Consider the following 57,671-nt stretch of genomic DNA (forward strand, 5'->3'; position numbering starts at 1 on the left):
GGCTGGGACTCCCCCACGTAGTCGGGCCCACCCTGCGCCGCCCCGCTCACCCGGACCCGCAGTATCAGGCCGAACGGCCCGTCCCCGAAGCTCTCGGCGACGCTCTGCGAAAGGTGCGCGACGAGGTAGTAGGAGCCGGCGAAACGCATCGCACCGACCTGGCCGATGGCGGAGTGACGGTTGGCGTGGTCGACCGGCGGCAGGGGAGGCAGGCTCCCGGACTTCTGGTCGCCGTCGTAGCCGATGCCCACGTCGGCGACGCGGCCGCGCGCCGGGTTGTACAGGTCCAGGTCCAGCGCGTCGCTCATGTAGCCAGTGCCTCCGGAGGCCGAGCTGGCGAGGTCGGCGGTGACCTGGAGCTGCTGGCCCCAGTCGACCGGCACCTCGTAGAAGAGCGTCTGGCCGGGCGTGATGTCGTCCCGCCAGACCCCCTGGTCGAGCGGGGTGGCCCCGGCGAATCCCGCACCGCCCGGGCGGCGCTCGGCCTTCCCCTGGGGCGGCTGGGGCGAGGCGGAGTTCCACACCTCGGGTGCGCTGGTGGGCCCGGTCTTCGCCGTCCGTGGCTCCGTCGTGGCGACGAGTTCCAGATCCCAGGCGTCGGGCGAGGAGCCCTCGCCCTTCGGGTCGACGCGCTCGACGAACACGTAGTAGGTCCCGGCCTCCCGGCACAGCGACTTGGTGGGCGAGATCTCGCGCCGGCCCCACGCCGCGATCGGGTGCGGGCTGCGGGCGGCACCGAAAGTCGCGGTGTCGCTGGAACAGGGAGTGCCGTCGCTGTCCTGCACGGACACCCTGAGCCCGTCGATGAGGGAGACGGTGCTGCCGGGGGAGGGGACGGCGGTGACGGAGACGTACGCGTTCGACGTGGCGTCGAGCTGGAGGCTGTAGCTGATCTTGCCGCTGCTCGGGAGGGAGCTCTTGTAGGCCGTGCCGGGCGTCAGCAGTACGGCGTCACCGGTGCTCCTCGCCCCCTCGATGCTCCGGGCGTCGTCGGCGAAGGCGTACGGGCTAGACGACACCGCCGTACCGGGGGCTCCGGCGGCGGCCAGGGCGGCTTGTCCGGGCATCACGGCCGCCGTACCCAGCACCACCGCCACGACTCCCAGGCGCGCGACCACCGACGGGCTGCGACCGCGCCACGCGCCCGCACGCCCCCACGCCGTACGACACCGTCCCCTCACGCGCCACCCCTCACGTCACCGGACCGCAGAACCGTCGTGAAACCGCAAACCGTGGAACCGTGGCCCATCCTGCCCCGCCGCCGCGTCCAGCGTCCCGCCGTCCCCGTGAACACACAAAACCCCGACCGCGAGGCGGCCGGGGTGTGCTCGTTTTGAGTCGTGACTCACGAACCCGTGGGCACGGAGTCAGTCGCCTCCGTCCACAGGTCCTGCTCGGCGCGATCCGCCTGGATCTGGCGGTACACGAGGAGCCCGCCGATGGCGGCCAGTGCGACCAGGAGAAGCTTCTTCACCGCGCGACCTCGTCTTTCGTTGACGTAGGGGACCTCTGGCGCCCGACTATACACACCGACCGATACCGATCGGTGACCTGAGTCGGCCCTCAACTTCCGTCCCGGCAACCGGCATAGAAGCGGAGTACGCCGCTCCGACCGGAGAGTGATCACACGCCGACGGACGGTTAATTCGACCGCTCTTCTCCTCCTTCCTCACGTTTTCGCCCTACTTGCGCCCATCCGGGTGGCGTTCATCTGAACATCGATGCGCCACGGGCATCGGTCCACCACTTCTCGGTCCTCATACACATCATGAGGAAAGTACGCAAATCGCCCAACCCGAAAGTGAGGGGTTATGGCCCTGAACAAGGTCATGAAGCTGTGGACCGCCATCGTCACCGCCTTCCTCGCGCTGTGCACGACGCTCGGATTCATCACCACGACCGCCGCCGCGGCGGTACCGCAGCCCGAGCAGAAGCGCAACAGCGCGCTGATCCCGCAGCAGCGGACGGCGCCGGCGACGGCCCCCTGGTCCTTGTCCTACGCCAAGGCCCTGCCCCCCACGATGAAGCAGCGCATCCACGCCGAGGCCCACGGCAAGTCCCCGAGCTGCCGCCACCGCCCGCTCGCGGACACGACGGCGTCGCCCACCGCCGACTGCACCGACGACGACACCGACGGCGATCCAGCGGACCATCTCACTCCGCTGCAGCGCTGATATCCCCGTCAGAGTTCCCGGCGACCCGCGTACAGGCCCGACGGCTCCGAGGAGCCGCCGGGCCTTCTTCATCTACTGATGCCGGCTGGTCCCACAACCTGGCTGGTGAGGCTGACCGACTGGAAGCGCTGGAGGGTCAGCCGTCGTCACAGGGGCCTCATGGATGGCAAAGACCCCCAGTCGATACCGACTGGGGGTCTTTTCGCTGGTGGGGCTAACAGGATTTGAACCTGTGGCCTCATCCTTATCAGGGATGCGCTCTAACCAACTGAGCTATAGCCCCGCCGCGCTCTGCGGTGTGTGTGTCCCGCGCGCTGACTCCTGAAGATTAGCGCACGACATGGGCAGTCCCAAAATCGGTTGTCGGGACACCGGCACCCGCCGCCGACGAGGGATCTACGAGGGGTCTACTCGTCCTCGGCGAGCGTCAGCTCCACACCGCCCACGAAGCCCGCGGACAGGTTGTAGATGAACGCGCCGAGCGTCGCGAGGGCCGTCGCCAGGACGACGTCGATGACCGCGATGACCGACGTGAACATGAGGACGTTGGGCAGCGACAGGAAGGCCTGGAGGTCGAAGCCGTTCGACTCGTTCGAGCCGGTCGCCTCGGAGATCGTGCCGCCGACCGTGGAGAAGACGCCCATGGCGTCCATCACCATCCACAGCACGGCGGACGCCACGATCGTGCAGATGCCCAGGGCGATGGAGAGCAGGAAGCTGACCTTCATCACCGACCACGGGTCGGCCTTGGCCACACGCAGGCGGGCCTTGCGGACGCGCGGCGTGGTGCGGGCACCGGTGCGGGGACGCCGTGCGGCACCGGCGGCAGCACCGATTCCGGCACCGCCCGCGGCGGGCTGCGCCGGATAGGCCTGCGGCGGGTGGTACGGCCCGGCCTGCTGCTGCGTCTGCCGTTCCCCCGGCAGGGGGGAGGCCGTCTGCGCGGCGGTGCCCTTCTCCTGCGCGGCCGGCTCGGGCTGCGGCTGGGCGCCGGATGCGGACGGGCCCGCTCCAGCGGTGTGCTGCTGGGTCTGCGGACCTCTGGTGTCCGTCACGGTTCCCCCCTGTGATTCATGCCTGTCAGGCGAGGACGAGTCCTTGGTCGGGGACTTGATCGCCTTCAGGTTGGTCGTGTGCGGGTCCGCCGCACGCGCGGCGGAGCCACGGCCGCCGTCGTCCGTGTCCGTACCCTTCGAGGTACCCCTCGGTCCGGCGCCCGTGGCTCCGCTCACGCTGACTCACTCCTCGTGCTACTCGGCCGAGGGCGCCTCACCCTCGTCCGTGCCGGTGGTCGCGGCACCTTCGGCGGTCTCGTCGACGACCACGTCGCCGTCGACCTCCTCCGCCTCGCGTCCCGCTTCGGCGTTGCGTGCGATGCCGACAACGGCATCGCGCTTGCCCAGATTGATCAGTTGGACGCCCATGGTGTCACGGCCGGTTTCCCTGATCTCGTTGACTCGCGTACGAATCACACCGCCGCCCAGCGTGATGGCGAGGATCTCGTCGGTCTCCTCGACCACCAGAGCGCCGACGAGAGATCCACGGTCCTCCACGATCTTGGCGGCCTTGATGCCGAGGCCGCCGCGACCCTGGACGCGGTACTCGTCGACGTTGGTCCGCTTCGCGTACCCGCCGTCGGTGGCAGTGAACACGAACGTACCGGGTCGAACAACATTCATCGAGAGCAGCTCGTCGCCCTCGCGGAAGCTCATGCCCTTGACACCCGAGGTGGCACGGCCCATGGGACGCAGGGTTTCGTCCGATGCGGTGAACCTGATCGACTGCGCCTTCTTGCTGATCAGAAGCAGATCGTCGTCGGCCGAGACAAGTTCGGCTCCGATCAGTTCGTCGTCCGAACCGTCCTCCATCGACCGGAGGTTGATCGCGATCACACCGCCGGAACGCGGCGAATCGTAATCCTTCAGAGGCGTCTTCTTCACAAGTCCGGCCTTGGTGGCGAGGACGAGGTACGGAACCGCCTCGTAGTCGCGGATCGCCAGGATCTCGGCGATCGCCTCGTCGGGCTGGAAGGCGAGCAGGTTGGCGACGTGCTGACCGCGCGCGTCCCGGCCGGCGTCGGGCAGCTCGTAGCCCTTGACGCGGTAGACGCGGCCCTTGTTGGTGAAGAACAGCAGCCAGTGGTGCGTGGTGGACACGAAGAAGTGGTCGACGATGTCGTCTTCCTTGAGCTTCGTGCCGCGCACGCCCTTGCCGCCGCGTTTCTGGGCGCGGTAGTCGTCGGTCTTGGTGCGCTTGATGTAGCCGCCCCGGGTGACCGTGACGACGATGTCCTCCTCGGCGATCAGGTCCTCGATGGACATGTCGCCCTCGTACGGGATCAGCTTGGTCTTGCGGTCGTCGCCGAACTTCTCGACGATCGCGGCCAGTTCCGCGCTGACGATGCCCCGCTGACGGACCGGGGAGGCCAGGATCTCGTTGTACTCGGTGATCTTCGTCTGGAGTTCGTCGTGCTCCTGGACGATCTTCTGGCGCTCCAGGGCGGCCAGTCGGCGCAGCTGCATCTCGAGGATGGCGTTGGCCTGGATCTCGTCGATCTCCAGGAGGCTCATCAGGCCCCCGCGCGCGATGTCGACCGTGTCGCTGCGCCGGATCAGCGCGATGACCTCGTCGATGGCGTCCAAGGCCTTCAGCAGACCGCGCAGGATGTGCGCGCGCTCCTCGGCCTTGCGCAGCCGGAAGCGCGTGCGGCGGACGATGACCTCGATCTGGTGCGCCACCCAGTGGCGGATGAACGCGTCGAGCGAGAGCGTGCGTGGCACGCCGTCCACCAGCGCCAGCATGTTGGCGCCGAAGTTCGTCTGCAGGTCGGTGTGCTTGTAGAGGTTGTTCAGCACGACCTTGGCGACCGCGTCCCGCTTCAGCACGATGACCAGGCGCTGGCCGGTGCGGGAGGACGTCTCGTCGCGGACGTCCGCGATGCCGCCGACCTTGCCGTCCTTGACCAGGTCGGCAATCTTCTGGGCGAGGTTGTCCGGGTTGGTCTGGTACGGCAGTTCCGTGACCACCAGGCACTGGCGGTTCTGGATCTCCTCGACCTCGACGACCGCGCGCATGGTGATGGAGCCGCGGCCGGTGCGGTACGCCTCCTCGATGCCCCGGCGGCCGACGACGAGCGCGCCGGTCGGGAAGTCCGGGCCCTTGATGCGCTCGATGAGCGCGTCCAGGAGCTCCTCGTGTGAGGCCTCGGGGTTCTCCAGGTACCACTGGGCACCGGCGGCGACCTCGCGCAGGTTGTGCGGCGGGATGTTGGTCGCCATGCCGACCGCGATGCCGGCCGAGCCGTTGATCAGCAGGTTCGGGAAGCGGGCCGGCAGGACGGTCGGCTCCTGGGAGCGGCCGTCGTAGTTGTCCGTGAAGTCGACGGTCTCCTCATCGATGTCACGGACCATCTCCATCGACAGCGGCGCCATCTTGCACTCGGTGTACCGCATCGCCGCCGCCGGGTCGTTGCCCGGGGAGCCGAAGTTGCCGTTGGAGTCGACGAGCGGCATGCGCATCGACCACGACTGGGCGAGACGCACGAGCGCGTCGTAGATGGAGGAGTCGCCGTGCGGGTGGTAGTTGCCCATGACGTCGCCGACGACGCGGGCGCACTTGTAGAAGCCGCGCTCGGGGCGGTAGCCGCCGTCGTACATGGCGTACAGGACGCGGCGGTGGACGGGCTTGAGGCCGTCACGGACGTCCGGCAGCGCACGCGAGACGATGACGGACATCGCGTAGTCGAGGTACGAGCGCTGCATCTCCGTCTCGAGCCCGACGGGCTCGACGCGCATGGCCAGGGCGTCACCCTCGGGCGTCGTCACGGGAGTGTTGTCGTCGGTCATTGCTGGTGAAGATCCTTCCTGGTGCGGTCAGCTGAGACCGACTCAGATGTCGAGGAAGCGGACGTCCTTGGCGTTGCGCTGGATGAACGCGCGGCGGGCCTCGACGTCTTCGCCCATGAGGACCGAGAACAGGTCGTCGGCCTGGGCGGCGTCGTCGAGGGTGACCTGGCCGAGGACGCGGTGCTCCTGGTCCATGGTCGTGATGCGCAGCTCCTCGGCGTTCATCTCGCCGAGGCCCTTGAAGCGCTGGACCGAGTCGTCCCGGATGCGCTTGCCGGCCTGGCGGCCCATCTCGATCAGGGCGTCGCGCTCGCGGTCGGAGTACGCGTACTCGAAGTCGTCCTTGCCCCACTTGATCTTGTAGAGCGGCGGACGGGAGAGGTACACGTGCCCGGCCTCGACCAGGGGCCGCATGAAGCGGAACAGGAAGGTCAGCAGCAGGGTGTTGATGTGCTGGCCGTCGACGTCGGCGTCCGCCATGAGGATGATCTTGTGGTAGCGGAGCTTCTCGATGTCGAAGTCCTCGTGCACACCCGTGCCGAACGCGGAGATCATCGCCTGGATCTCCTGGTTCTGGAGGATCCGGTCGATGCGCGCCTTCTCGACGTTGAGGATCTTGCCTCGGATCGGGAGGATCGCCTGGTACTGCGGATTCCGGCCGGACTTGGCCGAGCCGCCGGCGGAGTCACCCTCGACGATGAAGATCTCGCACTTGGTCGGGTCGTTCGACTGGCAGTCGGAGAGCTTGCCCGGCAGGGACGCGGTCTCCAGCAGGCCCTTACGGCGCGTCAGGTCGCGGGCCTTGCGGGCCGCCACGCGCGCGGTGGCCGCCGCGATGCCCTTGCGGACGATGTCCGCGGCCTCGTTGGGGTTGCGGTCCAGCCAGTCGTTCAGGTGCTCGTAGACGACCCTCTGGACGAAGGTCTTGACCTCGGTGTTGCCCAGCTTCGTCTTCGTCTGGCCTTCGAACTGGGGCTCGCTCAGTTTGACCGAGATGATCGCGGTCAGACCCTCGCGGATGTCGTCACCGGTGAGGTTGTCGTCCTTCTCTCGCAGCAGCCTCTTGTCGCGCGCGTACTTGTTGATCAGCGAGGTCAGCGCGGCCCGGAAGCCCTCTTCGTGCGTACCGCCCTCGTGGGTGTGGATGATGTTGGCGAAGGAGTACACGCCCTCCGTGTAGCCGCTGTTCCACTGCATGGCGACCTCGAGGGACAGCTGCCTGTCCTTGTCCTCGGCCTCCAGGTCGATGACGGTGGGGTGAACCGCCTCGCCCTTGCGGGAGTTGAGGTACTTCACGAAGTCGACGATGCCGCCCTCGTAGTGGTACGAGACGTGCTTGACCTCGTGCTTCTCGTCCTCGCCGGCCTCGTCCGCGCCGGCCGTGGCCTTCGCCGACTCGCGCTCGTCGGTGAGGTTGATGCGCAGGCCCTTGTTGAGGAACGCCATCTCCTGGAAGCGCCGCGACAGCGTCTCGAAGGAGTAGTCGGTGGTCTCGAAGATGTCCGGGTCGGCCCAGAAGGTGACCGTGGTGCCGTGCTCGTCCGTGGGTTCGTGCTTGGCGAGCGGGGCCGTCGGGACGCCCAACTTGTAGTCCTGCGTCCACCGGTAGCCGTCGGTCTTGATCTCGACGGAGACCTTGGTCGACAGGGCGTTCACGACGGAGACACCCACGCCGTGCAGACCGCCGGAGACCGCGTAGCCGCCGCCCCCGAACTTTCCGCCCGCGTGCAGGACCGTCAGCACGACCTCGACGGCCGGCTTGCCCTCGGAGGGGACGATGCCGACCGGGATGCCACGGCCGTTGTCCACGACCCGTACGCCGCCGTCGGCGAGGATCGTCACGTCGATCGTGTCCGCGTATCCCGCGAGCGCCTCGTCGACGGAGTTGTCGACGACCTCCTGCACCAGGTGGTGCAGGCCGCGCTCACCGGTCGAACCGATGTACATGCCGGGTCGCTTGCGGACCGCGTCCAGACCCTCGAGGACGGTGATGGCACTTGCGTCGTACGAAGCAGTAGCGGAGGCCTCGGCGACTCCAGCCATGGCCTCGACGGACGGGTTGTTCTCGTTGGGGTTGCCGGAATCGGCCACGAAGCGCCCTTTCTGGCACAGCACGAGCCAGGCTCGTCGGCGGGTTGCCGGAGCGGCTGCGGCATGTTGCGTTGGTAAGCCTTGATCAGCGTTGCTCAGCTTTTCCCGGACGGTCCCCACGATTGGGGCGGGATTGCCTCCAGTCTACCGGTAGCACTGACACTGATGGGGGTTTGCCGGTACCTGAGTCCGCATGTGCCGCCCTCAACCGGTCTTCCCCGACTCCCGATATGCGGATGGGGGCTCCAGGAGGCTCACGGAGGCACTCAGCGCTTCCGGCCGTCAACCCTTGGCTACTTCGGAGTCAGGTCGCTATTCGCAACCGCGTGCGGCGGTGCGAAGAGCGGGGCGCCGGGGCTCCGAGCGGGCCGTCGGCAGCGACTTTTGTGATGTCAGTCACTTGTTGTCGACCGGTGGGAAACGGGCGCCGTTCGGGCCCTCACGGAGCCTCCGGACAGCCTCCGGGAAGGGCTCCCGTCAGCCGTAGGTGTCGCCGGGACCGGTGCTGCCGGGGGCGCGCAACGGGCCGTAGCGGCGGGTGGGGGCGCCCGGGCCCTGCACCTTGATCATCTTCACCGTGCCGTGGCCCAGATCCTCGTTCAGGCGCGCGACCAGGGTCGGGGCGAGCAGCCGGAGGTTCGTCGCCCAGGCCGTCGAGTCGCAGCGCACGGACAGGACGTGCTCGTCCTCGTCGTACCTCTCCGGCACACAGTGCTTGGCCACGTCCTCGCCGACGATCTGCGGCCAGCGGCCCATCACCCCGCCGACCGCGGCCGGGGCCTCCCAGCCGCGCTCGGTGATGAGCCGGTTGATCGCGGAGCCGAGCGCCATGGGGTCGCGGCGGTCGGCGCGCGCGCCGGAGCGCAGTCCGCCGCGGCGCGCCTGTTTCTTCTGCTGCGCCGCGTCCCCCCGCGCGCGTGCGGCTTCCTTTGCGGCGCGGAGCGCCACGCGCGCGAGGTCGACGCCGGACGGCTCGGGCGACCGGGGCCCGGGGGCTTTCCCGGACGGGTTCTCCGGTGTGTTTTCCGGTGTGCTCTGCGGTGTGTTTTCCGTCATACGCGCTCCACCGTCCCCTCGGACACGGCGAACCGCACCCCGGACAGCACATGCGGTACGTCGTCGTCGACCGCGGCCGTCACCAGGACCTGCTCGCCCGGCGCGACCAGCTCGGCGAGGCGCTTACGGCGCCGGGTGTCCAGCTCGGCGAACACGTCGTCGAGCACCAGCACCGGCTCGTTGCCCTCCGCGCGCAGCAGGTCGTAGGAGGCGAGGCGCAGCGCCAGGGCGTAGGACCAGGACTCGCCGTGCGAGGCGTACCCCTTGGCGGGCAGCTGGCCGAGCTTGAGCTGGAGGTCGTCCCGGTGCGGGCCGACCAGGGTGACGCCCCGCTCGATCTCCTGCTTGCGTGCCTCGGCGAGCGCGGCCATCAGCTGCTCGTACAGGTCCTCGCGCGTGTGCGCCTCGCCCGGCGCGGACGGCTTGTACTCCAGGGCGATCGGGCCGCCGCCGGGGGCGAGCTGCTCGTACGCCTTGTCGGCGAGCGGCTGGACCGCGGCGATCAGGTCCAGGCGCTGGGCGAGCAACTCGGCACCCGCGCGCGCGAGATGCTGGTCCCAGATGTCGAGCGTGGACATGTCCACACTGCGGCCGCCGTGCCGGCGGGCGAGCGCGGCCGACTTCAGCAGGGTGTTGCGCTGCTTGAGGACGCGCTCGTAGTCGGAGCGGACCCCGGCCATGCGCGGGGAACGGGCGGTGATCAGCTCGTCGAGGAAGCGGCGCCGTTCACCGGGGTCGCCCTTGACCAGGGCGAGATCCTCGGGTGCGAACAGCACGGTCCGTACGATCCCCAGCACGTCACGCGGCTTGACCTGCGAGGATCTGTTGATACGGGCCCGGTTGGCGCGCCCCGGGTTCAGCTCCAGCTCGACCAGCTGCTGCCGCTCGCCCTGCCGCACCTGAGCCCTGATGATCGCGCGCTCGGCGCCCATGCGGACCAGGGGGGCGTCGGAGGAGACGCGGTGGCTGCCGAGCGTGGCGAGATAGCCGACGGCCTCGACGAGGTTGGTCTTGCCCTGCCCGTTCGGGCCGACGAAGGCCGTCACTCCCGGGTCGAGCGGGACCTCGACCCGGGGGTACGAACGGAAGTCGGCCAGCGACAGATGCGTGACGTGCATGGTCGTTTCGCCGACCTCCCCAACCGTCGGGTGTTGCTTACTTGGTCTCGACCGCGTGGCCGCCGAACTGGTTCCGCAGCGCCGCGATCATCTTCATCTGGGGCGAGTCCTCCTGGCGGGAGGCGAACCGCGCGAACAGCGACGCCGTGATCGCCGGCAGCGGCACCGCGTGGTCTATGGCGGCTTCCACAGTCCAGCGTCCCTCACCGGAGTCCTGTGCATAACCCCGGAGCTTGTCCAGGTGCTCGTCCTCGTCGAGCGCGTTGACCGCGAGGTCCAGCAGCCAGGAGCGGATGACCGTGCCCTCCTGCCAGGAGCGGAAGACCTCCCGGACGTCGGTCACGGAGTCGACCTTCTCCAGGAGCTCCCAGCCCTCGGCGTAGGCCTGCATCATCGCGTACTCGATGCCGTTGTGGACCATCTTCGCGAAGTGGCCCGCGCCGACCTTGCCGGCGTGCACCGAGCCGAAGTCGCCCTCCGGCTTGAGGGCGTCGAAGACCGGCTGCACCTTGGCGACGTTCTCCGCGTCGCCGCCGTACATCAGCGCGTAGCCGTTCTCCAGGCCCCAGACGCCGCCGGAGACACCGCAGTCGACGAAGCCGATGCCCTTGGCCGCCAGCTCCTCGGCGTGCTTCTCGTCGTCGGTCCAGCGGGAGTTGCCGCCGTCCACGACGACGTCACCGGGCTCCAGCAGTTCGGCGAGCTCGTCGATGGTGGACTGCGTGGGCTCGCCCGCCGGGACCATCACCCAGACCACGCGCGGTCCCCTGAGCTTGCCCACAAGCTCTTCCAGGCTGTGGACATCGGCGAGGTCCGGGTTGCGGTCGTATCCGAAGACGGTGTGGCCCGCGCGGCGGATCCGCTCGCGCATGTTGCCGCCCATCTTGCCGAGGCCGACGAGACCGAGCTCCATCAGTTGTGTTCCTTAGGTTCGCAGGTGTCCGAGTGGCGTTGCGGCACTTTCGTACCGTGCCGAGCCTAAACCCGGACGCTCGCGCACATCTGTGGGCATACGCGCTCAGTCGTACGCCCTCACCTGCGGGTTTGCCCCCAGCCTGTGGACAACCACCGGAGCCCGGCCGCTCAGCCGCTCAGCCGCACCGGCATGATCAGGTACTTGTAGGCCTCGTCCGCCTCGGCGTCCACCGCCGGCTTGCCGCTGAGCAGCGCGGGCTTCGTGGACGTCGTGAAGGACAGCTGCGCGACCGGGGAGTCGATGGCGCTCAGGCCGTCCAGCAGGAACGTCGGGTTGAAGGCGATCGAGATGTCGTCGCCCTCCAGCTGGGCGTCGACCCTTTCCACAGCCTGTGCGTCGTCGCTGGAGCCGGCCTCCAGGATGAGCACGCCCTGCTCGAAGCTGAGGCGCACCGGGGTGTTCCGCTCGGCGACCAGGGCCACACGCTTGACGGCCTCCACGAACGGGGCGGTCTCGATCACGGCGATGCTGTTGAACTCCGTCGGGAACAGCGTGCGGTACTTCGGGAGGTCGCCCTCCAGCAGGCGGGTCGTCGTACGGCGGCCGGCGCCCTCGAAGCCGATCAGGCCCTCACCCGAGCCCGAGCCGGACAGCGCCAGGGTCACCTGGTCGCCGCTCGTCAGGGCCTTGGCGGTGTCCAGCAGCGTCTTGGCGGGCACCAGGGCGACCGCGGAGGCTTCCGGGTTCTCCGGCTTCCACAGGAACTCACGGACCGCGAAGCGGTAGCGGTCGGTGGACGCCAGCGTGACCGTGTCGCCCTCGATCTCGATACGGACGCCCGTGAGGACGGGCAGCGTGTCGTCGCGGCCGGCGGCGATCGCCACCTGGGCGGCCGCGGAGGCGAAGACCTCGCCGGGGACCGTGCCCGTCGCGTTCGGCATCTGCGGCAGCGCCGGATACTCCTCCACAGGCAGGGTGTGGAGTGTGAACCGGGAGGAGCCGCACACCACCGTCGCCCGTACACCGTCTGTGGAGATCTCCACCGGCCGGTTGGGCAGGGCGCGGCAGATGTCCGCGAGGAGGCGGCCGGAGACGAGCACCGTGCCCTCCTCCTCGACTTCGGCCTCCACGGACACGCGTGCGGAGACCTCGTAGTCGAAGCTGGACAGGCTCAGCTGGCCGTCCTCGGCCTTCAGCAGCAGGCCGGCGAGGACAGGCGCCGGCGGACGGGCCGGGAGGCTGCGTGCCGCCCAGGCCACTGCCTCCGCGAGTACGTCGCGTTCCACCCGGATCTTCACTGTTGCCGCCTCCTGCTGTTGCCGGCGCTTCTCGCTCTGCCTGGCCCTCGTCGTCTGTCTCGGTGTCGACGGTCCCTGGGATGGGGAGGACACCGGGGACCAGTCTGACGCACCGCACTGACAGTAGGTGCCTGTCGGGGTCAAGTCGTGACGAGGGGCGGTCGGGCGCCGGAGAGCGAGTTGTGCACAGGACCCGCTTCGAAACGAATTCCCAGCTCTCTCTAGTTGGAAGTAGTAGTAGGGCCTGTGGATACGGTGGATAACCACGTTTGCCCAGCTCAGAGCGGGAATTTTGTCCACCGGGCCTGTGGGTGACGGCGGTGGACAACCAGGGGTTTCTGTGGAGAACGGAAAGTTCTGCACACCCCGTGCACAGGGGGAGGCGAGTTCTCCCCAGTGCCGTCCCCAGGTTTACCCACCTTTCCCACAGCCCAACCCGGCACCTTCGTGTGACGCCTTTCACTCGACCCGGTGAGGAGGCGCGTCGCGTTGCCGAACAGTGGACAGCGATGTGGAGAAGCTGGGGATCGCTGGGGACAACCGGCCCCAGCCTGTGGGTTGCCCGTGGACAACTCGATGCACAGGCTGTGGACGCTCTGACTGTCCACAGCCTGTGGAAAACCTTCGTCCACGAATCCACACCCAGGTGACCTGGTCTGATCGTCCTTCACCAGAGACGTCTGTGGACACAGTCTGGACAACTTTCCAGTCCCCAGGGTGTGGACGGGAGAAAGTCGCCGAATCTGTGGAGAGGGGCCGTAACCCGGCAGGTAATTCGAACAGCCGGCGATCACGAGACATGGCGATGGACGGCCCTGACGCGACGAAGGACGGCCCTGACACGACGAAGCACGGCCGCCGCATGACGAAGGGCGCCCCCGGAAACCTGCTCCGGGAGCGCCCTCGGTGGCTTACGGCCGGCTCTGTCAGCCGTTCTTGATGCGGTTGGTCAGCTCGGTGACCTGGTTGTAGATCGAGCGGCGCTCGGCCATCAGATTGCGGATCTTGCGGTCCGCGTGCATGACCGTCGTGTGGTCGCGGCCGCCGAACAGCGCGCCGATCTTCGGCAGCGACAGGTCCGTGAGCTCACGGCACAGGTACATGGCGATCTGCCGGGCGGTGACGAGAGCGCGGCCGCGCGAGGTGCCGCACAGGTCCTCGACGGTCAGCCCGAAGTAGTCCGCCGTCGCGCCCATGATGGCCGTGGACGTGATCTCGGGGGCCGAGTCCTCGCCGCCGGGGATGAGGTCCTTGAGGACGATCTCCGTCAGGCCCAGGTCCACCGGCTGCCGGTTGAGCGAGGCGAACGCCGTGACCCGGATCAGCGCGCCCTCCAGCTCGCGGATGTTGCGCGAGATCCGGGACGCGATGAATTCCAGCACCTCCGGCGGCGCGTTCAGCTGCTCCTGCACCGCCTTCTTGCGGAGGATCGCGATACGCGTCTCCAGCTCGGGCGGCTGCACGTCGGTGATGAGACCCCACTCGAAACGGTTCCGCAGCCGGTCCTCCAGCGTCACCAGCTGCTTGGGCGGCCGGTCGGAGGACAGCACGATCTGCTTGTTGGCGTTGTGGAGCGTGTTGAAGGTGTGGAAGAACTCCTCCTGCGTCGACTCCTTGTCCGCCAGGAACTGGATGTCGTCGACGAGCAGGATGTCCATCTCGCGGTAGCGCTTGCGGAAGCTGTCGCCCTTGCCGTCGCGGATGGAGTTGATGAACTCGTTGGTGAACTCCTCCGAGCTCACGTACCGCACCCGGGTGCCCGGGTAGAGGCTGCGCGCGTAGTGGCCGATCGCGTGCAGCAGGTGTGTCTTGCCGAGCCCGGACTCCCCGTAGATGAACAAGGGGTTGTACGCCTTCGCCGGTGCCTCGGCGACGGCGACCGCGGCGGCGTGTGCGAAGCGGTTGGAGGCGCCGATGACGAACGTGTCGAAGAGGTACTTCGGGTTCAGGCGCGCGGTGGGCTCACCCGGGCCGGTCGCCGGCGCGGGCTGCGCGGCCAGCGGGCCGGGCGCACCGGTCGTGGGCAGGTTCGGGCCGACGGGGCCGCCGCGGTGCACGTGCCCGGAGCCGGCCGGCGGCTCGGGCGGCTCCCGGCGGACCGGGTCGCGCTGGTCGTAGTCGGGGCGTGATGTGTCGTAGTCGGAGCGCGGCTGGTCGTAGGAAGGGCGCTCCATGGACTGCGGGCGGTAGTCCTGGGACGGGGAGCCGTAGGAGTCCTGGGGGGACGAGCCGTACGAGTCCTGCGAGCCGTGGGATCGCTGTGATCGATGGGATCCCTGTGATCCACGGGATCCGTATGAGTCCTGCGACGACCCATGGGATCCGTACGAGTCCTGGGATCCGTACGAGTCCTGTGAGCCGTAGTTGTCCTGGCTCGGTGACGCGTACGGGTCACGCTCAGGGAAGCCCAGGCGCTGCTGCTGCCAGCTGTATTCGTCCTGCGTCGGCCGCGGCCAGGAGCCGGGCTCGGGGCGCTGGTACTCGGACGGGTACGCGGGGCGGGGGTTGGGAAGTTGATCTCCGCGCGTAGGCGGAAGCTGGTCGCCGGCATTACCCGGCAGCGGGTCGGCGCGGTGGCGGCCGTACCCCTCGTAACCGTCGCGGTCCTGGCGCGCGGCCGGAAGCTCGGGCTCCTCGTAACGCGACTGGGGACGGGCCTGGGGCGCCGACGTGGCCGGGGGCTCGCCCGCGGAGTCGTCGACGGTGATCGCGATCCGGATCGGGCGGCCGCACTCGCGGCTCAGGGTCTCGCTGACGACGGGCGCCAGGCGGCCCTCGAGTACACCCTTCGCAAATTCGTTCGGTACGGCGAGCAGGGCCGTGTCCGCGACCAGCGCGAGCGGCTGGCAGCGACGGATCCAGTGCTCGTCCTTCGCCTCGACGCCCTGGCCGCGGCCCTCCCCGAGGAGCTGCTCCAATACGCGTGGCCACACTGCGGCAAGATCGGCAGGTACGTCAGCCACAGGGCACGCTCTCTCACAGGTCCCACGAACGTGTGGTTCTGGGACGGCTCGGGATGTAAATCGGGTGGGTCAGAGATAAGGGAACGAATCGGAGTTCCGTCACGGTAGTCAGGGCGGCCGCTGCGGTTCAAGTTGTTGTCCCCAGCCTGTGGACAAGTGTCTCCGGGTGGCTGCCGGTTTGACCGGATGGCGTAGCCGCGCGTACCGTAACCAGGTCGAGTTGTCGATGGCTGCTGCCGCCTGCCTCCGATGGGCACAGATCATTTGGGTGATCGGTCAGCGGTGCACTCGGGCGTAACTGCGAGCTACTCGTGGGCGCACGGTGACAGCCAGGACGGCACCCCGCAACCACCGATTCTTTCTGGAGCCCCCGAGTGAGCAAGCGCACCTTCCAGCCGAACAACCGTCGTCGCGCGAAGACCCACGGCTTCCGGCTGCGTATGCGCACCCGTGCCGGCCGCGCGATTCTCGCGTCCCGCCGTAGCAAGGGTCGCGCCCGTCTGTCCGCCTGATCCCGGTCAGGTCATGACATCGTGCTGCCCACCGAGAACCGGCTGAGGCGGCGCGAGGACTTCGCGACCGCGGTACGGCGAGGACGCCGGGCAGGACGCCCGTACCTCGTCGTCCACCTTCGAAGCGGTGCCACGGACCCGCATGCGCCTGGGGAGAGCGCTCCCCCGACGCGTGCGGGTTTCGTCGTGAGCAAAGCCGTGGGCGGTGCGGTCGTACGCAACAAAGTGAAGCGCAGGCTTCGCCACCTGATGCGCGACCGAGTCGCCCAGCTGCCCCCCGGTAGCCTGGTAGTGGTACGAGCGCTGCCCGGTGCGGGCGACGCCGACCATGCACAGCTGGCCCGAGACCTGGATGCCGCCCTCCAGCGGCTGCTGGGAGGGGGCGCGCGATGAAGTACCCGCTGCTTGCTCTGATCAAGCTCTACCAGTGGACGATCAGTCCGCTGCTCGGGCCGGTCTGCAAGTACTACCCGTCGTGCTCCCACTACGGCTTCACGGCCATCGACCGGCACGGTGCCATCAAGGGAACGGCACTCACGGCCTGGCGCATCCTGCGGTGCAACCCGTGGTCGCTGGGCGGTGTGGACCATGTCCCGCCGCGCAAGCGCCCGCGGTGGCACGAAATGCTGCGTAACGCGTGGCGTGCACGCAAGGGCGGGCCCTCCGCCGCCGTCCCGGCCACCGAGGGACAGACTTCTCCCACAAGTCAGTCCGGTCCTTCGAGCCAGGCCGCAGAGACACCGTCCCATGCCCAAGGAGCATGATTAGTGGACACGATTGCCAGCCTCTTCAGCTTCATCACCACACCCGTCTCCTGGGTCATCGTCCAGTTCCACTCGGTGTACGGCGCCCTCTTCGGGCCTGACACCGGATGGGCCTGGGGCCTGTCGATCGTGTCCCTGGTGATCCTGATCCGTATCTGCCTGATCCCGCTCTTCGTGAAGCAGATCAAGGCGACCCGGGCCATGCAGACGCTGCAGCCCGAGATGAAGAAGATCCAGGAGCGCTACAAGAACGACAAGCAGCGTCAGTCCGAAGAGATGATGAAGCTGTACAAGGACACGGGTACCAACCCGCTGTCCTCGTGCCTTCCCATCCTGGCGCAGTCCCCGTTCTTCTTCGCCCTGTACCACGTGCTGAACAGCATCGCGTCGAACGACACCATCGGCGTGATCAACACCAGCCTTCTGGAGAGTGCCCAGAAGGCGCACATCGTCGGTGCGCCGCTGGCGGTGAAGTTCACCGACAGCGCGTCGAAGGTGGAAGCACTCGGTGCCTCCCTCACCGACGTCCGCGTGGTCACCGCCGTCATGATCGTCCTGATGTCGGCGTCGCAGTTCTTCACGCAGCGCCAGCTGATGACGAAGAACGTCGACACCACGGTGAAGACGCCGTTCATGCAGCAGCAGAAGATGCTGATGTACGTCTTCCCGATCATGTTCGCCGTCTTCGGTATCAACTTCCCCGTCGGTGTCCTCGTCTACTGGCTGACCACCAACGTGTGGACCATGGGCCAGCAGATGTACGTCATCCACAACAACCCGACGCCGGGTTCCAAGGCCCAGGCCTCGTACCTGGAGCGGCTGCACAAGCACGTCACCACTCACGGCAAGGTCAGCCGGCGCCGTGACAAGGTCATCATCAAGGCGATCGTCGCCAAGGGACGCGACCGCAACGAGTTCGAGCGCAAGTTCATCAACGGCCTGAACAAGGCCGGCCTCGCCGCCCAGACCGACGGCACCGTGATCAAGAGCGACACCGCTGTCGCCGTCGAAACCGAGGACGGTACGCCGACCACCGGCACTCCGAAGCGGCAGCAGCCCAAGCGGCAGACCAAGGCGCAGCGGCAGTCCGGTGTCACGAAGGCGTCCGGCGAGTCCGAGCCGAAGACGTCGCTCACCAAGTCCGACGAGCCGGAGGACGCCAAGCCCGCCGCCGCTGCCAAGAAGGGCGGCGCGAAGTCCGGCAGCGGTACCCGCAGCAAGGCCCAGTCCGGACAGCGCAAGGGTCCGCAGCGGCCCAAGTCCCCGTCCAAGAAGTAAGAAGGAGTCCATCCCGTGACGGAAGGCACCACCTCCGCCGCTGCCGAGGGTGCAGACACCCTGACCCGCCTGGAGCAGGAGGGCGAGATCGCGGCGGACTACCTGGAGGGTCTGCTCGACATCGCCGACCTCGACGGCGACATCGACATGGACGTCGAGGCCGACCGTGCCTCTGTCTCGATCATCAGCGACACGGGCAGCCGCGACCTGCAGAAGCTCGTCGGCCGTGACGGTGAGGTGCTGGAGGCGCTCCAGGAGCTCACCCGTCTGGCCGTGCACCGTGAAACCGGTGACCGCAGCCGGTTGATGCTCGACATCGCGGGATACCGCGCCCGGAAGCGCTCCGAGCTGTCCGAGCTGGGCGCCAAGGCCGCGGCCGAGGCCAAGAGCAGCGGTGAGGCCGTGAAGCTGGACCCGATGACGCCGTTCGAGCGCAAGGTCGTGCACGACGCGGTCAAGGCCGCGGGCCTGCGCAGCGAGTCCGAGGGCGAGGAGCCGCAGCGCTTCGTCGTCGTGCTTCCCGCCTGATCGGCCCCTACGTTCCCCGGCCCCGTCTGTTGCGCAGGCGGGGCCGAAGTTTGTCAGCCTGATAGTTCTGGTGGTTCTGGTGTCGGCGCTGAGTGCGTTGACACGTACGGAAGGACGGTCCCCCGTGACGGAGGCAGCGGAGCTTCCCCCCGCGCCCGAGCAGGCGCGCGAGGTGTTCGGTGATCGCTTCGCGGATGCGGTGCGGTACGCCGAGCTGCTCGCCGAGGCGGGCGTGCAGCGCGGCCTCATCGGCCCGCGTGAAGTGCCCCGCCTGTGGGAGCGGCACCTGCTGAACTGCGCGGTGCTCTCGGAGGTCGTGCCCGAGGGCGTGACGGTGTGCGATGTCGGCTCCGGCGCCGGCCTCCCCGGCATTCCACTGGCGCTGGTCCGGGAAGACCTGAAGATCACGCTGCTGGAGCCCCTGCTGCGGCGTACCAACTTCCTCTCCGAGGTCGTGGAGCTGCTCGGCCTCGATCATGTGACCGTCGTGCGCGGCCGGGCCGAGGAAGTCATGGGGAAGATCCAGCCCGTCCACGTGGTGACGGCCCGAGCCGTCGCACCCCTCGACCGCCTCGCTGCGTGGGGCATCCCTCTGCTACGGCCGTACGGGCAGATGCTCGCACTGAAGGGCGACGCCGCCGAGGACGAGCTGAAGAGCGCGTCAGCGGCCCTGAGCAAGCTCGGTGCGGTGGAGACGTCCATCCTGCATGTCGGTGAGGGCGTGGTGGATCCGATGTCCACGGTGGTACGGGTCGAGGTCGGGGAGAGCCCCGGCGGTGTGCGCTTCGCCGCGAAGCGCGCCAAGGCGGCCCGCACGGGGCGTGCCCGCCGCCGACGCTGATCCGTCCTGACGACGAGACGTACTCCACACAAGCTGCCAAACCTATGCATGCCGGAGTGTCGCGACAGTCCGGCCCCGACTGCTGTGCATCGTGTTTCACGTGAAACGTCGCTCACTGCTGCACGGCATCATCAGTCGTGGCCGCGCTGCGGCCGAACCCCGCGACCGTAAGCCTCTCGGGTCACTCGATGAGGGAACTGAGTTGTCCACAGAGGTGGAATTCTCCACAGAACGGAAGGCCTCACTGGTTCACGACCCCGAAGACATGGGAGGCTCTGTTCATTGCGAGCCTGAAGTCGAGGAGAGTGAATCCTTGCGGTCCGACGCCAACATCGCGGGACCGATGACCGATCCGGTCCCCGGTCCCCGTACCGAGTCGATGGGGGCGGATGTTTCACGTGAAACGCCGCCTCCGATGGACGACACTCCCATCGGTCGTGCTGCCCAACTGGCGGTGGAGGCTCTAGGCCGCGCCGGCGAGGGCCTGCCACGGCCCGAGCAGACCCGAATCATGGTGGTCGCCAACCAGAAGGGCGGTGTGGGCAAGACGACGACGACCGTCAACCTTGCCGCGTCACTGGCCCTGCACGGTGGCCGAGTTCTGGTGGTCGACCTCGACCCACAGGGCAATGCGTCCACCGCGCTGGGCATCGATCATCACGCCGAAGTTCCGTCCATCTACGACGTGTTGGTGGAGAGCAAGCCGCTCTCCGAGGTCGTCCAGCCGGTCCCCGATGTCGAGGGCCTCTTCTGTGCTCCTGCCACGATCGATCTCGCCGGTGCGGAGATCGAGCTGGTGTCCCTGGTGGCACGGGAGAGCCGGTTGCAGCGCGCCATCCAGGCGTACGAGCAGCCGCTGGACTACATCCTCATCGACTGTCCGCCCTCGCTCGGCCTTCTGACGGTCAATGCGTTGGTGGCGGGCCAGGAGGTTCTGATCCCGATTCAGTGCGAGTACTACGCGCTGGAAGGCCTGGGTCAGTTGTTGCGTAACGTCGACCTGGTGCGAGGGCATCTCAATCCCGCCCTCCATGTGTCGACCATCCTGCTCACCATGTACGACGGCCGGACGCGACTCGCGTCCCAGGTCGCGGAAGAGGTGCGCACCCACTTCGGCGACGAGGTGCTGCGGACGAGCATTCCCAGGTCCGTCCGCATCTCCGAGGCGCCGAGTTATGGGCAGACGGTCCTGACCTACGATCCTGGATCAAGTGGTGCCCTCTCCTACCTGGAGGCGGCACGAGAGATCGCGCTGAAGGGCGTAGGCATCAGCTATGACGCCACGCACGCCCACATCGGCGCACAGCAGAACGACCCGAGCATGGTGGAGGGCATTCAGTGAGCGAGCGACGGAGGGGGCTGGGCCGTGGTCTCGGCGCACTGATCCCTGCTGCCCCGACGGAGAAGTCGGTGGCCCAGGCTGCGGCGGGGGGCGCCGCTTCCGCATCCCCCGCGGCAGTGCCCGTGCTGCCGACCGACCGTGGGGTGGCCGCAGCGAAGGTGGCGACGCTGCCGACTGTTTCACGTGAAACACAGGAGCCGGCGCAGCCCAGTGCTCCCGCCGCCCCTGCGGAGCCCATCGGTGCACACTTCGCCGAGATCCCCCTCGACTCCATCACGCCGAACCCGCGGCAGCCGCGTGAGGTCTTCGACGAGGACGCGCTCGCCGAGCTCATCACCTCCATCAAGGAAGTGGGGCTCCTCCAGCCGGTCGTCGTACGGCAGGTGGGTCTCGCCCACTACGAGCTCATCATGGGCGAGCGCCGCTGGCGGGCCTGCCGCGAGGCGGGGCTGGAGGCTATCCCGGCGATCGTGCGGGCCACGGAGGACGAGAAGCTCCTCCTGGACGCTCTGCTGGAGAACCTGCACCGCGCCCAGCTGAACCCGCTGGAAGAGGCAGCCGCCTACGACCAGTTGCTGCGGGACTTCAACTGCACGCACGACCAGCTGGCGGACCGCATCGGCCGATCCCGCCCGCAGGTCTCGAACACCCTGCGTCTGCTGAAGCTCTCGCCGGCGGTGCAGCGCCGGGTCGCCGCCGGAGTGCTCTCCGCCGGCCACGCGCGGGCCCTGCTGTCCGTCGACGACTCGGAGGAACAGGACAGGCTGGCCCACCGCATCGTGGCCGAGGGGCTGTCGGTGCGGGCCGTCGAGGAGATCGTGACCCTGATGGGGTCGCGTCCCCAGAAGGCCCAGAGGCCCAAGGGCCCGCGTGCTGGTGCTCGTGTCTCTCCCGCGCTGTCCGAGCTCGCCACGCGGCTCTCGGACCGTTTCGAGACGCGGGTGAAGGTCGACCTGGGCCAGAAGAAGGGCAAGATCACCGTAGAGTTCGCCTCCATGGAGGACCTTGAGCGGATCCTCGGCTCACTCGCTCCGGGTGAGGGACCGGTTCTGCAGAAGAGTCTCCTGGAGGGCGACTCCGAGGAGAACGAGTCCTGAGCCTCCGGCAGGAGCCCCTGTTGTGGATGACAGAGCGGGCCATGTCCGGTGTGTGCCGGAACGTGGCTCGCTCTTTCCTTTCTGGCGGTATCGATGGAATCGCATCGTGGATACGATGCGTTCGGATACGGCGCAACCACCCGGCATCACCTCTGAGAGGAAGGCAGGGGCCATGCGAACGATGAGCCGCACTGGACTGGTGAGCGCCGGTTTGGGGCTGGGAGCGGTCGGTGGGTTCATCGGCAGTCTCCTCAGGGAACGCAGCGCTCTGACAGCCGCCCGCGACGCGGCAGGCCAAGGAAGCGAGGAACAGCCTTCATGGGGCGCCGACTCGTACCGCTCACGCTGGACAACCTTCAGGACCTTCCCAAGCGCTGTCGCTCGTGTGTCTTCTGGGAGCTCGACCCGGTCAGCGGTGAGGCCGCGGTAAAGGCGAGCGAGTCCGCTCTGGAGAAGGAAGCCTGGATCTCGGCCGTTCTGCTGGACTGGGGATCCTGCGGTCGGGTCGTGTACGTCGACGACGTACCGGTGGGCTTCGTGCTCTACGCTCCGCCCGCCTATGTACCGCGCTCCACGGCGTTCCCCACGAGTCCCGTCTCCCCCGACGCGGTTCAGCTGATGACCGCGTTCATCGTGCCGGGGTACCAGGGGCAGGGACTGGGCCGGGTGATGGTCCAGACGGTCGCCAAGGATCTGCTGCGGCGCGGGTTCAAAGCGATCGAGGCGTTCGGAGATGCGCGCTGGAAGGAACCGGCCTGTGTGCTGCCCGCCGACCATCTCCTGGCGGTGGGTTTCAAGACGGTCCGGCAGCACCCCACCTATCCCCGGCTGAGGCTGGAACTGCGGTCGACGCTTTCCTGGAAGGAAGACGTCGAGATGGCGTTGGATCGGCTCCTGGGAGCCGTACAGAAGGAGCCGGCGCTGCGACCGCTGTAGAGGAAGCAGTCAAACGAATGGGCCAACCCTTCCGGGTTGGCCCATTCGTGTTTCACGTGAAACATGCACCGTCGCTCAGACGGCACCGCCGGTTCACTCGGCGATGAACTCCTCGAGGTCGCGAACGATCGCGGCCTTCGGCTTGGCACCCACGATGGTCTTGGCGACCTCGCCACCCTGGTAGACGTTCAGCGTCGGGATGGACATGACGCCGTACTTGGCGGCCGTACCCGGGTTCTCGTCGATGTTCAGCTTGACGACCTCGATCTTGTCGCCGTACTCGGAGGCGATCGCCTCGAGGGACGGCGCGATCTGGCGGCACGGACCGCACCAGGCGGCCCAGAAGTCCACCAGGACGGGCTTGTCGCTCTTGAGGACGTCCTGCTCGAAGGAATCGTCGGTCACATTCTTCAGGGTGCCGGCCACGGCGGGCTCCTTAACTGGTTGGTGCGTGGGGCGGGTAGGGAGAGAGGTCAGACAGCGGTCTTCTCGGGCTCGGGCTGCTCCTCGTCCGCGAGGGCGGCGAGGTAGCGCTCGGCGTCGAGAGCGGCGGCACAGCCGGTACCGGCCGCTGTGATCGCCTGACGGTAGGTGTGGTCGACCACGTCGCCTGCACCGAAGACACCGGTCAGGTTGGTGCGCGTCGACGGCGCGGCAACCTTCAGGTAGCCCTCGTCGTCCAGGTCGAGCTGACCCTTGAAGAGCTCGGTGCGTGGGTCGTGACCGATGGCGATGAAGAGACCGGTCACCGGCAGGTCCGAAAGCTCGCCGGTCTTGAGGTTGCGCAGCTTCAGGCCCGAGAGCTTCGGGTCGCCCTGGATCTCGGCGACCTCGCTGTCCCACACGAACGTGATCTTCGGATCGGCGAAGGCGCGCTCCTGCATGGCCTTGGAGGCGCGCAGGGTGTCACGGCGGTGCACGACGGTCACGGACTTGGCGAACCGGGAGAGGAAGGTGGCCTCCTCCATGGCGGTGTCGCCACCACCGATCACGGCGATGTCCTGGTCCTTGAAGAAGAACCCGTCACAAGTGGCGCACCAGGACACTCCACGGCCGGAGAGGGCGTCCTCGTTCGGCAGGCCGAGCTTGCGGTGCTGCGAGCCGGTGGCGACGATGACGGCCTTGGCCCGGTGGACGGTACCTGACGTGTCCGTGACGGTCTTGATCTCACCGGTCAGATCGACGGCGACGATGTCGTCCGGGACGAGCTCGGCCCCGAAGCGCTCCGCCTGGGCGCGCATGTTGTCCATGAGCTCGGGGCCCATGATGCCGTCCTGGAAGCCAGGGAAGTTCTCGACGTCGGTGGTGTTCATGAGCGCGCCGCCGGCGGTGACGGCGCCCTCGAACACCAGTGGCTTCAGCGACGCGCGCGCGGTGTAGAGCGCCGCCGTATAGCCGGCGGGCCCGGAGCCGATGATGATCACGTTACGGACGTCGCTCACGGCTTGATTCCTCGTCTCTGGACTGCGTCGTTCGACCGGGGGGAGCTCCTCTCGGAGCTCTCACCCCACCCAACGGATCCTAAGGGGCGCGCATTCCCGCTGTGTCCGGGCACACGGAGATGCGGTCCTGTGCCGGGTACGGCGCGGGATGAAGACGAAGACGTGCCTCAGGCGGACGGGTACGAGCGCTGAAGAAGGACCTTGCCCGCGGCGGACGCCGCCGAATGATCCACACAGGTCGCGTCGACGATGTAGGCAGTGACACGCGTGGCGTCGGAGGCGTCGGGGAGCAACACCAGCATGGCCTTCTTCCCCTGATACCTGCCGTTCTCGACAGCGAGGGCCGTGTCCTTGCGCCCGATGCCGTCGCGGACGCATCCGGGCACTGTGGGCTCCCTGAACACCTGGTTGGTGCCGGGGGCGGTCGCCGCGCCGAAGGGCGTACGGGTGCCGCCCTTCTTGGTCTGGTTCTCCGCCAGGAGATCGGTGACCTGCTTCTCGAGCTTCCCCGCGGAGAAAGTGTCCGCAGGGGCGGTCTGCTGCCCGCCGGCCGTGTCCTGCGGGGGCTTGCCGTCGCCGAGTGACGACAGCAGGACGGAGCCCAGTCCTAGGGCGGCGACTGTGAAGACAGTCCCCAGAACGGCGATCCTCCGGCGCCCATTGCGCGTGCGGCCCCTGCGGCCCGGGCCGGTGGTAGAAGAGCGGGGATGCCCGGCGGGCCGGTCGGCGGGTGTCGATGTTTCACGTGAAACATGCGCAGCGCTGTCGTCCTCGGACGCGGGCCGGGGAGGACTCACCGGCGTCTGGCTCTCTGCGGTCTCCGGCCCCGTGGCGTTCAGCAGGGCCTCGGCGGCGAGGGCGGCATCGATGCGGCCTGCGACGTCGGCGGGCATGCGGGGTGGGCCCGGCAGCGTGCCGAGCAGCCCGCGGATCTCCTCCAAGGAGGCGTAGACGTCCGCGCAGAGCTCGCACCCGTCCAGGTGCCGGCGTACGTCCGCGCTCCGGGACGGGGGGAGAAGGCCCTCGGCGAGGTCGGAGATCTCCGCGACGTCCGGGTGCCCGGCCATGTCTGTCGTCGACGTCACGCTCGTCCACCTCCGCCCTTCACTGCCGCTGGGTCGCTCGGTCCTGTGTCCGGTGGTCCCGCTCGGGGCGGTCCCGCTGCGGGTGGGACGGCTGGCCCCTGCGTCCGGTTCCGTTCCCCGCCCGGCTTCTTGCTCTCACCGTTGCCGTCCGGCCGTAGATGGGTGAGCAGCGGCAGGAGTCTGGCTCTGCCGCGCGCACATCGGCTCTTCACCGTGCCGGTCGGCACGTCGAGGATGCGGGCCGCCTCCGCGACCGGGTAGCCCTGCATGTCCACCAGGACGAGCGCCGCTCGCTGGTCGGCCGGCAGGGTCCCCAGGGCTTCGATGAGCTGCCGGTGCAGATCGTTCCGCTCGGCGGGCGCCGAGGCCGACTCGTGCGGCTCCAGCAGCTGCTCCAGGCGCTCGGTGTCGTCGACCGGTGAGGTCTTCCGGGAGGCGACCTTGCGGGCGCGGTCCAGGCAGGCGTTCACCGTGATCCTGTGCAGCCACGTCGTGACGGCCGACTGGCCCCGGAAGGTGTGGGCGGCCCGGTAGGCGGAGACGAGGGCGTCCTGTACCGCGTCAGCGGCCTCCTCGCGGTCTCCCAGCGTCCGCAGGGCGACGGCCCAGAGGCGATCGCGGTGCCGCCGAACGATCTCACCGAAGGCGTCGGGGTCTCCCTCGACATGCCGGGCGAGGAGGTCCGCATCACTTGCACCGCTGTGCTCGGCGCGGTCCGCCATCCAACCCCCTGCCCTCTGTCGGTAATCAGCCCGTGAACTTCACTTCGGTGATGGCCTGCTTGTAACCCGAGTTGCTGAAGTTGGCGGGGTCGTCACCGGAGTATGGCAGCGCCGTCAGCCAGACCAGGATGTAGCGGCTTTTCACCGGCTTGTCGACGGTCACTTTCGCTGAGGTGCTGCTCGTCGTCACGGTACCGAGCTCCTTCATGGAGCTCAGTGGCGTGGACGAACCGAGGGAGTCGGTCGCGTACAGCTCGATGGTGGTGTGGTCGTTGCCGTACCGCAAGGAGAGGGTCGCGGCCGACACCTCCTGCTCGGACCCGAGGTCGTAGACGATGCCGACACCGGGCTTTATCACCATCTTCGGGCCGTCGAGGTAGCTGTTGGTGCGCCAGCCCGTGGAGGTGTTGCCGTCGTAGGTCTTGGTCACGTCCGTGGGGTGCTGGGCGTCGCCCTTGGCGACGTACTCCTCGGCGCCCTTGATGGCGATCGGCTTCGGTGCCGGGCGATTCCTGTTCTTGTCGCCGTCCTGGTTGTTCTGCGTCTGGCCCGGGTCCTCGTTCTTGCCCCCCTGGTCCATGAGCGCGTCCGCCAGCTGCCAGCTGCCGAGGCCCAGCGCGGCGATGAGGAGCGCGGACACGGCCCACTTCAGGGCCTTGCCCGTGCGGCTCTGCAACGGGGGCGGCGGGGTCGGGACCGGCTGGGCGGCACCGGGGCGCGGGGCCTGGCGGCCGTACGTGCCCTGCTGGTACGCAGTGCGCTGGTACTCGGGCGGGGCGGTGAACGCCGGCTCCGGCGGGCGGATGCGCGGCATCTCGCCGATCGCCTTCACCAGCTCCTCCGGCGTGGTGCACGGCGACTCGTGCCGGGAGGCGGTGGCGCCGTCGTTGACGAGCGCGCGCATGGAGAGTTCCGAGAGACCGCGGTGCACACCGGCACGCACCTGGTCGGGCGCGATCAGGCCGATGTCCTTCGGCAGGCCGGACAGCCCGTAGGCGTCGCTCTCGTACGGCCAGCGCTGGGTGAGCGCCGCGTACAGCAGGGCGCCGATGGCCTCGGTGTCGGTGCGCTGGGGGGTGTCGGACGCGACGCCCCGCAGCGCGGCGTTCACCGCGAGTCCGCGGATGCGCCACTGGCCGGTCGAGGCACGCAGGACGGCGTTGGGGTTCAGCCGCAGATGGGCCAGACCCTCGCGATGGGCGGCGGCCATGGCGGAGGAGACCTGGCTGACCATCTGGTAGGCGTCGTACGGCTCCAGCGGCCCGGAGGCGAGGAGCGTGGTCAGTTCCGTCGCGTCCGGAAGCCACTCGTGAACGACGTAGACGAGGTCGTTCTCCTCCACCGCGTCCAGCACCTGGACGAAGCGCGGATCGCCCAGGAGAGCGGAGGAGCGGGCGGCGGCCAGGACGGACCGGGCCCGTGAGTGGTCCGCCGGCAGAATGTGCACGCCGACGGCACGGCGGAGCTTCTCGTCCACGGCACGCCAACTGCTGAAACCGTCCAGACGGGTGACGCACTCCTCGAGGCGGTAGCGTCTGGCGAGTTTGTGACCACTGTGCAGTTCAGCCGGCGAGGTCTTCCCGGAACCGTCGGTCCGGGTGCTCTCCTGTACCTCGTCGCTGTCCGTGTCCCGCTCCCGGTTCTTGGCCACCCCGTCGGCCGTGGACTGGTCCGCCTGTGCGGTCAGCGACGTCTCGTCGCTGTTGTCTGCCACGTCGACGGCAGCCGTACTCCGTTCCGCCACCGTCGTTCCTGCCTCCCCATCCATTGCGCGCCGCCCGTCATCCGTTGTACGCCGTCCGACGCCGAAACCAATTGTGCCCACAGTCCGCCGCTATGCACGACACGCGGTGGCTGACGATGGTTGTGCGCCTACCCTCCCCGACTCAGCGTCCCAGCCGTCCGCGGACCATGCCGACCAGCGAGTTGAGTTCCTCGATGCGCATGCGACGGGCGGCGACGAAGAAGATCACGAGCAGCACGGCACCGCCCGCCAACACCGCGGCGAGCGAGCCCAGGACGCCCTGGCCGAGCGTGTGGCCGATGCCGTAGCAGGCCGCGCCGCTGAGCAGGGCTGCCGGGATCGACGCGATGCACAGCCGGGCGTAGGTCCGCAGGACACGGGCGCCGTCGAGGTCCCCGCCGAGCCGCTTGCGCAGCCGGCGCCAGGCGACGCCGACGCCGATCGCGTAGGCCAGGCCGTACGAGGCGGCCATGCCGACCACGGCCCAGCGCGACGGGATGACGAAGTAGCAGACCGCCGAGGCGCCCGCGTTGACCGCGGCCACGATGACCGTGTTGTAGAAGGGAGTTCGGGTGTCCTCGTAGGCGTAGAAGGCGCGCAGGACGACGTACTGCACGGAGTACGGAATCAGGCCGAGACCGAAGGCCATCAGCATGAAGCCCATGTTGGTGGCCTCGCTGGTGCCCGAGGAGCCGAACATCAGCGTGCACATGGGGATGCCGAGCGAGAGGAAGCCGAACGCGATCGGCACGATGGCGACCGCCGTGTTGCGCAGGCCCTGGGAGATGTCGTCGCGCACGGCGCCGCCGTCGCCCTCCGCCGCCGAGCGCGACAGGCGTGGCAGCAGGGCGGCCATGAGGGAGACCGTGATGATGGCCTGGGGCAGGCCCCAGATGAGCTGTGCGTTGGCGTAAGCGGAAAAGCCGGTGCCGTCGACGGGCGAGGCCTTGCCCGCCGCGGTGGACAGCCAGACGACGACCATGGCGCCCGCCTGGTTGGCGAGGACGAAAAGCACCGTCCACTTGGCGAGCGTGACGGCCTTGCCGAGGCCCTGGCCCTTCCAGTCGAAGCGCAGCCGCAGCCGGAAGCCGGTCTCGCGCAGGTAGGGGATCATCGCCAGCGCCTGGACCACGAGGCCGAGCAGGACACCGATGCCGAGGAGGCGCTGGCCCTCCGGCGGGATGGTCGTGACATTCATCTTGGAGTCGGCGGCGGTGCCGTAGACGTAGATGAACATGCCCAGCGTCACGATGATGACGATGTTGTTCAGGACCGGGGTCCACATCATCGCGCCGAACTTCCCGCGGGCGTTGAGGATCTGGCCCATCACCACGTGGACGCCCATGAAGAAGATCGAGGGCAGGAAGTACTGGGCGAAGGTGATGGCGACCTGGTTCGCCGCGGGGTCGCTGGCGATCGAGGGGGACATCATGCGGATCAGGAGCGGCGCGCCGAAGATCCCCAGCGCGGTGAGTGCGCCGAGCGCCACCATGACGAGGGTCAGCAGGCGGTTGGCGTACGCCTCGCCGCCGTCCTCGTCCTCCTTCATGGAGCGGACCAGCTGCGGAACGAAGACGGAGTTGAGACCGCCACCGACCGTGAGGATGTAGAGCATCGTCGGCAGCTGGTAGGCGATCTGGAAGGTGTCACCGAGGAAACCGACGCCGATGGCCGACACGATCAGCGCGGAGCGGATGAAGCCGGTGAGGCGGGAGACCATCGTGCCCGCCGCCATCACGGCGCTGGACTTCATCAGTCCCGTGGCGCGTCCGCCCTTCTTCGGAGCGGGTGAGGCGGCGGGCTCCGGAGCGGGGGTGTCGTCCACCGCCGGCGTCGCCGCAGTCTCGCCGGGAGCCGGGTACTGGCCCGCCGCGTACTGCCCCTGCGCCGCGTACTGCCCCTGCGCCATCTGACCGGGGGCCGGGGACGGGCCGGGGACCGACGGCGACTCGTAGGACGGGTGGCCGCTGCCCTGCTGCTGGTCCCGGAAGAGGTGTGCGAACGCGTCCGGCTCCTGGCGCGGCTCGCCCGCCTGGGAGACGAGGTCGTCCACGCCCACGAACTGGGTGGTCCGGGCGTCGTCGCCGTACGGCAGGTGTCGCGTCGGGCCCTCCGGCTCCGGCGGGGGCGTCTGGGCCCACACCCGCGGGTCGGGCGCGTACGGCGACTGCGGCGGCTGGGCGTACAGCTGCTGCGGCTCGTATGTGCCCGGAGGGGGCGGGGGGTGCGCGGCGCGGTCGTAGCGTGCCTCGGCGACCGGGTCCTGGGCGGAGAGGTCCTGTGCCCGGTAGGGGTCCTGGGCGTAGGCGTCCTGGAGGTACATGTCCGCGGGCGGCTGCGGCGGCACCTGGCCGTGCTCGGGCGGCGGTCCCTCGGGCCCGCCCGACTCGGGGTGGCCCGAGCTGCCCACGCCACGGCCGTGGTCACCGTCGTACGGCGCGTTCATGGTTACCCCACCTCATCGTCCCGGGCCCACCGGCCACGACATCTCAACGGTCCACTCTCTCACCCGTGCCGGACGGGTCGGCACTTTCCGCTGCGGTGTCCGGGGCCGGGTCACTCGGCTGCTGCGGGGCGTCTGCCCGCGAGCCGTCCTCGGACTCTTCCTTGAGACGGTCGCCCGGGGCTTCCGGGTTCGGCGGAGCGCCGACCGGGTTGTCGACGTCGTCGTCCGCCTCCCCGGCGGTGTCCTCGGCGGCCTCGCGGGCGGCGGCGCGCTTGCGCTGGGTGTACATACGGAAGCCGGCGAGGACCAGGAGCAGGACGCCGCCGCCGATGACCAGCATCACGGTGGGCGTGACCTCGGTGACCTTCACGTCGAAGGTGACGGGCTCGCCGTACTTCTGGCCGTCCTCCGTGTACAGCTGGGCCTCCACCTCCGCCCGGCCGTTTGCGTTGGCGGACGTGGTGAACTTCACCGACTGGCTGTGCCCACCGTTCACGGCGACCGGCTGTTCCTCGTAGGCGTTGCCGCTGATCTTGAGTCGCGTCGGGTTCTGGGACGTGAGCCGTAGCTTCAGGTGCTCGACGCCTTGGACCAGGTTGTTCTGGACGGTCACCGGGATCATGGCGCTGCGGCCGGAGAGCTTGGTCTCCGACTTCTCGATCAGCTTGACCCCTTCGATCAGCCCGTCGAGGTAGGACTCGACGTCGCCGCGGTACCCCGCCGCCGCCACGCCCCGGCCACGCCACGACGTGGACATCTCGCGGTTCATGGCCCGCCCGAAGGGGGTGACCACCCGGGACTGGTCGGTGAGGATCACCTTGAAGTTGTCGAGCTTGCCCTGAGTCCGTGCGATCTGCCCGAAGGCGGCTCGCGGCAGCTCCTGCTTGCGCAGCGAGGAGGGGTAGACGGAGGCGGGCGGCACCTTCCTGTTGGCCGCCGGGTCCGGCTTGACCTTGGCGGCGGCCGTGAGGTCCTGCGACTCGGACCAGTTCCCGCCCTGGAGGGCCTCCAGCGCCTCGGCCATCGTCTGCGCCTGGTTCACGGAGGGCGTGCGCTGCGGTGCGACGACGACGCTGCGCTGCTTGCCGGTCTGGAGACCGAGCGTCAGGCTCTGCGCCAGGAAGCGCTGCACGGCGAGCGTGGACGCGGAGGCCTTCGTCAGGTTGCCCTGGAACACCGTGGACATCCTGGCGTCCGCGACGACCGCCGTGGTGCCGCCGCCGATGGGTCGAGCCGCGGAGGGCGTGTACGACAGATCGTCCTGGAGGCTGTCGCTGCGGGCGATCACCTTGTCGGCGCCCGCGGAGGTCGCGACCTTCATGATCGACGGGTCGACGGCGCCGTCCACGGGCCACGCGAAGTCCGTGGACGGTTTCACGTGGAGGATCGTCGGCACCGTGTTGTCGACGGCGTCGGTGGCCTCCTTGAGGTGGCTCAGCGAGCCTGTGACGGTCGTCCCGTTGTGGGCGAGGGAGGCCAGGTCCGGATCGCCGAACGGCAGGGCGACGACCTCCTTGCCCGCCACCGCCTGCTGGAGCTCGGAGAGCCACTGCTTGGCGACTGCCTGGCTCCGGCCGGAGGTGGTGGCGCCGTCCTCGCCCCTGACCTGGTAGTTCTTCGTCATCGCGTCGACGGACGCCAGCAGGTCCGGGTCGATCACCCAGGTGACGTCGAGCCCCTTGCCCAGCGACACCATCTGGTCGAGGCGGCCGCCCGGGGAGATCTCCTCGGCGAGGTCGTCGTTGCTGAAGACCGGCGTCTGCTGCTCGTTCGATCCCGTCTCGGCCGTCATGTGGACGTCGGAGACGAGCGGCCACAGGAACGTGGTCTTCGTCTTGGTGGCGGCCTCCTCCGGCTGCCACGGCAGGAACGTGCGCTGGATGCCGAGAACCTGGTCCCAGGGCTGCGCGGCGGTCTCACCGGAGAGCGCTACGGCCAGCTGATAGACGCCGTCCGGACCGAGGTCCAGCTCGTCGACCGGCACGGAGATGGTGAAGGGCTCCGCGACGCCGGGGGTGAGCTTGGAGAACTTCTCGGTGTACTTGCCGCCGACCGCCTCGCCGGCGGGGCCCTGGACGTCGTCGCTCTTCTTGGCGAGGGCGTCGATGGAGGAGCGGGTGTCGAGCGAGGGCCCCACCCGCAGGTCGATGTGGGCGTCGGTGACCGGCTGCTTGCCGTTGTTGGTCACCGTGCCCGTCACGCTCACCGTGTCCCCCTCGGTGGGGGCGCTGGGGGTGAGCGAGTCGACAGCGACGGAGACCGAGCCCGCGCCGGAGGCAGCCTGCGGGGACTCCTGCCCGGCCGCGTCCGCCGGCGTCGCGGCGGGCAACTGGAGGAGTCCGGCCAGCAGGGGCGCACCGGCGAGCAGTGCTCCGGTGCGCCGCAGCCACCGGCGGGCAGGTGAGGCACTGGTCCCCTGGAAGTCTGCCGCCTCGGCCACGCGCTCGCCCGTCCCTCGTCGTCGTCAGTGGTCGTCGGAATGTGCGTCCACGCATGGTAACGATGCGCGCTGCGGGGAAGTGCCGCGGTCCGTTCCACAAGATCGTGGCCCGACATCGCGCTGTCCGGAATGTCGTCGTATGGCAGATAGCGGTTTTCTACATGGCAAGGGCATCCCTTGTGCGCGTATTGACGGACGTGTCTGTACGCGCAATAGGGGGAGCTCGGGGGCGCGCGGGCCACGTACCCTCTTCTGTTGTGCCGAACGCCAACGAAGAAACGCCCAGTGCCCTGAGTCAGGTGCAGAACCGCGCGGTGAGTGAACTGCTGCGGGTCGCTCCTGTCGCCGACGACCTTGCCCGTCGCTTCCAGGAGGCCGGGTTCTCACTTGCCCTGGTCGGCGGCTCGGTCCGGGACGCGCTGCTGGGCCGGCTCGGCAACGACCTGGACTTCACGACCGATGCCCGCCCCCAGGACGTACTCAAGATCATGCGCCCGTGGGCGGACGCCCTCTGGGAGGTCGGGATCGCCTTCGGCACGGTCGGAGCGCAGAAGAACGCCCGCGTCGGAGACGCTGATCGACCCTTTCAGATCGAGGTCACCACCTACCGGTCGGAGGCGTACGACCGGACTTCGCGCAAGCCCGAGGTGTCGTACGGCGACTCCATCGAGGAGGACCTCGTCCGCCGCGACTTCACGGTGAACGCGATGGCCGTCGCGCTGCCGGAGAAGGAGTTCATCGATCCGCACGGCGGGCTCGAGGATCTCGCGTCGCGTGTGCTGCGTACTCCTGGCACCCCGGAGGAGTCCTTCTCGGACGATCCGCTGCGGATGATGCGGGCCGCGCGCTTCGCGGCTCAGCTCGACTTCGAGGTCGCCCCCGAGGTGGTCGAGGCGATGAACGAGATGGCCGGCCGTATCGAGATCGTCTCGGCCGAGCGGGTGCGGGACGAGCTGAACAAGCTGATCCTTTCGCCGCACCCACGCAAGGGCCTGTCGCTGCTCGTCGAGACGGGCCTCGCCGACCGGGTGCTGCCCGAGCTGCCGGCCCTGCGCCTGGAGCGCGACGAGCACCACCGGCACAAGGACGTCTACGACCACACGCTGATCGTCCTGGAGCAGGCGATGGCGCTGGAGGACGACGGTCCCGACCTGACCCTCCGCCTGGCCGCCCTGCTGCACGACATCGGCAAGCCCCGCACGCGCCGCTTCGAGAAGGACGGCCGGGTCTCGTTCCACCACCACGAGGTGGTCGGGGCGAAGATGACCAAGAAGCGCATGACGGCGCTGAAGTACTCCAACGAGCTGGTGAAGGACGTCTCACGTCTGGTCGAACTCCACCTGCGCTTCCACGGCTACGGAACCGGCGAGTGGACGGACTCGGCGGTCCGCCGCTACGTCCGTGACGCTGGCCCGCTCCTCGACCGCCTCCACAAGCTGACCCGCTCGGACTGCACCACGCGCAACAAGCGCAAGGCGGCAGCCCTGTCACGCGCGTACGACGGTCTGGAGGAGCGGATCGCCAAGCTCCAGGAGCAGGAGGAGCTGGACTCGATCCGTCCCGACCTCGACGGCAACCAGATCATGGAGATCCTCGGCGTCGGTCCCGGTCCGGTGATCGGCCGCGCGTACAAGCACATGCTGGAGCTGCGCCTGGAGAACGGGCCGATGGAGCACGACTCCGCGGTGGCCGCACTCAAGGAGTGGTGGGCCGATCAGGAGGGCTGAGGCTTCGAAACGGGTCTGTGAAACGCGGTCATGTTTCACGTGAAACATGACCCCCGAAGACGGACCGAGGGGCGGTGTTTCACGTGAAACACCGCCCCTCGCTGTGTCTGCCTTACTTCTTGTCCTTCAGGCAGAGCAGGAAGTCCTTGCCGTCACCGCTCTCGGTGTACACGTACTGGAAGCCCTTGGCTTCCGCCTCGCACTTGCTGGAGGCCAGGGTGTCCGTGAGGAACTTGCCCTCGATCTTGGCCAGCACCTCGAACTGAGCCTTCGCGTCGCTGCACTCGACGACCTCGAGGTCCGGGTTGTTGTCGTTGGTGCTGCCGCGGTGCATGCAGTCGCCGACAGCCGCCGTCTTGGCGTCGTCCCGGCTGGTTATGTAGCCGCCGATGGCAATGCTCGCCACCGCGATGACGATGGCGATGTTCTTGATGGTCTTGAAGCTGATCTTGCGGCCGGTCGGCTGCGGCGGAACCGGAGCATACGGAGCCGCACCCTGGGGCGGGAAGCCAGGCTGGCCGGGCTGCTGGGGGTAACCCCCCTGCGGCGGGTACGGGGCGGCCTGGGGCTGACCCGCGGGCTGGCCCTGCGCGAACGGGTTGCCCTGGGGCGGCGGAGTAGTCACTTGGGGGTCCCCCTGAACATGGGTGAGTGACGCGAACATGTCGCGAATAAGACCCACGTAAGTTATCGGTCCCCACTGACACCGCAGTAGTCGGATGTGGCTCTGTGTCATTGATGTGACACTTACTGGCGACCAAACCGGCCCATAGTCACAGCTACTGCCGCGTAGATAACGGCGATCGTGATCACCAGAGGCACGGATCGGCCGTCCGGCGGCAGCATCAGGGCGGCGACGGCGGCGGCGCCGACGAAAGCGACGTTGAAAAGGACGTCGTAGACCGAGAAGATCCGGCCACGGAAGCCGTCCTCGACGGAGGACTGGACGATCGTGTCCGTGGCGATCTTCGCCCCCTGGGTGGTCAGACCCAGGACGAAGGCCGCGGCCAGCAGAGGGGCAGTGGCGAACGGCAGTCCCAGAGCGGGCTCCAGGAGGGCGGCGGCCCCCGCGCACACGACGATCCAGCGGCCCGGCCCGAGCCGTCCGGCGGTCCAGGGCGTCACCACGGCCGCCGCGAAGAAGCCGGCGCCGGAGACGCCCAACGCCAGCCCCAGCAGGGCGAGTCCGTCGTCCGTGGTCGTGGTGAGCGCGTACCGGCAGAGCATCAGCAGCATCACCAGCAGGGCGCCGTAGCAGAAGCGCATCAGCGCCATCGCCGCGAGCGCCCAGGCCGCTTCCCTTCGCTGCGGCGCGGCCAGGTGACGTACGCCCGCCACCAGGTCGCGAGCGGTGCCTGTGAGAGCCGTACCGATCCGCTCGCGCACCAAGTCCCGGTCGGGGCCGAGGAGTTCCCGCGCCATGCTGAGCGACGCCAGGGCGGCGCACAGATACAGCACGGCACCCACGAGCACCACGGCGGCGTCGGAGTCGGCCACCAACAGGCGGACGACGAAGGCGATACCACCGCCCGCGGTCGCCGCCAGCGTCCCGGCGGTCGGGGAGAGGGAATTGGCGAGGACGAGGCGCTCGGCGTCGACCACGCGGGGCAGCGCGGCGGACAGGCCGGAGAGGACGAAACGGTTGACGGCGGTGACGCACAGGGCGGAGACGTAGAAGAGCCAGTCCGGGGCCGGACTGAGTATCAGCAGCGCCGTGGCGGCGGCCAGCAGGGCGCGCAGCAGGCTGCCGTACAGCAGGACCTGGCGGCGCCGCCAGCGGTCCAGCAGGACACCGGCGAAGGGGCCCACGAGGGAGTACGGGAGCAGCAGCACCGCCATGGCGGAGGCGACCGCGGCCGCCGAGGTCTGCTTCTCCGGCGAGAAGACCACGTACGCGGCGAGCGCGACCTGGTAGACGCCGTCGGCGCCCTGGGAGAGCAGGCGCACGCCGAGCAGGCGCCTGAAGCCCTGGAAACGCAACAGGACACGCAGGTCACGGACGACGGCCATGGGGCACAGCCTCACATACGGAGAAGGTCCCCGGGTCCTACGACCCGGGGACCCTCACAGCCCTGGCAGGAGCGACTGGTTGTGGCGCCTCAGCGCTCGACCTCACCCTTGATGAACTTCTCGACGTTCTCGCGGGCTTCGTCGTCGTAGTACTGGACGGGCGGGGACTTCATGAAGTAGCTCGACGCGGAGAGGACGGGGCCGCCGATGCCGCGGTCCTTGGCGATCTTCGCGGCGCGCAGGGCGTCGATGATGACGCCGGCGGAGTTCGGGGAGTCCCACACCTCCAGCTTGTACTCCAGGTTCAGCGGGACATCACCGAACGCGCGGCCCTCCAGGCGGACGTACGCCCACTTGCGGTCGTCGAGCCAGGCCACGTAGTCGGAAGGGCCGATGTGGACGTTGTCCGCGCCCATGTCGCGGTCGCGGATCTGGGAGGTGACGGCCTGCGTCTTGGAGATCTTCTTGGACTCCAGGCGGTCGCGCTCCAGCATGTTCTTGAAGTCCATGTTGCCGCCGACGTTCAGCTGCATCGTGCGGTCCAGGACGACGCCCCGGTCCTCGAACAGCTTCGCCATGACGCGGTGCGTGATGGTGGCGCCGACCTGGGACTTGATGTCGTCGCCGACGATCGGGACGCCCGCCTCGGTGAACTTGTCCGCCCACTCCTTGGTACCGGCGATGAAGACCGGAAGGGCGTTGACGAAGGCGACCTTGGCGTCGATGGCGCACTGGGCGTAGAACTTCGCCGCGTCCTCGGAACCGACGGGCAGGTAGCAGACGAGGACGTCGACCTGCTTGTCCTTGAGGACCTGGACGACGTCGACCGGCTCCTCGGCGGACTCTTCGATGGTCTCGCGGTAGTACTTGCCGAGGCCGTCGAGGGTGTGGCCGCGCTGCACCGTCACGCCGGTGCTGGGTACGTCGCAGATCTTGATGGTGTTGTTCTCGGAGGCGCCGATGGCGTCCGCCAGGTCGAGACCGACCTTCTTGGCGTCCACGTCGAACGCGGCGACGAACTCGACGTCGCGGACGTGGTAGTCGCCGAACTGGACGTGCATCAGGCCCGGCACCTTGGCCGCCGGGTCGGCGTCCTTGTAGTACTCGACTCCCTGCACCAGCGATGCGGCGCAGTTGCCCACACCGACGATGGCTACGCGAACCGAACCCATTCCGGTTGCTCCCTGTGTGTACGAGTGAGGCCCTTGGGCGGGCTCTCACGTGGCGGTGTCGTCGGGCGTATCCGGACGGGGGTCGTCCCCCGGCCGGGGCAGGCCGCCCGACGCTCCAGATGTGGTGTCACGCGAACCGGGCTCTCCGGAGGCGGGATCCTTGAGGTCCCGCCCCGCCCGCTCGCTCTCGATGAGCTCGTTCAGCCAGCGCACTTCGCGCTCCACGGACTCCATCCCGTGGCGCTGGAGCTCAAGCGTGTAGTCGTCGAGGCGCTCCCGGGTCCGGGCCAGGGAGAGGCGCATCTTCTCCAGGCGCTCCTCCAGCCGGCTGCGCCGGCCCTCCAGCACACGCATGCGTACGTCGCGTGAGGTCTGCCCGAAGAAAGCGAAACGGGCGGCGAAGGTCTCGTCCTCGTACGCGTCGGGCCCGGTCTGCGAGAGCAGCTGCTCGAAGTGCTCCTTACCCTCCGCCGTCAACCGGTAGACGATCTTGGCGCGGCGGCCGGTGAGGGGAGCGGCCTCGGTGTCGTTCCCCGGCTCCTCGATCAACCAGCCGTTGGCGACCAGTGTCTTGAGGCAGGGGTAGAGCGTCCCGTAGCTGAACGCACGGAACACACCCAGTGATGTGTTGAGTCGTTTGCGCAGCTCATAGCCGTGCATCGGAGATTCGCGGAGCAGGCCGAGTACGGCGAACTCGAGGATCCCGGAACGCCGGCTCATGGTCGCCTCCTCTCTGCCGCGGTACCCGATGTCCCGGGCTGATGTCTCGGTCCGAGGCCTCGGATTGGTATGCCAACCCGATGTGTCGGCCCGATGTGTCGCGCTGATGTATCGACTCGATACATCACGACGATAGAACGGCCTTCCGGATGCGACAAGAGGGGGTGTGGTGAACGGGATCACATCACCGATTCATCGGATGCGAGTTGCGTGGTTTGAGGTGAACTTCAGGCCTCGGCAGGTTTTGACGGTGCGTAGTCTGTGCGCCATGCACATCACCGGGAACCAAGTGACACCTGAGGGCGTCGTCGTCTTCGGTGTGGTACGGGTGCATGCGGGACCGATGAATGCGGAGCCAACCGCATCCGTACTTCGGGGGGACCGGAAACCAGCCGCCGTTTCCAGGCGCGCAAAGGTGCGCCTGCCCGAGGAGTAGTCGTTCGATGAGCGAGCACCGTCGCAAACCGCCGCAGCCGCAGGGAGGCGGACGTGCCGCGGCCCGACGCGGCCAGTCCGGCTCGTCCTCCGGCCGCCGCGCGGCCCCGCGAGGCGCCACCGGGTCTCCGTCCGACTCCTATGGGTCGGGCTCTTATGACGCGGGGGGTGAGGAGCGTACGTACGGCGGCCGTGCCGAGGCCCGGCGTGCGGCGCAGAGAAGCACCGGAGGCAGCCGCCGCAGAGCGGCCGAACCGGGCCGTGGTGGCCGACGCGCCGCCCCGGGCGGCCCTGCGGGGCCCGGGCGGGGCAGAGGGCGCGGGGCTGCCGTCTCCGACAGGAAGCGGCTGATCGACTATCCGCGGGCCGGCAAGTACGGCTGGCAGCGCTGGCTGCCGTCCTGGAAGCTCGTCTCCGGTCTGTGTATCGGCTTCTTCGGCAGCCTGGTGGCCGTGGCGGGCATCGGGTACGCCATGGTGGGCGTCCCCAACGAGGAGAACGCGGCGGCCCTGTCGCAGAACAACGTCTACTACTGGTCGAACGGCCAGCAGATGGTCGCGACGGGAAGTGGCCAGAACCGGCAGAACGTCACGATCGAGCGGATCCCCCCGGCCATGCAGCAGGCGGTGATCTCGGCCGAGAACAAGACCTTCTACAAGGACTCGGGCGTCGACCCCATGGGCATCGCCCGCGCCTTGGCGAACATGGCCCGGGGCGGCGACACGCAGGGCGGCTCGACGATCACCCAGCAGTTCGTAAAGAACACGTACCTGAGCCAAGAACAGACGATCACCCGTAAGTTCAAGGAGATGTTCATCTCGATCAAGGTGGGCACGAAGCTCTCCAAGAACGAGATCCTCCAGGGGTACCTCAACACCTCGTACTACGGTCGCGGCGCCTATGGCATCCAGGCCGCCGCCCAGACGTACTACGGCAAGAACGCGGAAGATCTGGAGCCGAGCGAGTGCGCCTTCCTCGCCGCGCTGCTCAAGGGCCCGACGTACTACGACCCCGCAGGAAACGAGAGCCTCGATACCGCGGCGAACGCCAAGGACAACCGCAAGCGCTCGGAGACGCGCTGGCGCTGGATCCTCGAACAGATGCACAACGACAAGAAGCTCACGGACGCCCAGTACCAGGAGGCGATCAAGAAGTACCCCGAGCCGCAGGGCCGCAAGGCGACCAAGGGCATGACCGGCCAGATCAGCTACCTGGTGGACACGGCCAAGAAGTACGTCCTGAACAACTCCAACATCTCGGAACGGGACTTCGACCGGGGCGGCTACCAGATCAAGACGACTTTCCAGAAGAGCAAGGTCGAGGCGCTGGCCAAGGCCGTCAAGACGGTCGAGAAGGAAAAGCTGGACCCGGAGAAGCGTGAGCTGGACAAGCACGTCCAGTTCGGCGCGGCGTCGGTGAAGCCCAACGACGGTGCGATCGTCGCGCTCTACGGTGGTGCGGGTTACGAGAAGGGCCACTTCAACAACAACGCGGACACCTCGGGTGTCCCCGTCGGGTCGACGTGGAAGCCGTTCGTGCTCGCCGCCGCGATGGAGTACGGCACCTATCGGACCGACGGAGTCGGCGTCTCGCCGCTGAGCAAGTACAACGGCAACGACGACCTGAAGGTCAGGAAGCCGGACGGCTCCTATTACCTGCGCAAGGACAACTCGATTTTCCGGCAGCAGAACGAGAGCGACCACCCGTGGGGTTACATCACCTTGCGCAAGGCGATGGAACAGTCCGTCAACACGCCGTTCGTGCAGCTCGGCGTGGATGTGGGCATGGCTCGGGTGCGGGAAGTCGCCAAGCGGTCCGGGATCCTGGACCAGAGCATGGTGCAGGAGCTCAATCCGTCGTTCGCGCTCGGTACGTCGACCCCCAGCGCGATCCGCATGGCCGACGCCTACGCGACGTTCGCCGCCGCCGGCAAGCAGGCCGCCCCCTACTCGGTGACCAGCGTCAAGTTCAACGGTCAGGAAGTCGAAGGCTTCGACAAGCCGAGGGTCACGCGGGCGATGCCCGAGAACGTGGCGAACAACGTCACGAACGTTCTGGAGAACGTCATCCAGAACGGTACGGGTAAGAACGCCCTGTCCCTGGGCCGTACGGCGGCCGGCAAGACCGGTACGACGGACGAGAACAAGTCGGCCTGGTTCGTCGGCTACACCAAGCAGTTGTCGACCTCGGTCGCGATGTTCCGTGAGGACCCCAAGAGCGCCAAGCTGCTCTCCATGAACGGCACTGCGGGTGAGGAGTCCATCCACGGTGGTGACGTCCCCACACTGGTGTGGACCGAGTACATGAAGGCCGCGCTGAAGGGCCTGCCGGACCCCGGCTTCCCGGAGGCCGAGACGATCGGCAAGGTCCAGGACGCGGTGGGTGCTCCGTCACCGACCCCGACCCCGAGCATCACGCCCAGTGAAACCCCGTCCTCGTCGCCGAGCGCCACGCCCAGCGAGACCCCGACGCAGCCGTCACCCTCGCCGAGTGACACCTGTGGATTCTTCGGCTGCGAGAACGACGGCGGTACGGAGAACGGCGGCGGCACAGGTGCAGGTGGAGAGGGGTCGCCCTCGCCCTCGCCGAGCGATACGAGCGATATCGGCGGCAACACCAGAGGCAACGGCAACGGCGGCTTCTTCGGAGGCCCCGCCGGATAGCCGACCGATCGCCCGGCTTGGATGTTTCACGTGAAACGCGAAGGTGTTTCACGTGAAACAGGGGCCGCCGCACCTACCCGGTGCGGCGGCCCTCGGCGTATTGATAGACGCGTACGGCAGGATGTGCGGCATGCCCAGTGCAGAATCGACGCAAGCGAGCGTCCACGAGCCGGACCCGGTGCGGCCGACCCGGGAGGACGAGGTCGCCGCGGCCGGCAGCGAGCTGATCGGCGGCCCGATCGGGCGGCGTGCCCTGCTCGGGGCGTCCTGGTGGACTCCCGTGCGAGTGATCGCTCTGGTGGCGATCGGCATGTTCGCCCTCGGCCTGGTCCAGAAGGCGCCCTGCTACAACGGCGCCTGGTTCTTCGGTGCCAGCTCCCAGTACACGCACGCGTGTTACTCGGACATCCCGCACCTCTACCAGGGGCGTGGCTTCGCCGACGGGCTCGTGCCGTACTTCGACAAGCTCCCCGGCGACATGCAGTACCTGGAGTACCCGGTGCTCACCGGCGTCTTCATGGAGGTCGCCTCCTGGCTCACGCCCGGCAGCGGCACCATCCAGGACCAGGAGCAGTGGTACTGGATGGTCAACGCCGGGATGCTGATGGCGTGTGCGTCGGTCATCGCCGTCTGCGTGACACGCACCCATGCCCGGCGTCCCTGGGACGGCCTGCTGGTCGCCCTGGCGCCTGCCGCCGCGCTGACGGCGACCATCAACTGGGACCTGCTGGCGGTGGCCCTGACGGCCGCAGCGATGCTGATGTGGTCGCGCGGCCGTTCCCTCGCCTTCGGTGTTCTGCTGGGACTCGCCACGGCCGCCAAGCTCTATCCCTTCCTGATCCTCGGGCCGCTGCTGGTGCTGTGCTGGCGCGCGGGCAAGTGGCGTGAGTTCGGGACCGCTGTGGGCGGTGCGATCGTCGCCTGGGTCGTTGTGAACGGTCCGGTGATGCTCTTCGCATTCGAGGGCTGGTCGAAGTTCTACACGTTCAGTCAGGAACGGGGCGTCGACTTCGGCTCCTTCTGGCTGATCATGGCCCAGAACTCGGACGACCCGCTCAGCACCGACACCGTCAACACGCTCGCCACGCTGCTGATGCTGGTGTGCTGCGCGGGTGTCGCGGTGCTCGCGCTCACCGCACCGCGGCGCCCGCGGTTCGCCCAGCTCGCCTTCCTGATCGTCGCGGCGTTCATCCTCACCAACAAGGTCTACTCGCCGCAGTACGTCCTGTGGCTGGTGCCCCTGGCTGCCCTGGCCCGGCCGAAGTGGCGGGACTTCCTGATCTGGCAGGCCTGCGAGGTGGCCTACTTCCTGGGGATCTGGATGTACCTCGCGTACACGACCAGCGGAGACGCCCACAAGGGGCTGCCCACCGACGGCTACCACTGGGCCATCGGCCTGCACCTGCTGGGCACGCTGTATCTGTGCGTCATGGTCGTGCGCGACATCTTCATGCCGGAGCGGGATCCGGTACGCCGGTCCGGGGACGACGATCCCTCGGGCGGAGTGCTCGACGGCGCTCCGGACGTGTTCGTCCTCGGCCCCGCGGCCCGACCCGCCCGGCACGCGGCCGCTCAGTTCGACGGGCCGCAGGTCGAATGGGGCAGGCGGGGAGCAACAGGCGGTTCGCTCTGAGCGAACGATGCGAAAGGCCGTACACGGGAGACCGTGTACGGCCTTCTTGCTCTTCCGGGCCCGTCGGTGCGGGCGCCGGTCAGCGGTCCACGAGCCGGTCGAACTGCGTGGTGGTGTGCCGCAGATGGGCCACCAGCTCCTCGCCGACCTTCGGCTCCGGGGCGTCCGCGGGCACGAACAGGATCGAGACCTGCATGTGCGGCGGCTCGGCGAACCAGCGCTGCTTGCCGCCCCAGACGAACGGAGAAAGATTCCGGTTGACCGTCGCGAGGCCGGCCCGGGCGACGCCCTTGGCCCGCGGCATGACGCCGTGCAGCGCCTTGGGGGCCTCCAGGCCCACCCCGTGCGACGTACCGCCCGCCACGACCACCAGGAAGCCGTCGGAGGCCGCCTTCTGCTGCCGGTAGCCGAACCGCTCACCCTTGGCCACGCGCGTGACGTCCAGCACCGCGCCGCGGTACTCGGTGGCTTCGTGGTCCCCCAGCCACAGCCGCGTGCCGATGCGGGCACGGAACCGCGTCTGCGGGAACTGCTGCTGGAGCCGGATGAGTTCCTCGGCCTTGAGATGGCTGACGAACATGGTGTGCAGAGGCAGACGGGCGGCGCGCAGCCGATCCATCCAGCCGATGACCTCCTCGACCGCGTCCGAGCCGTCGGTGCGGTCCAGCGGCAGGTGGATCGCGAAGCCTTCCAGGCGGATGTTCTCGATGGCGGCGTGCAGCTGGGGCAGGTCCTGCTCGCTGATGCCGTGGCGCTTCATCGAGGACATCACCTCGATCACCACACGGGCACCGACGAGGCCGTACACGCCGTCTATCGACGACACCGAGCGGATGACCCGGTCCGGCAGGGGCACGGGCTCCTCGCCGCGCCGGTACGGCGTCAGCACCAGCAGGTCGCCGCCGAACCAGTCCTTGATCCGGGCGGCCTCGTACGTCGTGCCGACGGCGAGGACGTCCGAGCCCAGCCGCGTGGCCTCCTCCGCCAGCCGCTCGTGCCCGAAGCCGTAGCCGTTGCCCTTGCAGACCGGCACGAGGCCGGGGAACTGCTCCTGCACGTGCTTGTGGTGCGCCCGCCAGCGCGCGGTGTCGACGTAGAGCGTGAGCGCCATGGCCGGACCTGGAACCTTTCTCGTGGTTGCCGTGTATCAGAGGTATGGAAGCACTGAACGTGACATCAGCGGCGCGACATGTAGATGTCGAGCGCCTTGTGCAGCAGCTTGTTCAGCGGGAAGTCCCACTCGCCGAGGTACTCGGCGGCCTGCCCGCCGGTGCCCACCTTGAACTGGATCAGACCGAAGAGATGGTCGGTCTCGTCCAGCGAGTCGGAGATACCGCGCAGGTCGTAGACGGTGGCGCCGAGCGCGTAGGCGTCGCGCAGCATCCGCCACTGCATCGCGTTCGAGGGCCGGACCTCGCGGCCGATGTTGTCGGAGGCGCCGTAGGAGTACCAGACGTGCCCGCCGACGATCAGCATCGTCGCGGCCGACAGGTTCACGCCGTTGTGCCGGGCGAAGTACAACCGCATGCGGTTGGGGTCCTCGCTGTTGAGGGCCGTCCACATGCGCTGGAAGTACGACAGCGGGCGCGGCCGGAAGTGGTCGCGCACGGCCGTGATCTCGTACAGCCGCTGCCATTCCTCGAGGTCCTGGTAGCCGCCTTGGACGACCTCGACGCCGGCCTTCTCGGCCTTCTTGATGTTGCGGCGCCACAGCTGGTTGAAGTTCTTGTGGACCTCTTCCAGGGAGCGGTTGGCCAGCGGCACCTGGAAGACGTAGCGGGGCTGGACGTCGCCGAAGCCGGCGCCGCCGTCCTCGCCCTGCTGCCAGCCCATGCGGCGCAGCTTGTCGGCGACCTCGAAGGCGCGCGGCTCGATGTGGTCGGCCTCGATGTCGCGCAGCCGCTTCACGTCGGGGTTCTGGATGCCCTGCTTGATGGAGGTGGCCTCCCAGCGCCGGATGACCACAGGCGGCCCCATCTTCACCGAGAAGGCGCCCTGCTGCTTCAGGTGCGCCAGCATCGGCTCGATCCACTCTTGGAGATTCGGCGCGAACCAGTTGATGACCGGGCCCTCGGGCAGGTAGGCGAGGTAGCGCTTGATCTTGGGAAGCTGCCGGTAGAGGACCAGACCGGCACCGACCAGCTCGCCCGTCCTGTCGTCGAACCACCCGAGGTTCTCGGAGCGCCACTCCGCCTTGACGTCAGCCCAGGCCGGGACCTGCATGTGGCTCGCCGACGGCAGGCTCTGGATGTAGGCCAGATGCTGCTCTCGACTGATGGTCCTCAGGGTCAGGCTCATTTCGGGGCGCTCCTCGGGCTGGTGTGTCCCCATAGGGTCAGGGGCTCCGGCTCTCGCGCGAAGCCTACTGCGCCTTGGATGCGCGCCGGTTGGGCGTACGGAACCTTCGCCCCGGTCCCTGAGCGGCCGGGGCGGCACCCGGTGTTCGGAAGGAGTGTCCCTGGCGTCAGTCGATGAGGCCGCCGAAGAGACCGCCGTGCGCCATGCCCAGGAAGAAGCCGACGCCCGCGGCACCGAGGCCGAGGATCAGGCCGAAGCGCTCCCGGGTCGTCTCCGAGACCCACTGGCCGTACGCACCGGTGAGAATGCCCACCAGGCCGGTCCAGGAGCTCAGCAGGTGCAGATCCTCGTCGACGAGCGCCGTGATGAACGACGTGATGCCCACCACCAGGGTCACCGCGAGCAGGGTGTCCTGGAGGGGGTGGGGCTTGCCGTCCGTGGCGAAGAGGCCGCCGGCGGTGTTGGGTCGCAATGCCTGTGCCATAGGGCACCTCCTGCGAAGTCGGCGCATCGTAGCGCCATACACACCCGATGTGTACAGATTGGCTGCCCTGACGGCCGGATTTCAACCGGAAGCCGCTGTGCGGGTAGTCTGTACCCTCCGCACCGGTGTCTGCCCAAGTCACGGCAAGGGCTTCTCCACAGAACCCCTGACTGTCAGTGGTGGCCGATACCGTTGCCTACGCATCACAACCCTCCTGCCACGGAACGACCGTGGCCGCTGAGTCCAAAGGAGGTGGGTTCCACATGCGTCACTACGAGGTGATGGTCATCCTCGACCCCGAGGTCGAGGAGCGCGCTGTCTCTCCGTTGATCGAGAACTTCCTGTCTGTCGTCCGTGACGGCGGCGGAAAGGTCGAGAAGGTCGACACCTGGGGCCGTCGTCGTCTCGCGTACGAGATCAAGAAGAAGCCCGAGGGCATCTACTCGGTCATCGACCTGCAGGCCGAGCCTGCGGTCGTCAAGGAGCTCGACCGCCAGATGAACCTGAACGAGTCGGTCCTCCGGACCAAGGTCCTCCGTCCCGAGACCCACTGAGCTCCCACGCTCAGCTGATCCCGGGATTCGAGTAGCAAGCAGCCAGAGCAAACCCGCCGAGAGGTTCCCCCATGGCAGGCGAGACCGTCATCACGGTGGTCGGCAATCTTGTCGACGACCCCGAGCTGCGCTTCACCCCCTCCGGTGCGGCCGTCGCGAAGTTCCGTGTCGCGTCCACTCCCCGCACCTTCGACCGCCAGACGAACGAGTGGAAGGACGGCGAGAGCCTCTTTCTGACCTGCTCGGTCTGGCGTCAGGCGGCGGAGAACGTCGCCGAGTCGCTCCAGCGAGGCATGCGCGTCATCGTGCAGGGCCGGCTGAAGCAGCGGTCCTACGAGGACCGTGAGGGCGTCAAGCGCACGGTCTACGAGCTGGACGTCGAGGAAGTCGGCGCCAGTCTGCGCAATGCCACGGCCAAGGTCACCAAGACCACCGGCCGCGGTGGCCAGGGCGGTTACAGCGGCGGTGGCGGCGGTGCCCAGGGTGGYGGCGGCTGGGGCGGCGGCCCCGGTGGCGGCCAGCAGGGCGGCGGCGCTCCCGCGGACGACCCGTGGGCGACCGGCGCTCCCGCCGGTGGCAACCAGGGCGGTGGCGGCGGCTGGGGCGGTGGCTCCGGCGGCAGCGGCGGTGGCGGCGGCTACTCGGACGAGCCCCCCTTCTAGGGCCGGTTCGCACCCCAACTTCTTGATCACACAGGAGATACACCATGGCGAAGCCGCCTGTGCGCAAGCCGAAGAAGAAGGTCTGCGCTTTCTGCAAGGACAAGGTCACGTACGTGGACTACAAGGACACGAACATGCTGCGGAAGTTCATTTCCGACCGCGGCAAGATCCGTGCTCGCCGCGTGACCGGCAACTGCACGCAGCACCAGCGTGACGTCGCCACGGCCGTGAAGAACAGCCGTGAGATGGCGCTGCTGCCCTACACCTCCACCGCGCGATAAGGGAAGGGTGACCGACACATGAAGATCATCCTCACCCACGAGGTCTCCGGCCTCGGTGCCGCGGGCGACGTCGTCGACGTCAAGGACGGTTACGCTCGCAACTACCTGATCCCGCGGAATTTCGCTATCCGCTGGACCAAGGGTGGCGAGAAGGACGTCGAGCAGATCCGTCGTGCTCGCAAGATCCACGAGATCCAGACCATCGAGCAGGCCAACCAGATCAAGGGCCAGCTCGAGGCGGTCAAGGTTCGTCTGGCCGTCCGCTCCGGCGACGCCGGTCGTCTCTTCGGTTCCGTCACCCCGGCCGACATCGCTTCCGCGATCAAGGCTTCCGGTGGCCCCGAGGTCGACAAGCGCCGCATCGAGCTGGGCTCGCCGATCAAGACGCTGGGCGCTCACGAGACGTCCGTGCGTCTGCACCCCGAGGTTGCCGCCAAGGTCAACATCGAGGTCGTCGCGGCCTGAGCCCGCGCTCGCTGAGGCAGTGAGCGATGGGGCCGCACCCTTTCGGGGTGCGGCCCCATCGTCGTTTCGGCGCCATCGTCGTTTCACGTGAAACACGGTGTTTCACGTGAAACAGTCAGTGAGGGCCGAGTCCGGCGGTCAGCGGGTCGCGCCCGTCACAATCCAGCGGCCCGAGCGGGTCCGGAGCCACAGCGTCACCATCCGCACGGTCATCATCAGCGTCATGGTGGCCCAGAGGGCGGTGAGCCCGCCGCCCAGTACTGGCACCAGCAGGGCGACCGGGGTGAAGACCGCCAGAGTGAGCAACATCGCCCAGGCCAGGTAGGGGCCGTCGCCAGCGCCCATCAGGACCCCGTCCAGGACGAAGACAATGCCGGAGATCGGCTGGGAGAGGGCGACGATGAGCAGGGCGGGCAGCGCCGCATCCTTGACCGCGGAGTCACTGGTGAACAGAGGCAGGAATGCCGGTCGGGCGATGACGACCAGGACGCCGAGGACGACCCCGACGGCGATCCCCCACTCGACCATGCGACGGCATGCGTCGCGGGCGCCTTGTGCGTCACCGGCTCCGAGGAAGCGCCCGATGATGGCCTGTCCCGCGATGGCGATGGCGTCGAGGGCGAAGGCGAGCAGGCTCCACAGGGACAGGATGATCTGGTGTGCGGCGATGTCGGCATCACCGAGACGGGCGGCGACCGCCGTGGCGATCATCAGGATCGCCCGCAGGGAGAGGGTGCGAACCAGCAGGGGCACTCCGGCCTGTGCACAGGCCCTGATCCCGGCGGCGTCCGGGCGAAGCGAGGCACCGTGCTTGCGCGCACCGCGCAGAACCACCGCGAGATAGACCACGGCCATCCCCCACTGGGCGATGACGGTGCCCCAGGCGGAGCCGGCGATCCCCAGATCGGCGCCGTAGACGAGCCCCGCGTTGAGAGCACCGTTGGCGACGAAGCCGGCGATGGCGACGTAGAGAGGGGTCTTGGTGTCCTGGAGGCCGCGCAGCACGCCGGTCGCGGCGAGGACGACGAGCATGGCTGGTATGCCGAGCGCGGAGATGCGCAGGTACGTGGTGGCATAGGGGGCCGCCGCGTCCGAGGCGCCGAAGAGGTCCACGACGGCGGACGCCGTCGGCATGACGACGGCGACCACGACAGCGCCGAGGAGCAGTGCGAGCCAGATGCCGTCCATGCCCTGGCGGATGGCGGCCGGGAGGTCGCCCGCGCCGACGCGGCGGGCGACCGCGGCTGTCGTGGCGTAGGCGAGGAAGACGAAGACACTGACGGCGGTCATCAGCAAGGCCGAGGCGACGCCGAGGCCGGCGAGTTGGGCCGTGCCCAGATGGCCCACGATCGCGGTGTCGGCCATGAGGAAGAGGGGCTCGGCGACGAGAGAGCCGAAGGCCGGCACGGCCAATGCGACGATCTCTCGGTCGTGCTGTCTCCGGCCGGTTCGGTGACGCGCGGGGGCCTGTGTCATGTGCACCAATCTAATCGTCCACAGGTAAGAGATGCAAAGCTTTTGCGCCCCTTACCTTCCGTCCAGCGGTACGCACTGCTGTGCACCATTCGAAGCGATCTTGCGCTGGTTGGGAAAGTTTTTCTTCTGCACAGCCGGTGGACGGCAAAGCCGCAGGTCAGAGCCATCTCTCCGAGGTGGCTCGGTGCTTGTTCACAGGCCTGTCCACCGGGTCGTGCACAGGTTTTGACGAGTTCTCCACAGCATCTGGGCCGTCGTCCACATGGCCTGTGGATAACCAGATTGGCTGACGGTGCCGACAGGCCTACCGTGGTCCGGCGCCCGCTCCGTCCGCCGGTTTTCAAAACGTCACAAAACCGGCGTTGGCTAACCGGAGTTGGGCGTCTCATTTGTCAGTGCCGTGCCGTAGAAATTATGGGCACGGCGAGGTCTGCTGCGGCGGACGGGAGGAGGTGGCTCGGTGAGCATTTCCGAGCCCTTGGACGACCCGTGGGCCGACAGCGGTCCCAGTGATCGTCTGCCCGCCTCCCGCCGACGTGGCGACGGAGCCCGCGGCCGCGACGAGCAGCACGAGCGCGGCCGGGACAACGGGGCATGGGACGGCGGCGCCGCCCCGGCGTTCGAGCGGGTACCGCCGCAGGACATCGAGGCCGAGCAGTCCGTCCTCGGCGGCATGCTGCTCTCCAAGGACGCCATCGCCGACGTCGTCGAGATCCTCAAGGGCCACGACTTCTACAAGCCGGCCCACGAGACGATCTACCAGGCCGTCCTCGACGTCTATGCCAAGGGCGAGCCGGCCGACCCCATCACGATCGCCGCCGAGCTCACCAAGCGCGGAGAGATCAACAAGGTCGGCGGGGCCTCGTATCTGCACACCCTCGTCCAGACGGTGCCCACGGCCGCCAACGCCGCCTACTACGCGGAGATCGTCCATGAGCGGGCCGTGCTGCGCCGTCTGGTCGAGGCGGGCACGCGCATCACGCAGATGGGATACGCGGCCGACGACGACGTCGACGAGATCGTCAACCGCGCCCAGGCGGAGATCTACGCGGTCACCGAGCAGCGCACCAGCGAGGACTATCTGCCGCTCGGCGACATCATGGAGGGCGCGCTCGACGAGATCGAGGCGATCGGCTCACGCAGCGGCGAGATGACTGGTGTCCCCACGGGATTCACGGACTTCGACTCGCTCACCAACGGGCTGCACCCGGGCCAGATGATCGTCATCGCCGCGCGTCCCGCCATGGGTAAGTCGACGCTCGCACTGGACTTCGCGCGGGCCGCCTCGATCAAGAACAACCTGCCGAGCGTGATCTTCTCGCTCGAAATGGGGCGTAACGAGATCGCGATGCGTCTGCTGTCCGCCGAAGCCCGGGTCGCCCTGCACCACATGCGGTCGGGCACGATGACGGACGAGGACTGGACGCGTCTGGCCCGGCGGATGCCGGACGTCTCGGCGGCCCCGCTCTACATCGACGACTCCCCGAACCTGTCGATGATGGAGATCCGCGCCAAGTGCCGCCGCCTCAAGCAGCGCAACGACCTGCGGCTGGTGGTCATCGACTACCTCCAGCTCATGCAGTCCGGCGGTTCGAAGCGGGCCGAGAGCCGGCAGCAGGAGGTCTCGGACATGTCCCGTAACCTCAAGCTGCTGGCCAAGGAGCTGGAGGTTCCGGTCATCGCGCTCTCCCAGCTGAACCGTGGTCCCGAGCAGCGCACGGACAAGAAGCCGATGGTCTCCGACCTGCGTGAGTCCGGCTCCATCGAGCAGGACGCCGACATGGTCATCCTGTTGCACCGTGAGGACGCCTACGAGAAGGAGTCGCCGCGCGCGGGCGAGGCCGACCTGATCGTGGCCAAGCACCGAAACGGCCCGACGGCGACGATCACGGTCGCCTTCCAGGGCCACTACTCGCGGTTCGTGGACATGGCGCAGACCTGAGCCGGTGCCGGCGGCGAAATGCGGTCGACTCGCCGGGCCGGGCCAGGTGGACTTGGGCCATGACGACACCCAAGGAAGAGCTGTTTCCCGCAACGAGTCGTGCGCTGCTGCACCGGATCGCCGTGGCACAGGCACAGGGGCGGGCCCCGTCGCTGGTCGCGGCCGTCGTCCGGGACGGGCGGGCGGTGTGGCACGGCGCCCGGACATCGGTGGACGGGGAAGAGCCCGACGAGCACGTCCAGTACCGCATCGGCTCGATCACCAAGACCTTCACCGCCGTTCTCGTGATGCGCCTGCGGGACGAGGGGCTCCTCGGCCTCGGGGATCCACTGGAGAAGTACGTGCCGGGCACCGGTGCGGGGGAGGCCACGATCGCCGAACTGCTCGCGCACACGGGCGGACTGGCGGCCGAGTCACCCGGTCCGTGGTGGGAGCGCACGCCCGGATCCCTGCGGCCGGAACTGTCCGACGTGCTCGGTGAGCAGCCTCTCCTGCACCCCGTCGGCCGGCGGCACCACTACTCGAATCCCGGCTACACCTTGCTGGGCGCGCTCGTTGAGGAGCTGCGGGGGACCTCCTGGGACGAGGCACTACGGCGTGAAGTGCTCGAACCGCTGGGGCTCGATCGCACCGGCGTGCGACCGCAGGCACCGCACGCGGGCGGTTGGGCCGTGCACCCCTGGGCCGACGTGCTGCTGCCCGAGCCCGCCGAGGACCTCGGGCGTATGGCATCCGCCGGTCAACTCTGGTCGACCACGGCAGATCTGGCCCGGTTCGCGGCCTTCCTGGTGAGGGGCGACGAGAGGGTACTGAGTGCCGAGTCCCTGCGGGAGATGCGGACCCCGGCGGCGCCGGCGGAAGCCACGGATGTGATGTCCGGTGACGCCTACGGCCTCGGCATGCAGATTCAACACAGGCACGGTCGGCTGCTCGTGGGGCACAGCGGATCCCTGCCGGGCTTCCTGGCGAATGTCAGCATCAGCGTGGAGGACGACGTGGCGGCGGTCGTGCTGGCCAACTGCACCTCGGGCCCGCTGGTGTCCGGCGTCGCCGCCGATCTCGTCCGTATCGTCGCCGAGGCGGAGCCCCGCATCCCCGCTCCGTGGAAGCCACTGAGTGACGTCGACCCGTCGATGCTGGAGCTGACGGGGCAGTGGTACTGGGGCACGTACGCCTTCGCCCTGCGGCTCACGGCCGACGGACTCGCCTCACTGGAGCCGCTGTCCGGCAACGGACGACGCTCGCGGTTCCGCCCGAACGGCGACGGCACGTGGACCGGCCTGGAGGGTTACTACGCCGGAGAGCTGCTGAAGGCCGTACGGCGGCCGGACGGGTCCGTGAGCCATCTGGACCTCGGTTCGTTCGTGTTCACGCGTCAGCCGTACGACGACGGGGCTCCGGTGCCGGGCGGGGTCGACCCTGAGGGTTGGCGTGGGATCGGTTAGACGGTGACGTGGAGGGGGGCCTGTTTCACGTGAAACAGGCCCCCCTCCACGTCGGTCACAACGAGAGCTTGAAGCCCGTGTGGGAGGCCGTGAAGCCGAGCCGCTCGTAGAAGCGGTGGGCGTCGGTTCGTGTGTTGTCAGAGGTCAGCTGGACCAACTGGCAGCCCTGATGCCTGGATTCATCGATCGCCCACTCGATGAGCTGTGTCCCCAGGCCGCTGCCGCGCTCGTCGGCATGGACGCGTACGCCTTCGATGATCGACCTGGTCGCACCGCGTCGGGACAGCCCGGGAATGATCGTGAGCTGGAGCGTGCCGACGACGCGGCCCTCCCGGACCGCCACGACCAGGCGCTGGTTCGGGTCGGCGCTGAGCCGCTCCAGCGCGGCCAGGTACGGGGTGAGGTCGTCGGGTGACTCGCGCTGTGCGCCCAAGGGGTCGTCCGCGAGCATGCCGACGATCGCGGGTACGTCGTCGGCGGTCGTGGAGCGTATCTCAAGATCTCCCATGGGCCGCACCCTACGCAGCAACGGCCGGACCTGCGCAGGAATGGCCGGACCTCCGCAGGAACGGCCGGTGCGAGCGGCCTCTAAGCGGGCACCGGAGCCTTCAGCGTCTCCACGACACGGACCAAAGGAGCCAGCTCCGGGTTCTTCGCCGCCTCGTCGAGGGCCTCGCGCAGGGCGGCGTCGTTGGTCGGCCGGGCCTCGTCCAGCAGCTTGAGGCCTGCCTCGGTGACGTTCGTGTAGATGCCCCGGCGGTCGGTGGGGCACAGGTAGCGCTCCAGGAGCCCGCGGTCCTCGAGCCGGGTGACCAGACGGGTGGTGGCGCTCTGGCTGAGGACGACCGCGTCGGCGACCTGCTTCATCTGGAGATGGCCCCCGTCCCCGTCGTGCTGCCGGCTGAGCACGTCGAGCAGAGAGTACTCGCGCGCGCTCAAGTCGTGCTTGGTCTGCAGAGCGCGCTCGATGTGGGCCTCGATCCTCCCGTGCAGCAGGGAGAGGGCGCACCAGCTCTGGGCGAGAGCGGTGAGCGCGGGGTCCGTCGCTGTCATTGGCGTTTCCTCCGTCCCGGAGCGGCTGACACCCAGGATAGAGCAGGACCGCAATTGACGGCGTTTGCCGTTAGCCCGCGTGTGCAACTATTGTTGGCGCACGCTAAGCGCTCCTGCAATCGTCTGGGAAGGTGTACCCCCTCCATGCCTCTCGCGCTTCTGGCCCTCGCGATCGGGGCCTTCGGCATCGGCACGACCGAGTTCGTGATCATGGGCTTGCTGCCCGAGGTCGCGGGCGACTACGGGGTCTCCATCCCCACCGCCGGCTACTTGGTGACCGGCTACGCGCTCGGTGTCATGTTCGGCGCCCCGCTGATGACCGTGCTAGGCACCAAGGTCTCCCGCAAGCGGATGCTGATGCTGCTGATGGGCCTGTTCATCGTGGGCAACCTGCTCTCGGCACTCGCTCCCGCCTTCGCCGTCATGCTGATCGGCCGCGTCGTCGCCTCGCTGGCCCACGGCGCCTTCTTCGGGATCGGCTCGGTCGTCGCGGCGGACCACGTCGCCCCCGACAAGAAGGCCGGAGCCATCGCGATGATGTTCACGGGCCTGACCGTCGCCAACGTCGTCGGCGTTCCGCTGGGCACGCTCGTCGGGCAGTCCGTCGGCTGGCGGGTGACCTTCGGCATCGTCGCCGCCCTCGGCGTCGTCGGCCTGGCCGGCGTCGCCCGGCTCGTCCCCGACATGCCCAAGCCGGAGGGGGTGCGCCTGCGGCACGAACTCGCCGCCTTCAAGAACGTGCAGGTGCTGCTCGCGATGGCGATGACTGTCCTCGGCTTCGGCGGCGTCTTCGCGGCCATCACCTACATCGCCCCGATGATGACCCACACCGCGGGCTTCGCCGACGGCTCGGTCACCTGGCTGCTGGTCCTCTTCGGCCTCGGCATGGTCGGCGGCAACCTCGTGGGCGGCAAGTTCGCCGACCGCGCCCTGATGCCCATGCTGTACGTCTCCCTGGGCGCCCTGGCCGTCGTTCTGGCGCTGTTCACCCTCACCGCGCACGACAAGCTGCTGTCGGCCGTCACGATCGCCCTGATCGGCGCCCTGGGCTTCGCCAGTGTCCCGCCGCTCCAGAAGCGGGTCCTCGACCAGGCGCACGGCGCGCCGACACTGGCCTCCGCCGTGAACATCGGCGCCTTCAACCTCGGCAACGCCCTGTCCGCATGGCTCGGCGGCCTCGTGATCGCGGCGGGCCTCGGCTACACCGCCCCCAACTGGGTCGGTGCCGTCCTGGCCGCGGGAGCCTTGGGCCTGGCCCTCCTCTCGGCCGCCCTCGAACGCCGCGCCGGAGCCCCCAGCACCGTCGTCACGGGATCCGCGTCGGCCGAGCAGCGGACCGCCGTCCACCACTGAGCCACCGGGCCGACCAGGTTCACCGCCTTCCCCCCGGCCCCGATCAGCACGATCCAGCGAGTTTCCAGGAGAACCACCTCATGAGCACCACCACCGCAGTCGCCCCGCTGACCACCCAGGACGCCGACGTCCTCGTCACCGCCGCCCGGCGTGCCGCCGAGGCCGCGGGTGTCACGGTCAGCGTCACCGTCCTGGACGCGGGCGGCCATCTGCTCGCCTTCCGGCGTGACGACCGTGCCGTGCTGATCTCCGGCGAGAGCAGCACCCGCAAGGCCTACACGGCTCTCCAGCTGAACGCGCCCACCGTCGACCTTGTCGACGCCGTGCAGCCCGGAGGTCTCTTCCACACCCTGCCCACCGCGCTCGACCGGCCACTGCTGTTCATCGCCGGCGGTGTACCGGTGCACCGCGACGGCCGCCTGATCGGCGCGATCGGGGTCGGCGGTGGTGCGCCGGAGCAGGACCACGCCTTCGCCACGGCCGCCGTGGAGGCACTCGCCTGACGGGCCGCTTCAGCGAGACGACGCCGGTTCCCCGACCCCGGGGGAGCCGGCGTTGTCGTATCGGGGCCCGTCAGCCCGCCGCGACCGTGACCGGGGCGAACCGACGGCTCCAGTCCCCGGGCAGCTCGGTGATCCCGTACGACATCACCGAGTTGAAGGCGACGGACGCCAGACCGTGCTCCTTCGCCCATGCGAGCAGCTCGGTGTGCCGGACGTCGATGTCGGTGCGCAGGGGACGGTCCGTGTGGGCGGCGAGGGCGGTGATGAGCGCCTGGGCCGCCGACGTGTCACGCGCGATGAGCGGACCGACGACATGGGTGTCCATGTTGGGCCAGGCGGCCGCGTAGCCGATGATCCGGCCGTCCTCCTCCGCCACGCGCAACTGGTCGGCGAAGGCCGGCAGCCGGGTGACGATGTGCGTGCGGTCGGTTCCGAACACCTGCTCGTCGAGCCGGAGGATCGCAGTGAGATCCTCGGCGGTCGCGGCACGGGTGGCGACCGCCGGCTGCGGCCCGCCAGAAGTGAAATGCCCGCACACCATCTCCGCCCGCCCGGTGACCTTGAAGCCGAGTTCCTCGTAGAGGGGCCGGCCATACGGCGTGGCATGCAGGGTGAGGGGTGTGGTGCCCATCGCTGAGACGACGTGGCGCATCAGTCGGCGTGCCACGCCCCGTCGCGTGTGCCGTTCGGCGACGAGGACCATGCCGATCGCCGCCAGGGCCGGGCGCTCCTGCGGTCCGTATTCGGTGACGACACAGGCGCTCACCAGGCCGCCGTCGGGGTCGTCGATGCCGTAGCCCTTTCCGGCCGTGAGGAGAAAGCCCCACTTGTGCTCCTCCCGTGGCCACCCCCGGTCCTCGGACAAGTCGGCGCAGGCGGCGAGATCGCGGAGCGTCAGACGGCGGATGGGCAGAGAGGCAAGGGAAGGAGTCGGCACGCAGGTCAGGCTGTCCGACCGGAGCCCCTGACGTCCACCTCTTTCCCCAGAGCCATACGAGATTTTGGCCAGTTGTAGCCGGCTGCACAGAGCGTGGACAGACACCAGACGTTTCACGTGAAACGCAGGCGCGTCGCCCGGTATTGACCGTATTGGTGATCGCGCCGTGCCCTCATTCGTGACGGGGCAAGGGGGGACTTGTGTGCACAGCGGTGGCCGGTAGGGTCGACTCCGGTTCACGTCCGGGGCGGGCGACCTGTTCTGTGTGGGCCGCGTACAGGGCAATGCAGCCTAACGGGACGGAGAGATCGAAGACCCGCGTTTCCGGTTATACGGCTGAGCCTCTCGGGCGAGTGGGAAGCTCAGGTGGGAGTACTGCGGTCAATGTCACACTCTTGCCTTACTTGTCCGTACAGAGCCGGAACACGGGTTGAATGTGGCCGCATTGGCCGCGACACGGATGGGAACGCAGTCCGTCCACGGGGGAAAGCAGGCACCTTCCGACTGGGGAAGTGCGCAGACCGACCGAAAGATGCTCGAGGCGAGGCACACCATGGACGCTCCGACCACCACGTCGGCCGACAACGGCACTTCTGGCGGCGGGGGCGACTGGTTCACGCCCCGCACCAAGCCGACGGCGACGCCCGGAAACGAACCCGGGACGCCGGACGGCCGTCGCCCGGCTGTGATACGCCCGGTGGGACGGCAGACGGCCGACCCGGGAACACCGGCAGACGGCACAACTGCTCCACCTGCCTCGCCGACAGACAGCGCGAGCACCGGAGCGCGGGACCAGGAGCGCGAGTCTCCGGACGACGCGATACCCGTGCCCGGCCCCATCGCCGCACCCTCCGTCCCCTCGTCGGCGGGACCCGCGCCCACGACGCTCACACCGGCCCCCGCGCCCTTCAGTTCCACCACGGCTCCTCCCGCCGAGCCGCGTGTTCCCCCTCAGCGGCCCGCACCGGTGTCGCCCCCAGGACCAGCAGCCGCCGCCCCGGCCACGGAAGCGTCCCCGGACGCCGTCCTCGTCCGCCGCGCCATGGCAGAGGTCACGCCCGTGGCCGACAAGGTCACCTCGTACTTCTACGCCCTCCTCTTCGTCCGCCACCCGGACCTGCGCTCGCTCTTCCCGGCCGCGATGGACACCCAGCGGGACCGGCTACTCAGGGCGCTGCTCACGGCCGCCGAGCACATCGACAACACCGATGTCCTGGTCG

The 57,671-nt window shown here is 68.5% G+C and carries 50 protein-coding genes and 1 tRNA gene (1 of these 51 running past the window's edge); 22 read left to right on the top strand and 29 right to left on the bottom strand.

From position 1 onward, the window contains the following. A partial coding sequence (locus tag CA983_RS01950; protein ID WP_341866631.1) for a hypothetical protein occupies positions 1–1,067 on the bottom strand: 1,067 nt, incomplete at its 3' end. Between the two features lie 278 nt (positions 1,068–1,345). Next, on the bottom strand, positions 1,346–1,474 hold the full coding sequence (locus CA983_RS47525) for a DLW-39 family protein (protein WP_003999697.1): 129 nt from the start codon (positions 1,472–1,474) through the stop codon (positions 1,346–1,348). 337 nt (positions 1,475–1,811) lie between these two features. On the opposite strand from CA983_RS47525, the gene CA983_RS01960 reads away from it, so the two are divergent. Then, complete coding sequence (locus CA983_RS01960) at positions 1,812–2,174, top strand: DUF6344 domain-containing protein (protein WP_086599119.1); 363 nt, start codon at positions 1,812–1,814, stop codon at positions 2,172–2,174. A gap of 206 nt (positions 2,175–2,380) precedes the next feature. Here CA983_RS01960 and CA983_RS01965 read toward each other — a convergent pair. The 9 genes from CA983_RS01965 to dnaA form a co-directional block, all read right to left on the bottom strand. After that, positions 2,381–2,457 (bottom strand) — tRNA-Ile (locus CA983_RS01965). Between the two features lie 124 nt (positions 2,458–2,581). After that, positions 2,582–3,406, bottom strand: a complete 825-nt coding sequence (locus CA983_RS01970; protein ID WP_086599120.1) for a DUF3566 domain-containing protein — start codon at positions 3,404–3,406, stop codon at positions 2,582–2,584. Positions 3,407–3,424: 18 nt separating this feature from the next. Next, positions 3,425–6,019: a DNA gyrase subunit A gene (gene gyrA, locus CA983_RS01975; RefSeq protein ID WP_086599121.1), complete on the bottom strand. Its 2,595-nt coding sequence runs from the start codon at positions 6,017–6,019 to the stop codon at positions 3,425–3,427. Positions 6,020–6,061: 42 nt separating this feature from the next. Beyond that, the gene (gene gyrB, locus CA983_RS01980) at positions 6,062–8,110 is read right to left on the bottom strand and encodes a DNA topoisomerase (ATP-hydrolyzing) subunit B (protein WP_086599164.1); all 2,049 of its coding nucleotides are present in this window, start codon (positions 8,108–8,110) and stop codon (positions 6,062–6,064) included. A 477-nt stretch (positions 8,111–8,587) separates the two neighbouring features. Continuing rightward, complete coding sequence (locus CA983_RS01985; RefSeq protein WP_086599122.1) at positions 8,588–9,166, bottom strand: DciA family protein; 579 nt, start codon at positions 9,164–9,166, stop codon at positions 8,588–8,590. Further along, a complete protein-coding gene (gene recF, locus CA983_RS01990; RefSeq protein WP_086599123.1) occupies positions 9,163–10,284 on the bottom strand; it encodes a DNA replication/repair protein RecF in 1,122 nt (373 codons plus the stop codon). The genes CA983_RS01985 and recF overlap by 4 nt, the downstream gene beginning before the upstream one ends. A gap of 37 nt (positions 10,285–10,321) precedes the next feature. Continuing rightward, positions 10,322–11,197 (bottom strand): phosphogluconate dehydrogenase (NAD(+)-dependent, decarboxylating), encoded by an 876-nt coding sequence (gene gnd / locus CA983_RS01995; RefSeq protein WP_086599124.1) that lies wholly within the window; start codon positions 11,195–11,197, stop codon positions 10,322–10,324. A 170-nt stretch (positions 11,198–11,367) separates the two neighbouring features. Continuing rightward, positions 11,368–12,498, bottom strand: coding sequence for a DNA polymerase III subunit beta (gene dnaN / locus CA983_RS02000; protein ID WP_086599125.1), 1,131 nt, complete (start codon positions 12,496–12,498; stop codon positions 11,368–11,370). Between the two features lie 926 nt (positions 12,499–13,424). Further along, the gene (gene dnaA / locus CA983_RS02010) at positions 13,425–15,461 is read right to left on the bottom strand and encodes a chromosomal replication initiator protein DnaA (protein ID WP_086599127.1); all 2,037 of its coding nucleotides are present in this window, start codon (positions 15,459–15,461) and stop codon (positions 13,425–13,427) included. Positions 15,462–15,835: 374 nt separating this feature from the next. On the opposite strand from dnaA, the gene rpmH reads away from it, so the two are divergent. The 9 genes from rpmH (at position 15,836) to CA983_RS02055 (ending at position 22,759) form a co-directional block, all read left to right on the top strand. Next, positions 15,836–15,973: a 50S ribosomal protein L34 gene (gene rpmH, locus CA983_RS02015; RefSeq protein WP_003956500.1), complete on the top strand. Its 138-nt coding sequence runs from the start codon at positions 15,836–15,838 to the stop codon at positions 15,971–15,973. Positions 15,974–15,994: 21 nt separating this feature from the next. Next, positions 15,995–16,366 (top strand): ribonuclease P protein component, encoded by a 372-nt coding sequence (gene rnpA, locus CA983_RS02020; RefSeq protein WP_010032713.1) that lies wholly within the window; start codon positions 15,995–15,997, stop codon positions 16,364–16,366. Continuing rightward, positions 16,363–16,737: a membrane protein insertion efficiency factor YidD gene (gene yidD / locus CA983_RS02025; protein WP_086599128.1), complete on the top strand. Its 375-nt coding sequence runs from the start codon at positions 16,363–16,365 to the stop codon at positions 16,735–16,737. The genes rnpA and yidD overlap by 4 nt, the downstream gene beginning before the upstream one ends. A 3-nt stretch (positions 16,738–16,740) precedes the next feature. Continuing rightward, positions 16,741–18,015, top strand: coding sequence for a membrane protein insertase YidC (yidC, locus tag CA983_RS02030; RefSeq protein ID WP_086599129.1), 1,275 nt, complete (start codon positions 16,741–16,743; stop codon positions 18,013–18,015). Between the two features lie 15 nt (positions 18,016–18,030). After that, the gene (locus CA983_RS02035; RefSeq protein WP_086560485.1) at positions 18,031–18,543 is read left to right on the top strand and encodes a Jag family protein; all 513 of its coding nucleotides are present in this window, start codon (positions 18,031–18,033) and stop codon (positions 18,541–18,543) included. Between the two features lie 124 nt (positions 18,544–18,667). Then, positions 18,668–19,384, top strand: a complete 717-nt coding sequence (gene rsmG / locus CA983_RS02040; RefSeq protein ID WP_086599130.1) for a 16S rRNA (guanine(527)-N(7))-methyltransferase RsmG — start codon at positions 18,668–18,670, stop codon at positions 19,382–19,384. 265 nt (positions 19,385–19,649) lie between these two features. Then, the gene (locus tag CA983_RS02045) at positions 19,650–20,726 is read left to right on the top strand and encodes a ParA family protein (protein ID WP_078945117.1); all 1,077 of its coding nucleotides are present in this window, start codon (positions 19,650–19,652) and stop codon (positions 20,724–20,726) included. After that, entirely contained in the window at positions 20,723–21,823 is a 1,101-nt protein-coding gene (locus tag CA983_RS02050) for a ParB/RepB/Spo0J family partition protein (RefSeq protein ID WP_086599131.1), read from the top strand. Before CA983_RS02045 ends, CA983_RS02050 begins: the two co-directional genes overlap by 4 nt. Before the next feature lie 318 nt (positions 21,824–22,141). Further along, positions 22,142–22,759 (top strand): GNAT family N-acetyltransferase, encoded by a 618-nt coding sequence (locus CA983_RS02055; RefSeq protein WP_086599132.1) that lies wholly within the window; start codon positions 22,142–22,144, stop codon positions 22,757–22,759. Between the two features lie 93 nt (positions 22,760–22,852). On the opposite strand, the gene trxA is transcribed toward CA983_RS02055, so the two are convergent. The 7 genes from trxA to CA983_RS02090 all read right to left on the bottom strand — a co-directional run bounded on the left by trxA (position 22,853) and on the right by CA983_RS02090 (position 32,638). Beyond that, positions 22,853–23,185 (bottom strand): thioredoxin, encoded by a 333-nt coding sequence (trxA, locus tag CA983_RS02060; protein ID WP_010032728.1) that lies wholly within the window; start codon positions 23,183–23,185, stop codon positions 22,853–22,855. Positions 23,186–23,232: 47 nt separating this feature from the next. Next, positions 23,233–24,201, bottom strand: a complete 969-nt coding sequence (gene trxB / locus CA983_RS02065) for a thioredoxin-disulfide reductase (RefSeq protein ID WP_086599133.1) — start codon at positions 24,199–24,201, stop codon at positions 23,233–23,235. 167 nt (positions 24,202–24,368) lie between these two features. After that, on the bottom strand, positions 24,369–25,286 hold the full coding sequence (locus CA983_RS02070; RefSeq protein WP_086599134.1) for an anti-sigma factor family protein: 918 nt from the start codon (positions 25,284–25,286) through the stop codon (positions 24,369–24,371). Continuing rightward, the gene (gene sigM, locus CA983_RS02075; RefSeq protein WP_086599135.1) at positions 25,283–26,008 is read right to left on the bottom strand and encodes an RNA polymerase sigma factor SigM; all 726 of its coding nucleotides are present in this window, start codon (positions 26,006–26,008) and stop codon (positions 25,283–25,285) included. The genes CA983_RS02070 and sigM overlap by 4 nt, the downstream gene beginning before the upstream one ends. 25 nt (positions 26,009–26,033) lie before the next feature. Continuing rightward, entirely contained in the window at positions 26,034–27,752 is a 1,719-nt protein-coding gene (locus CA983_RS02080) for a protein kinase family protein (protein WP_086599136.1), read from the bottom strand. A 142-nt stretch (positions 27,753–27,894) separates the two neighbouring features. Next, positions 27,895–30,198, bottom strand: a complete 2,304-nt coding sequence (gene murJ / locus CA983_RS02085) for a murein biosynthesis integral membrane protein MurJ (protein WP_086599137.1) — start codon at positions 30,196–30,198, stop codon at positions 27,895–27,897. Between the two features lie 43 nt (positions 30,199–30,241). Next, positions 30,242–32,638, bottom strand: a complete 2,397-nt coding sequence (locus CA983_RS02090) for a DUF6049 family protein (RefSeq protein ID WP_086599138.1) — start codon at positions 32,636–32,638, stop codon at positions 30,242–30,244. A gap of 257 nt (positions 32,639–32,895) precedes the next feature. Here CA983_RS02090 and CA983_RS02095 point away from each other — a divergent pair, with 257 nt between their 5' ends. Further along, positions 32,896–34,365, top strand: a complete 1,470-nt coding sequence (locus CA983_RS02095) for a CCA tRNA nucleotidyltransferase (protein ID WP_208636864.1) — start codon at positions 32,896–32,898, stop codon at positions 34,363–34,365. A gap of 112 nt (positions 34,366–34,477) precedes the next feature. Here the strand turns inward: CA983_RS02095 and CA983_RS02100 are convergent, their stop codons facing one another. The 4 genes from CA983_RS02100 to CA983_RS02115 form a co-directional block, all read right to left on the bottom strand. After that, positions 34,478–34,990 (bottom strand): LppU/SCO3897 family protein, encoded by a 513-nt coding sequence (locus CA983_RS02100; protein ID WP_086599140.1) that lies wholly within the window; start codon positions 34,988–34,990, stop codon positions 34,478–34,480. 122 nt (positions 34,991–35,112) lie between these two features. Next, a complete protein-coding gene (locus CA983_RS02105; protein WP_086599141.1) occupies positions 35,113–36,375 on the bottom strand; it encodes an MFS transporter in 1,263 nt (420 codons plus the stop codon). 89 nt (positions 36,376–36,464) lie between these two features. Then, a complete protein-coding gene (locus CA983_RS02110; protein WP_086599142.1) occupies positions 36,465–37,547 on the bottom strand; it encodes an inositol-3-phosphate synthase in 1,083 nt (360 codons plus the stop codon). Positions 37,548–37,592: 45 nt separating this feature from the next. Further along, positions 37,593–38,267: a PadR family transcriptional regulator gene (locus tag CA983_RS02115; RefSeq protein ID WP_086599143.1), complete on the bottom strand. Its 675-nt coding sequence runs from the start codon at positions 38,265–38,267 to the stop codon at positions 37,593–37,595. Between the two features lie 443 nt (positions 38,268–38,710). Here CA983_RS02115 and CA983_RS02120 point away from each other — a divergent pair, with 443 nt between their 5' ends. Continuing rightward, the gene (locus tag CA983_RS02120; RefSeq protein WP_244206578.1) at positions 38,711–41,365 is read left to right on the top strand and encodes a transglycosylase domain-containing protein; all 2,655 of its coding nucleotides are present in this window, start codon (positions 38,711–38,713) and stop codon (positions 41,363–41,365) included. Between the two features lie 121 nt (positions 41,366–41,486). Next, positions 41,487–42,998 carry a glycosyltransferase family 87 protein gene (locus CA983_RS02125; RefSeq protein WP_086599144.1) on the top strand — a complete coding sequence of 504 codons (1,512 nt, stop codon included), beginning with the start codon at positions 41,487–41,489 and terminating at the stop codon, positions 42,996–42,998. A 79-nt stretch (positions 42,999–43,077) separates the two neighbouring features. Here CA983_RS02125 and CA983_RS02130 read toward each other — a convergent pair whose 3' ends face one another. The 3 genes from CA983_RS02130 to CA983_RS02140 form a co-directional block, all read right to left on the bottom strand. Beyond that, positions 43,078–44,109: an alanine racemase gene (locus CA983_RS02130; RefSeq protein ID WP_086599145.1), complete on the bottom strand. Its 1,032-nt coding sequence runs from the start codon at positions 44,107–44,109 to the stop codon at positions 43,078–43,080. Between the two features lie 65 nt (positions 44,110–44,174). Continuing rightward, positions 44,175–45,296 carry a peptidoglycan bridge formation glycyltransferase FemX gene (gene femX, locus CA983_RS02135; RefSeq protein ID WP_086599146.1) on the bottom strand — a complete coding sequence of 374 codons (1,122 nt, stop codon included), beginning with the start codon at positions 45,294–45,296 and terminating at the stop codon, positions 44,175–44,177. Positions 45,297–45,462: 166 nt separating this feature from the next. Then, a complete protein-coding gene (locus tag CA983_RS02140) occupies positions 45,463–45,780 on the bottom strand; it encodes a hypothetical protein (RefSeq protein ID WP_086599147.1) in 318 nt (105 codons plus the stop codon). 263 nt (positions 45,781–46,043) lie between these two features. On the opposite strand from CA983_RS02140, the gene rpsF reads away from it, so the two are divergent. The 4 genes from rpsF (at position 46,044) to rplI (ending at position 47,742) form a co-directional block, all read left to right on the top strand. Continuing rightward, positions 46,044–46,334, top strand: coding sequence for a 30S ribosomal protein S6 (gene rpsF, locus CA983_RS02145; protein ID WP_030847098.1), 291 nt, complete (start codon positions 46,044–46,046; stop codon positions 46,332–46,334). A gap of 71 nt (positions 46,335–46,405) precedes the next feature. Further along, positions 46,406–46,996, top strand: coding sequence for a single-stranded DNA-binding protein (locus CA983_RS02150; RefSeq protein ID WP_086599148.1), 591 nt, complete (start codon positions 46,406–46,408; stop codon positions 46,994–46,996). Between the two features lie 44 nt (positions 46,997–47,040). After that, the gene (rpsR, locus tag CA983_RS02155; protein WP_003949403.1) at positions 47,041–47,277 is read left to right on the top strand and encodes a 30S ribosomal protein S18; all 237 of its coding nucleotides are present in this window, start codon (positions 47,041–47,043) and stop codon (positions 47,275–47,277) included. Between the two features lie 18 nt (positions 47,278–47,295). Then, positions 47,296–47,742, top strand: coding sequence for a 50S ribosomal protein L9 (rplI, locus tag CA983_RS02160; RefSeq protein ID WP_086599149.1), 447 nt, complete (start codon positions 47,296–47,298; stop codon positions 47,740–47,742). Positions 47,743–47,880: 138 nt separating this feature from the next. Here the strand turns inward: rplI and CA983_RS02165 are convergent, their stop codons facing one another. Continuing rightward, entirely contained in the window at positions 47,881–49,218 is a 1,338-nt protein-coding gene (locus tag CA983_RS02165; RefSeq protein ID WP_086599150.1) for an MATE family efflux transporter, read from the bottom strand. Positions 49,219–49,678: 460 nt separating this feature from the next. Here CA983_RS02165 and dnaB point away from each other — a divergent pair, with 460 nt between their 5' ends. Both dnaB and CA983_RS02175 read left to right on the top strand, forming a co-directional pair. After that, complete coding sequence (gene dnaB / locus CA983_RS02170) at positions 49,679–51,160, top strand: replicative DNA helicase (protein WP_086599151.1); 1,482 nt, start codon at positions 49,679–49,681, stop codon at positions 51,158–51,160. 59 nt (positions 51,161–51,219) lie between these two features. Then, complete coding sequence (locus CA983_RS02175) at positions 51,220–52,605, top strand: serine hydrolase domain-containing protein (RefSeq protein WP_086599152.1); 1,386 nt, start codon at positions 51,220–51,222, stop codon at positions 52,603–52,605. A 55-nt stretch (positions 52,606–52,660) separates the two neighbouring features. On the opposite strand, the gene CA983_RS02180 is transcribed toward CA983_RS02175, so the two are convergent. Further along, the gene (locus CA983_RS02180; RefSeq protein ID WP_086599153.1) at positions 52,661–53,113 is read right to left on the bottom strand and encodes a GNAT family N-acetyltransferase; all 453 of its coding nucleotides are present in this window, start codon (positions 53,111–53,113) and stop codon (positions 52,661–52,663) included. Between the two features lie 80 nt (positions 53,114–53,193). Continuing rightward, positions 53,194–53,658 carry a MarR family winged helix-turn-helix transcriptional regulator gene (locus CA983_RS02185; RefSeq protein WP_086599154.1) on the bottom strand — a complete coding sequence of 155 codons (465 nt, stop codon included), beginning with the start codon at positions 53,656–53,658 and terminating at the stop codon, positions 53,194–53,196. A 144-nt stretch (positions 53,659–53,802) separates the two neighbouring features. On the opposite strand from CA983_RS02185, the gene CA983_RS02190 reads away from it, so the two are divergent. Then, positions 53,803–55,011 (top strand): MFS transporter, encoded by a 1,209-nt coding sequence (locus CA983_RS02190; RefSeq protein ID WP_086599155.1) that lies wholly within the window; start codon positions 53,803–53,805, stop codon positions 55,009–55,011. An 80-nt stretch (positions 55,012–55,091) separates the two neighbouring features. After that, positions 55,092–55,514 (top strand): GlcG/HbpS family heme-binding protein, encoded by a 423-nt coding sequence (locus CA983_RS02195; RefSeq protein ID WP_086599156.1) that lies wholly within the window; start codon positions 55,092–55,094, stop codon positions 55,512–55,514. Positions 55,515–55,584: 70 nt separating this feature from the next. On the opposite strand, the gene CA983_RS02200 is transcribed toward CA983_RS02195, so the two are convergent. Further along, complete coding sequence (locus CA983_RS02200; protein ID WP_086599157.1) at positions 55,585–56,451, bottom strand: GNAT family N-acetyltransferase; 867 nt, start codon at positions 56,449–56,451, stop codon at positions 55,585–55,587. 532 nt (positions 56,452–56,983) lie between these two features. Here CA983_RS02200 and CA983_RS02205 point away from each other — a divergent pair. Then, positions 56,984–57,671, top strand: the beginning of a protein-coding gene (locus CA983_RS02205; protein WP_086599158.1) for a globin domain-containing protein. Its footprint extends 905 nt past the window's final position; only the first 688 of its 1,593 coding nucleotides appear in the window; its start codon is at positions 56,984–56,986; its stop codon lies beyond the right edge, outside the window.

Source organism: Streptomyces swartbergensis, assembly GCF_002148965.1.
Classification (GTDB): Bacteria; Actinomycetota; Actinomycetes; order Streptomycetales; family Streptomycetaceae; genus Streptomyces; species Streptomyces swartbergensis.

Bases quoted from the DNA above. Each gene is read 5' to 3' on its own strand.
- CA983_RS02120 (WP_244206578.1), top strand. From the start codon at position 38,711: ATGAGCGAGCACCGTCGCAAACCGCCGCAGCCGCAGGGAGGCGGACGT.
- CA983_RS01985 (WP_086599122.1), bottom strand. From the start codon at position 9,166: ATGACGGAAAACACACCGCAGAGCACACCGGAAAACACACCGGAGAAC.
- femX (WP_086599146.1), bottom strand. From the start codon at position 45,296: ATGAGCCTGACCCTGAGGACCATCAGTCGAGAGCAGCATCTGGCCTAC.
- CA983_RS02055 (WP_086599132.1), top strand. From the start codon at position 22,142: ATGGGGCGCCGACTCGTACCGCTCACGCTGGACAACCTTCAGGACCTT.
- CA983_RS02045 (WP_078945117.1), top strand. From the start codon at position 19,650: ATGGGAGGCTCTGTTCATTGCGAGCCTGAAGTCGAGGAGAGTGAATCC.
- recF (WP_086599123.1), bottom strand. From the start codon at position 10,284: ATGCACGTCACGCATCTGTCGCTGGCCGACTTCCGTTCGTACCCCCGG.
- rplI (WP_086599149.1), top strand. From the start codon at position 47,296: ATGAAGATCATCCTCACCCACGAGGTCTCCGGCCTCGGTGCCGCGGGC.
- gnd (WP_086599124.1), bottom strand. From the start codon at position 11,197: ATGGAGCTCGGTCTCGTCGGCCTCGGCAAGATGGGCGGCAACATGCGC.
- gyrA (WP_086599121.1), bottom strand. From the start codon at position 6,019: ATGACCGACGACAACACTCCCGTGACGACGCCCGAGGGTGACGCCCTG.
- CA983_RS02190 (WP_086599155.1), top strand. From the start codon at position 53,803: ATGCCTCTCGCGCTTCTGGCCCTCGCGATCGGGGCCTTCGGCATCGGC.
- CA983_RS01960 (WP_086599119.1), top strand. From the start codon at position 1,812: ATGGCCCTGAACAAGGTCATGAAGCTGTGGACCGCCATCGTCACCGCC.
- CA983_RS02180 (WP_086599153.1), bottom strand. From the start codon at position 53,113: ATGGGAGATCTTGAGATACGCTCCACGACCGCCGACGACGTACCCGCG.
- CA983_RS02140 (WP_086599147.1), bottom strand. From the start codon at position 45,780: ATGGCACAGGCATTGCGACCCAACACCGCCGGCGGCCTCTTCGCCACG.
- CA983_RS02195 (WP_086599156.1), top strand. From the start codon at position 55,092: ATGAGCACCACCACCGCAGTCGCCCCGCTGACCACCCAGGACGCCGAC.
- CA983_RS02115 (WP_086599143.1), bottom strand. From the start codon at position 38,267: ATGAGCCGGCGTTCCGGGATCCTCGAGTTCGCCGTACTCGGCCTGCTC.
- CA983_RS02125 (WP_086599144.1), top strand. From the start codon at position 41,487: ATGTGCGGCATGCCCAGTGCAGAATCGACGCAAGCGAGCGTCCACGAG.
- CA983_RS02105 (WP_086599141.1), bottom strand. From the start codon at position 36,375: ATGGCCGTCGTCCGTGACCTGCGTGTCCTGTTGCGTTTCCAGGGCTTC.
- yidD (WP_086599128.1), top strand. From the start codon at position 16,363: ATGAAGTACCCGCTGCTTGCTCTGATCAAGCTCTACCAGTGGACGATC.
- murJ (WP_086599137.1), bottom strand. From the start codon at position 30,198: ATGAACGCGCCGTACGACGGTGACCACGGCCGTGGCGTGGGCAGCTCG.
- rpsF (WP_030847098.1), top strand. From the start codon at position 46,044: ATGCGTCACTACGAGGTGATGGTCATCCTCGACCCCGAGGTCGAGGAG.
- CA983_RS02175 (WP_086599152.1), top strand. From the start codon at position 51,220: ATGACGACACCCAAGGAAGAGCTGTTTCCCGCAACGAGTCGTGCGCTG.
- rpsR (WP_003949403.1), top strand. From the start codon at position 47,041: ATGGCGAAGCCGCCTGTGCGCAAGCCGAAGAAGAAGGTCTGCGCTTTC.
- sigM (WP_086599135.1), bottom strand. From the start codon at position 26,008: ATGGCGGACCGCGCCGAGCACAGCGGTGCAAGTGATGCGGACCTCCTC.
- CA983_RS02185 (WP_086599154.1), bottom strand. From the start codon at position 53,658: ATGACAGCGACGGACCCCGCGCTCACCGCTCTCGCCCAGAGCTGGTGC.
- CA983_RS02165 (WP_086599150.1), bottom strand. From the start codon at position 49,218: ATGACACAGGCCCCCGCGCGTCACCGAACCGGCCGGAGACAGCACGAC.
- CA983_RS02130 (WP_086599145.1), bottom strand. From the start codon at position 44,109: ATGGCGCTCACGCTCTACGTCGACACCGCGCGCTGGCGGGCGCACCAC.
- CA983_RS02110 (WP_086599142.1), bottom strand. From the start codon at position 37,547: ATGGGTTCGGTTCGCGTAGCCATCGTCGGTGTGGGCAACTGCGCCGCA.